The following is a 57465-nucleotide window of genomic DNA, read 5'->3' on the forward strand; positions in this document are numbered from 1 at the left end:
TAACACGGAACCTTCCCTCCTACTGGCACGGCTGGTCTCCGGACGGACAGCGCTTCGCCTATTGCGGCATCCGCGACGACGTTTTCGATATCTATACGATTGCGGTCGAAGGCGGCGAGGAGATGCGGCTCACCCATGGCGAAGGCCGCAACGACGGGCCTGACTACTCCCCGGACGGGAACTGGATCTATTTCAATTCGAGCCGCACGGGCACCATGCAGATCTGGCGCGTGCCGGCTTTGGGCGGCTCGGCGGAGCGCATCACCGACAGCCCCTATGGCGACTGGTTTCCGCATCCGTCACCGAAGGGAGACAAGATCGTTTTCGTATCCTATGACGGCGACGTGTTCGATCATCCGCGCGATCTCGATGTCCGGGTTCGGCTGATGGATATGGATGGCAGCAATGTCGAAACGCTGTTCGAACTGTTCGGCGGGCAGGGCACGATGAATTCGCCAAACTGGTCACCGGACGGTGACGAATTCGCCTATGTCAGGTATTTTCCTGTTTCGTGATGGGCTTGCGATAACTGGTATGGTCGGGCATAGCCTCGGCAGTTTTGCTTCAGCCGTCGCAAGCATTGTTGGGGATAGACGATGCCGCCAATTCCAGACCCGTCCGACGATACGCAAGCGGGCCTTGCTCCGGCAGGCGCCTTTTCCGCGGCGGAGCGGGCAGCGATCTACCGGGTGATCGAAACGCGACGCGACGTTCGCGACCAGTTTCTTGGCGATCCCTTGAGCGACGAGCTTGTATCCCGTCTTCTGGCGGCCGCGCATGCCGCACCGTCAGTCGGTTTCATGCAGCCGTGGAATTTCATCCTCGTCCGTGACCAGGCGATGCGGCAGGCGGCCTGGGAGGCCTTTTCCAAGGCCAATGACGAGGCGGCGGAGATGTTTTCCGGCGGCGAGCGCGATCTTTATCGCAGCCTCAAGCTTGAAGGCATTCGCAAGGCGCCGCTATCGATCTGCGTTACCTGTGATCCGGACAGGGCGGGCCCGGTCGTCCTCGGTCGCACCCACAATCCGCGCATGGATGTCTACTCCACCGTCTGCGCCGTGCAGAACCTGTGGCTTGCCGCGCGCGCCGAAGGCGTCGGTGTCGGCTGGGTCAGCATTTTCCGCGATGAGGACGTGCGCAGGCTGCTGGGTATCCCAGAGCGCGTGGCGATCGTCGCCTGGCTCTGTCTCGGCCATGTGGACCAGCTCTACAGCGAGCCGGAACTGGCCGTGCGCGGCTGGCGCCAGCGCCTTGCACTGGATGATCTGGTGTTTTCCGAGTGCTGGCAGGGTGACTGACTACTGCTGTTGCTGCGGTCCATTTTCGCGGGGGTGGCGCAGATCAATACTGGCTTCAGGGAGAAAAATCGGACCCACCGTGCGGACCTTTGCGGAGGTTTCGTAATTCCGCTCCGGTACCGGCGGCGTGGGATCGATCGCAACCTTCTGGACGGTGGCAGGCTTGCGGGTCCGCAGGTCGGTGATGCTGCCGGAATAGGCCTCCTCATCCTTCGGTAGCGCGATCCCCTTTACCCGGATCCGTTCCTTTTCCTCCTCCTTCGCGACATCCTGGAAATCGGACGGAATGCAGGCATTCTGGCGGATGGCAACGATGGTTGCGCCGCGCTCTTCCCCGGTGACGGACAGGTTGCGGGCTTTGTTGCGCTCGTCAACAAGCACTTCGCGGTTTTCCTCCAGGGCTTGCAGCTGCTCGAGGAGAGGTTCGCACTGGTCGGCCTTGGCCGCGCCAAAGGAAACAATGCTGCCGCCACCGCATCCGGCGCGCCGCATGTCGACGCGAAGTTTGCGGATGTCGGAGTTTGCCTGGCTGAGGTCCTGCGCATATCGGCGCATCTCAGCGGTATTGCCGATCACAACCGGTGTGCTGTGAAGCTTGCGGTACAGATCCGCACAAAGCTGCGCATCCCGCGCCAGGACGGAGGCGGGGACGAAGACGAGCGGAATGAAGATCAGGCCGCGAAATCGCATCGCTTTTCCGGCAATTCGTTAAAACCCATCAAACATAGGCCGGGGCGGATGAAGATATCCTAAACCGCCCCGGCTTCTGTGAGACCTAGCCGAACAGCGACTCTGGCTGCGAGGCTTCGACGACGGCCAGAGCCGCCATATTGACGACGCCGCGGGATGTGACGGACTGGCCGAGAACATGGGCGGGTTTTGCCGTGCCAAGCAGGATCGGGCCGACATGCAGCGCGTCCATCATGGTGCGCACCAGGCCAAGCGAGATGCTGGCCGCATCGAGGTTCGGGAAGACCAGCAGATTGGCTTCACCGGACAATGTGGTGCTCGGCATGGCGCGCTTGCGCAGTTCCTCGGAAAGCGCCGAGCCACCCTGCATTTCACCGTCGACTTCCAGATCCGGCGCCCGTTCGCGAATGATGGCGAGTGCGTCGCGCATCTTCGCGGCGCTTTCGGAATTGCGCGAGCCGAAATTGGAGTGGCAGATGAGGGCCGCCTTCGGTTTGATGCCGAAGCGGCGCACTTCCTGGGCCGAGAGAATGGTGATCTCGGCAATCTCTTCGGCGGTCGGATTGTAGTTGACGAACGTGTCGGTGAAGAAGATCGCACCACGCTGCGAAATCAAGAGGCTGAGGCCGGCGAGCGTCTTCGTGCCTTCACGTTTGCCGATGATCTGGTTGACGTCGCGCAGATGCCGGTCGTAGCGGCCTTCGATGCCGCAAATCAGTGCATCGGCCTCGCCGCGCTGGACCGACAGCGCGCCGATGACCGTGTTGCTGGTGCGCACGATGGTTCGTGCCGCTTCCGGGTTGACGCCCTGGCGACCGACAAGCGCGAAATAGTCGTCGACATAGCCGCGGTAACGCGGATCGTCTTCCGGATTGACGACGGCGAAATCGACATTCGGGCGGATGCGGATGCCGAAACGCTGGAGACGCGCTTCGATGACCGAGGGACGGCCGATCAGGATGGGCCTTGCAATCTGCTCTTCGAGCAGGATCTGTGCGGCTCTCAGAACGCGTTCGTCCTCGCCTTCTGCGAAGATGACGCGGTTTCTTTCGGCAGTCTTGGCCGCCGTGAAGATCGGCTTCATCACGAAGCCGGAGCGCCAGACGAATCGGCTAAGCTGGTCGAGATAGGCTTCGAAATCCTGGATCGGACGAGCGGCGACGCCGCTTTCGGCCGCAGCGCGTGCGACGGCCGGCGCGATGCGCAGGATCAGCCGCGGATCAAATGGCGACGGGATCAGGTAGTCGGGGCCGAAGATCGGCGTTTCGCCGGAATAGGCTTTCGCGGCGACGTCAGAGACTTCCTCGCGGGCAAGTGCTGCGATCGCCTTGACCGCCGCCATCTTCATTTCTTCGTTGATCGTGCGCGCGCCGCAATCGAGCGCACCACGGAAAATGTAGGGGAAGCAGAGGACGTTGTTGACCTGGTTGGCGAAGTCCGAGCGGCCGGTGCAGATCATCGCGTCGGGACGTTCGGCTCGGGCCAGTTCCGGCATGATTTCCGGCGTCGGGTTGGCGAGCGCCATGATCAGCGGCTTTTCGGCCATCTGCACCAGAAGTTCGGGCTTCAACACGCCTGCGGCCGACAGGCCGAGGAAGACGTCTGCGCCGGCGATATTGTCGGCCAGAACGCGGTTGTCGCTTTTCTGGGCGTAGATCGCCTTCCACTCGTCCATCAGCTCGACGCGGCCCTCATAGACCAGCCCTTCGATATCGTGGACCCAGATGTTTTCCTTCTTCGCGCCAAGCGACACGAGAAGATGCAGGCAGGCAAGCGCCGCTGCACCGGCGCCCGACGTGACGATCTTGACGTTATCGATCGTCTTGCCGGCAAGCTCCAGGCCGTTGAGGATCGCGGCGGCGACAATGATCGCCGTTCCGTGCTGATCGTCGTGGAAGACCGGGATATTCATCTTTTCGCGAAGACGACGCTCGACTTCGAAACATTCCGGGGACTTGATGTCTTCGAGGTTGATGCCGCCGAAGGTCGGCTCGAGTGCCGAGATCGTCGAGACCATGGCTTCGATGCCGGGCGCGTCGATTTCGATGTCGAACACATCGATTCCGGCGAATTTCTTGAAGAGGACGGCCTTTCCTTCCATTACCGGCTTGGAGGCAAGCGGGCCGATATTGCCGAGGCCGAGCACGGCAGTGCCATTGGAGACCACGGCGACCAGATTGGCACGCGCGGTAAATTCCGCGGCCATTTCCGGATTGTCGCGGATCGCAAGGCAAGGGGCGGCCACACCCGGCGAATAGGCAAGTGCCAGGTCGCGCTGGTTGCCGAGCGGCTTGGTGGCCTGGATTTCCAGTTTGCCGGGGCGGGGATAGCGGTGGAAGAAGAGAGCCTGTTCGTCGAGATCTCCGGTTACCGGCGATGGTTTCGGATTGTCGTGCCCATCCATGCTCTTATGGCTCCTCGTATCGATTTCCGTCCTGACATGCGAGTCCCCTCCTTACATCAATCGATCCATCGAGAAACTACAATATTTGCGATGCTGTCGGATTTCGCCGCCGGTTTCGGGTGGTCGCCGACTGCGGCGATCGCGCCCCTGTCATCATCCTGAAACACGAGTCTGATTTTCGAAGGGTAGGACAAGGTAGGTAACGAAGGGACGTTTCCGTGGCCGATGCAATCGAGACAAGGCATTTCAGAACCCTGTTCATTTCGGACGTGCATCTCGGCTCCAAAGCCGCCCGCACGGACTTTCTCCTCGATTTCCTGCGCTACCACGAGGCGGAAACGATCGTGCTGGTCGGCGATATCGTCGACGGCTGGCGGTTGAAGCGCAGCTGGAACTGGCCGCAGGGCTGTAACGACGTGGTTCAGAAGCTTTTGCGCAAGGCGCGCAAGGGCACGCGGATCGTCTACATTCCGGGAAACCACGACGAATTCCTGCGCGATTTCCCCGGCATGCATTTCGGCGGTATCGAGGTCGCAGACCGGATGATCTACGAGATGGCAGACGGGCGGAAATACCTGGTGCTGCACGGTGACGAGTTCGACGTCGTGGTGCGCAATGCGCGTCTGCTCGCCTATCTCGGTGACTGGGCCTATGATGCGGCAATCGCCATCAATGTCGGTCTTGCAGCGGTGCGCCGCCGCATCGGCCTGCCATACTGGTCATTCTCCGCCTGGGCGAAGCTGCAGGTGAAGCACGCCGTGAATTTCATCGGCGAGTTCCAGAAGGTTGTCGTCGACGAGGCTCGTCGCAACAATGTCGATGGCATCATCTGCGGCCATATCCATCATGCGGTGATGGAAGACATCGACGGGATCCACTACGTCAACACGGGCGACTGGGTCGAAAGCTGCACGGCGATTGCCGAGCATCGCGACGGGACGCTGGAACTGATCTCCTGGCAGAAGATCGCGAAGACTGCGGAAATCACGACGCTGCCTTCACCGGAGACCATTAGGGGCATGCAGGCTGCGTAACGGCCTGTCGGTGCAAGGGACTCATTATCCCCAGAGATTCGTCCGGGGCGGATAGACCAGCGATCCGTCGTATCGCAGCCCGTCCGGGCGGTCTTGCGCCAAGAGTAGCGGACCGTCGAGATCGGCGTAGTCGGCATCCTGCGCCAGAAGAACTGCGGGGGCCATGGCAAGCGAGGTTCCGACCATGCAGCCGATCATGACGGCAAAGCCCAGTCGCTGCGCTTCCTCCTTCATGATCAGCGCCTCGGTCAGCCCGCCGGTCTTGTCGAGCTTGATGTTGACGGCGTCGTAGCGGTTTCTCAAACTTGCAAGATCGCCGGTTGCGTGCACGCTTTCGTCAGCGCAGATCATCACCTTGCGGCGAATGGTGGCAAGGATTGCATCCTTGCCGGCTGGCAGCGGTTGCTCGATCAACGAGATACCGAGGGCGTCGGCCACATCCAGATGTCGGGCCAGACTGTCCTCTGTCCAACCCTCGTTGGCATCGACGATCAGACGCGAATCGGGCGCTGCCTGCCTGACCGCCCGCATTCGGCTTTCGTCATCGTCTGTGCCGAGCTTGACCTTGAGGAGAGGGCGCGCCGCATTCCTGCGCGCATCCTCTGCCATTGCCTCCGGCTCGCCAAGCGACAGCGTGAAGGCGGTGATGAGCGGCTTTTCGGCAGCTTCAATCATCGATGCGACCGATCGGCCAAGGCTTTTGGCTTCCAGATCCCACAAGGCGCAGTCCACCGCGTTGCGGGCGGCTCCCGGTCGCAGGCGCGTCTGCAGTGTGTGTCGATCCATGCCATCGTGCATCATCGAAGCGAGGGAGTTGATCTCGTCGAGGACGCCTTCGGTTGTTTCACCGTAGCGTTTGTAGGGAACGCATTCGCCCCGGCCGGTCAGGCCGTCGCGGGTGATCGCACAGGTCACCACCTCGGCTTCTGTCTTGGAACCGCGGGAAATCGTAAACACCCCCGCGATCGGGAATTTCTCGATTGTTGCTTCGAAGTGACGCGTCATGGTTTTCCACCTGGGCGTTGTGGCAAATCCGTTCAGGGTCGCTATATTGCCGCTCTCAGTGCTGCGATCAACAGCAGATCGCAGCCGCGTGCTGCTTAACCTAAGCCGAAAGAAACCTGTGCCGTCACAACCTGCCGAAATCAAAGCCGAAGACCTGCCCGGCGGCGATGGCGAGCGCTACATTCTGGCCGGAGAATGGCGCAATCATTCGATTTCGCCGGTCCTCAAGGCGTTTGGCGATCTTGAAAAGAGCAGCGGGTCTGGATCCCTCGAGATCGACGTCTCGGGGATCGACGGAATCGATACATCCGGCGCCTGGCTGATTCGCCGTCTTATGTCGGCAAAAGCCGAGCAGGGTCGCGACGCGAAACTGGTCGGGGCGGAAGGGACGATCGAGGAACTGGTTGGCGCCCTGCCGGAAAAGACCCCGGCACCGCCGCCCAACGATCAGGACAAGCGGTCGCTGTTTGATCGCGTGTTCAGCCCGATCGGCAAGACGATGACGGAATTTGCCGGTGACTTCGTCGCCGCCATGCACATTCTCGGTTCGGCGGTCCGTGGCGCACAGCTGAAATTCGGCCGCGGATCCGGCGTCTCTCCTGCATCCGTCGTGACGCATATCGACCGGATGGGCGTTCGGGCGGTTCCGATCATCCTGCTGATGTCGTTTCTGATCGGCGCGATCATTGCCCAGCAGGGCGCTTTCCAGCTCCGGTATTTCGGGGCAGAAATCTTCGTCGTCGACTTGGTCGGCATTCTGCAGCTTCGCGAAATCGGCGTTCTGATCACTGCGATCATGATCGCCGGCCGTTCGGGCAGCGCGATCACCGCCGAAATCGGCTCCATGAAGATGCGCGAGGAGATCGACGCGCTGACCGTCATCGGCCTTAATCCCGTCGGTGTGCTCGTGTTCCCGCGCCTTGTCGCTCTGACGATCGCACTGCCGCTCCTGACCATCGTCGCGAACCTGTCGGCCCTCTACGGCGCTGCGGTGATCACGCTGGTCTATTCCGGCATCACATTCGATACGTTCCTGTCGCGCCTCAAGGAGGCGGTCGACTTCTCGTCGGTGGCCTCAGGCATGATCAAGGCGCCGTTCATGGCGCTGGCAATCGGCATCGTGGCGGCTGTCGAGGGAATGAAAGTTGGCGGCAGCGCAGAATCGCTCGGCCAGCACGTCACCTCGTCGGTGGTGAAATCGATCTTCGCGGTGATCCTGATCGACGCGATGTTTGCGATTTTCTATTCCGCGATCGATTTTTGATGGGGACCGGCGTGGAAGACGTTCAAACCTTTGACAATACCAAGCCCGCGGAGACGAAGAGCGACGAGCGCAAGGTCGTGCTGTCGGTCAAGGATCTGACGGTCGGCTTCGGCTCGAAGCTCGTGCTGGACAATCTGAACCTCGATATTTACCGGGGCGAGATCCTCGGCTTCGTCGGAGCGTCGGGCACCGGTAAGTCGGTGCTGATGCGCACGGTTCTCAGATTGCTGCCGCAGCGCTCAGGTACGATCGAGATCCTCGGAGTTGATTATGCCACCGCCGACGAACAGCAGCGCGTGGCGCTCGATACGCGGCTCGGCGTGCTGTTCCAGCACGGTGCGCTGTTTTCGGCGCTGACGGTGAAAGAAAACATCCAGCTGCCAATGCGCGAGTATCTCGATCTGCCGCAGTCGCTGATGGACGAACTCGCCTATGTGAAGCTTGAGATGGTGGGCCTGCCGCCCGATGCGGCCGACAAGTATCCGTCGGAACTCTCTGGCGGCATGATCAAGCGCGCAGCCCTTGCGCGCGCTCTGGCGCTCGACCCCGATCTGGTTTTCCTCGACGAGCCCACATCGGGCCTCGATCCCATCGGCGCTGCCGATTTCGATGCCTTGATTGCAAGGCTGCGCGATACGCTTGGCCTCACCGTCTACATGGTGACCCACGACCTCGACAGCCTGTTTTCCGTTTGTGATCGCATTGCCGTGCTTGGGCAGAAACGGGTCTTGGTGGAAGGCACGCTTGAGGATATGTTCGCCTTCGACGATCCGTGGGTTCAGTCCTATTTCAAGGGCAAGCGCGCGCGTTCCGTCGTGACCGATGAGACCAGGCCCGACGGCGAATCTGAGAAGTGATGTAACCTATGGAAACTAAAGCAAATTACGCCCTCGTTGGCTTTTTTACCTTGCTGGTAATGGCTGCCGCTTTCGGGTTCGTCTACTGGATGGCTTCGTCCGGCCGGGGAGGCCCCACGGCTGAGCTGGCGATTCGCATTCCAGGCTCCGCAAACGGTCTTTCCGTTGGTTCGGCGGTGCGCTTCAACGGCATCCCAGTCGGCTCCGTGCGCAGCCTCAGCATCGACCCGGATGATCCGCGCTACTCGATCGCGTTCACCGAAGTGCGCGCCGACGCACCTGTCTACCAGTCGACCAAGGCCGTTCTGGAAGTTCAGGGCCTGACGGGCGCTGCCTATGTGGAAATGTCGGGTGGTGCCAAGGGTGAAGAAAACATCCTGCAGAAGGCGATCGAGAGTGGCCGTCCTGCGGTGCTGATCGCCGACCAGTCGAGCGTGACCAACCTTCTTGCGACGGCCGACAAGATCCTCGACCGGGCCGACCAGGCAATTGGCGACATCCAGGGATTTGTCGGAGACGCACGCGGTCCGCTGACGCAGACTATCCGCAACGTCGAGACGTTTACGGCTGCGCTCAGCAACAATTCGGACAGCATCGACAAATTCCTGAACAGCCTCTCGACGCTGTCGGCGACGGTCGATCGCGTCTCCGGCACTTTGAACTCGACGCTCGAAGCAGCTGACCAGCTGGTACGGGCAATCGATGCGGAGCGCGTCAATCAGGTTGTCACGAACGCCGAACGGGTGACTCGCAACATTGCCAATGCCTCGGACAACTTCGGCCCTCTGGTGCAGAACGTGACCCAGGCGGCTGCGAGCTTCCAGCAGGCAGGCGTCGATGCGCAGAGCGCCCTGAAACGCGCCGATACGCTCATGGCGGCCGTCGACGTCAATCAGGTCGGCGCTACGATCCGCAACATCTCGTCGGCATCCGAAGACGCACGCCAGACGCTCAGCTCGGCGCGCGACGTGATCGACGACGTGTCGCGCCGCCGCGACGACATCAACGGTGCGATCTCCAACTTCACGGACATGTCGACCAAGCTGAACAACGCTTCGAACCGCGTCGACGGAATTCTGGCGAAGGTGGACGGGCTGGTCTCCAGCGACGACTCGCAGGGTCTGTTTGCCGAGGCGCGCAAGACGCTCGAATCCTTCCGCACCGTCGCCGACAATATCAATTCGCGCGTTGGACCGATTGCCGACAACCTGTCGCGCTTTTCGTCCGGTGGCTTGAGAGACATCCAAACGCTGATCAACGACACGCGCGGAACCGTGCAGTCGCTCAATCAGGCAATCAGCAATTTTGACCAGAACCCCCAGCGCCTGATCTTCGGCGGCGAAACGGTGAAAGAGTACGATGGCAGGACACGGCGCTAACATGCGGGGAGTTCAGGGTTTCATGCAAGGATCTGCGATGCTTCGCGTCATGCGCCATCCGATCATCATCGCAGCCCCTTTGATGGCAGCACTTCTGGCCGGTTGTGGCAGCAAGGCGAACAACGACACGTTCGACCTGTCGATCACGCCAATGGCGAGCGGAGCAACCGCGAAGAGCCGGCAGATCCTGGTGCCTGAACCGACTGCGGTCAAGATGCTCAACAGCGACCAGGTCGTTGTGCGTATTTCGCCCTCCGAGGTTCAGTATCTGGCCAATTCCCGTTGGGGCGACAGGCTTCCGGCACTGGTCCAGTCGAAGCTGGTCGAAGCGTTCGAAAACTCAGGACGGGTTGGCGGCGTCGGCAAGCCGGGGCAGGGTCTGGCGATCGACTATCAGGTCGTAACCGATATCCGCAGCTTCGAGGTGGTGACCGAGGGCAACAGGCTTGCCACGGTGGAGATCTCGGCAAAGCTCTTGAACGACCGCAACGGCAGCGTTCGTGCCCAGACCGTCTTCAAGGCAACGGTGCCGGTCGCCGGAACCGAGAACCGCCGCTTCATCGAAGCGCTGGACAAGGCATTTGCACAGGTCGGCGCGAATATTGTCGACTGGGCTCTCAAGGCCATGTGATCCTTTTCGCGCGGGGACGACCCGCGCGATATCGGCCTGGCGGAGACTTCTCTGCCGAACAATTCGCGGCAGAGAAGCACTTTCCTGCAGTACGTAATCTTACCCGAGCGAACGCTACCCAAGGGCGCTGGCGGTGAAGCTTGGCGATGGTCCCAAGCATCGCGTTAGGATGCCCACCCGGCTCCCGGACCCGCTCTGCCAGCTGAGCGATACGATACTGGTTCCAGCACTGCGATCCTCACGAGATCTGACATGCGTCTGTGACAGCTGGCTTTGCAATCCGAACTAATAGCCTGGCCGTTATGGAGTTGACTTGCGCTATAAACAGCGCTCCGATCTCGGTTGCCTCTCATGAGAGCCAAGCGAATGGCCGAACTTCCAATTCCCGTCTATCTTTTCACGCAATCCGGTTTTGCTCGCTCCGGTGACACCGTGGTCAGCGTTGCACCGTTGCAAAGTGTCGTGGCGGTTTATGGCGCAGGCGGCGTGGTGGGCGAAGGTGGTCTGGCTTTTGCCATTGGCGGCGCCGTGGTGTTTCGCAACGATGTCTCCGGCGCGTGCTATATCGGCGTCTGGGGCGCCCGGAACGCGTCACGCTTTCGCAGCGACCTTCGTGCACGGATGGAGATCATTCTCCTCAGGCACGCGCCCGATGCGCGGCTCAGTTTCTGGGGCGCGGCAAAAGAGCGGCCGTTGAGGAACTGAGTAGAAAGAGGGCCAGACTCAGGTTCGCTCCGATGTAGTGCAGCCCATCGAAAGCCGGCTTGATGGGTGGCTGAGCGTTCTGTGAAGAGTACTGGCGAAAAACTCCGCAGGTCGGTTTGGAAACTGAGCCTGTCACCAAACTCCTCTCATCCTCGCCCTTGTGGCGGGGATCCAGTCAGCTCGTGTCCTTGAGCTGAAGGAGTCTGTGACCCCAACAGCCCTCGTGCCGCTGGGATTTCGGCACAAGCGCTGGGATGAGGGAGGTCGGGGTAACCCTCTCGCCAACAGCTTCTTCAGGGTTCATCCGCCAACGAAAAAGCCGCCCCGAAAGGCGGCTTTTCTTGTTTTTGGCATTCCCTGCGGAATGGATCGATCAGCTGAAACGTCCGGCCGCGTGGGCGAGCATGGTGTAGACCTTGCCCGTATCCGAGGTCAGGTAGCTCTGGGTGACCGTCTTGTCGCGATCTGTGCGGGCGACATCGGCGAGCAGCTTTTCGAAATCGGCGATGTAGCGATCGACGGCGGTGCGGAATTCCGGCTCGCGTTCGTATTTCCGCTTGATGTCGTCGAACGTCTGCTGGCCCTTGAGCGTGTAGAGGCGGCGTGTAAACACGTCGCGCTCGCCGCGCTGGTAACGGCGCCAGAGGTCGACCGAGGCGTCGTGATCGATCGCGCGGGCGATGTCGACCGACAGAGAGTTGAGCGATTCCACCATGTGACGCGGGTTGCGGTTGTCGCCGTTGGTGCGAACCGGCTGGGCCGGTTCGGCTGCTGCCGGGCGTGCAGGCTGCTGCGGCTGGCGGGCAACTGTGCCGGCTGTATCGTCACGCGAGGCACCGCGAAGGAGATCGCTGATCCAGCCGCCTTCACCTGGACGCTGCGTTGCGTCAGGCGCGCGGGAGACCGGGGCCTGAGGCTGTGCGAGAACCTGCGTTACCGGTGGCGTCTGTGAAGGCGCCTGGGCAACCGGCTTGCTGACGCCCTGTGCGATGCTCGGCGTCGGACGATCGAGTGGCAGACTGTCACGAAGGACAGACGAGCCAAACGGTGCGCTCGTCGCGGCGGCTGGTGCCGTCGGGGCTGCAGGGCGCGGGGCCGCCGGCTGCGGAGCCGCTTGGGCGACCGGAGCAGGGCGCGACACTGCAACCGGCTCGGACACGTCGAGGCTCTGGGCGGACCGGCCGACTAGCTGCGAGATGTCCTGCAGGGCCTTGATCTGTTCAGCCACGGCACGGCGCATGGCGGCTGCGCTTTCCTTGGCTTCTTCGGGCAGATCGAACGCGCCGCGCTTCAGTTCGGTGCGAGTCGCATCGAGTTCCTGGCGAATGTCCTGGGCCGAGCGGCGGATCTCGTCGGTTGCGCCGGTAAAGCGGCCGATCGCCTCTTCAACCGAAACCCGCAGCGTATCGCGCAACTGCTGGGCTGCGCCATCGGTGCGGTTTGCGGCGTCGGCCAGCAGGCGCTCGATGTCGCCCATCGAACCGGTGATGCTGCCGCGCAGGCGTTCGGAGAGATCGCGGGCGCGTGTCTCTGCATCCGACAGTGTCGTCTCGATGGCGCGGCTTGCCTCGTTGCCAGCCTCGCTCAGCGTCTCGCGCATAGCCTGGGCCGTGAGGTTGGCACGCTGCTGGGTTTCGCCCAGGCCGCGGCCGATATCGGCGAAGGAAGCATGCAGGCTTTCGCGCAGCGATGCGCCGATCTGCGAGGTGCGATCTTCGGCGCGGGTAAAGGCGCCATCGACGAGCGAGGTCAGACCATTGAGCGTGCCTTCGATTTCCTCCGAACGCTTGACGAGACCGGCAGAGAGCGTCCGAAGCGCGGTCTGGCGTTCGTCGAGCGTGCTGGCAAGGTTCGACTGGGCAGCGCCGAGCAGCTCGGATGCCTGAGCGAGAACCTTGGAGTGATCGTCGAAGCGACCGACGATGCCGCCGACCTGGCTGAGCGTCTGGCCGGAAATGCTGACCAGGCGATCGATGTTGTTTTCGAGCAGGCGGCTCGAACCGTGCACGAGGTCGGCCGCGCTGTTGGCCGATTCGGCAAAGCGGTTGGCGGTCGCATCGAGCTTCTGATCGGCGTCGGACAGCTGTTCGCTGACGCGGTCCGCTGCCTGGCCGAGATTGCGGGCGGCCTGTTCGACCAGCGATGCGATGCCGGAATTGCTTTCGGCAAGACGCTCGATCAGGCTGTTGACGTTTGCCGACAGGCTCTGCTCGACGGCGCGCATGGCACCGGTGGCATTCTCTGTCCGCTGGCTGATGGCAGCGAGCGTCTCGTTGGTACGGGCGGAAATCGCCTCCACCAGTGCGTCGTTCTCGTTGCGGATGCGGTCGGTCGTATCGCGGGCGGCCGTGGAAAGGCGCTCGGCGCTTTCCTGTGCGGCCTGGCTGATGCGCTCGGCGGCGGACCGGCCGGTCTCGGCATATTCCTCGACGAGAGGGCGTGCCTTTTCGTCGATCAGCTTGGAGAGTTCGGCCGAACGGCTTGAGAGCATCGAGTTCAGGTCGCGGGTGCGGCTGTCGAGTGACGAGCGGATCGATTCGCCACGGGCAGCGAGTGCCTTGTCGACGGCCGAAAGAGCGCTGTCGAGTTCGCCTGCGGTTTCGGCAAGGGTGTCGCGCAGAGACGTGCCGCGGGCATCGAGCGCCTTTTCGGCATCGCCAAGCGCTTCCGAAATCGCGTTGACCTGCTTCTTCACCAGGCTGTCTGCTTCGGCGACCTTGTGGACGATCGCGTTGCCGGCTTCCGAGAAGGCCTGCGCCACGGTTGCCGCCTGACCGGCAAGCCGGTTCTGGGTTTCCGAAATGCGGTCGACGATATCGTTGGAGCGCTGTTCGATGGAGCGGGCAAACTCATCGTTGCGGGTACTGAGTTCTTCCGTGAAGTCTGCGCCGGCGCGGGCAAGAAGCTCTGCCGAACGGCTGGCTTCGCTATCCATGCCCTGCGCTGCGGCGCTGACGGCGTCGCGGAGGCTGGAGGCGAGGCCGACAGCCTTGCCTTCGATGGTGCGCGACACGGCGTCTAGGCCGACGGTGAGCGCCCGGTCCATGGTGCCGAGGCGTTCTTCGATGCGGGCGGTGCGTGTATCCAGCGTTTCGGCGATCCGATCCGACGTTTCGGATCCGATGCGCTCAAATTCCTGCGTGCGGGATGCGAGCGCCTGATTGATGCGGTCTGCAGTTTCTCCCGACAAGCGCTCCAGTTCGGCCGTGCGATCACTCATCACGGTAGAAACGCGATCGGTCGCAAGGCTGGTAACGCGCTCCAGTTCCGCGGTGCGGGCGCCGAGTGCATCGGCGATACTGTTGCCGGCCGTGTCGACCAGGCTGGTAGCATTGCCCAGTTCCGAGCGGATGCGTTCTTCCAGACCACCGAAAGTCGTCTCGATCCGGGTGCCGGCGCCATCGAGGGCGGTAGAAACGCCGCCGACAGTTTCTTCGACGCGGCTCGAGAATCCCTCTGCGGAGGCTGTGATTTCGCGGGCGGCTTCGTTGAGCTGGCCTGCAATCGCGCCGACGTTTTCGCGCAGACGCGTTTCCAGGTTTTCACCGGCGCCGTCGATCGTGGCGCGCAGCGATTCCTGCTGGGCTTCGAGGGACATTTCCAGCATGCCGGCGCTGGTTGCGATGGTGGCGCCGATCGATGTTGCCTGATCCAGCATCAGGTCGGCCAGATGGTTTTGCGCATTGGTGAGCGTGCTGGCAATCAGGCCGCCGCGATCGTCGAGTGTCGAGCGAATGCGCTCGTAGCCGCCATCGAGCGTAGACGAGAGCTGGCGGTTTGCGGTGTCGAGCGTCTCGGCCATCTGACCGTGTGCCGTCGTGACCTTTTCGGATATGTCGCGGCTTGCGGTATCGACGACGCCTGAGATCTGTACGGCAGCGGTGCCGACCGTGTCGCTGATGGTGCGGGTTGCTCCATCCAAGGTCGAAGCGATGTTGCGCGTTGCGTCGCCGACGGACTGGGAAATGTTCTGGGCGCCCGAACCGACCGTCGAGGAAATCTCGTAGTTCGCGGCGCCGAGCGTCTGCGCGATGTCCTGTCCGGCTGTGGCAAGCGTATCGGCGAGCTGCTGGTGACCGAGGCCGATCGTTGCAGCAATCCGCTGCTGGGTGGCGTCGAAGGTTTCGTCCATCCGCTGCAGGCCATCGGCCATGCCGGTTTCGAAGCGGCTGGTGCCATCGGTGAGGGCGGATTCAATACGTGTGGCTGCGCCACCGACCGAGTTTTCGAGACGAGCGCTGCCACCGTCGAGGATGCGGGACAGTTCCGCAGCCTGGGTTTCGAGCGTGATGTCGAGGCCGAGCTGGCCGTCCTGGTAGGCACTGCGGATTGCATCCGTGCGATCTGCAAACGCGCTTTCGATGCGTTCCGCTGCACCGCCGACGGATGTCTCAAGCTGCGCGCTGCCGGACTGGATGATGCGCGACAGTTCCGAGGCGTGGGTCTCGAGCGTGATGTCGAGGCCGAGCTGGCCTTCCTGATAGGCGCTGCGGATGGCATCGGTACGATCGGCAAAGGCGCTTTCGATGCGCTGGGCTGCACCGCCGACGGACGTCTCAAGCTTCTCGCTACCGCCCTGGATGATGCGGGTGAGTTCCGAAGCGTGCGTTTCGAGTGTGATGTCGAGGCCGAGCTGACCTTCCTGATAGGCGGTGCGGATCGCATCGGTGCGATCGGCAAAGGCGCTTTCGATCCGCTGGGCTGCGCCGCCGACGGATGTCTCAAGCTTCTCGCTGCCGCCTTCGATGATGCGGGTAAGTTCCGAAGCGTGCGTTTCGAGTGTGATGTCGAGGCCGAGCTGACCTTCCTGATAGGCAGTGCGGATTGCGTCGGTACGATCTGCGAACGCCGTTTCGATACGCTGGGCTGCGCCGCCGACGGATGTCTCAAGCTTCTCGCTGCCGCCTTCGATGATGCGGGTGAGTTCCGAGGCATGCGTTTCGAGCGAGATGTCGAGACCGAGCTGACCTTCCTGATAGGCGTTGCGGATCGCTTCGGTACGATCGGCGAAGGCGCTCTCGATGCGCTGGGCTGCGCCGCCGACGGATGTCTCAAGCTTCTCGCTGCCACCTTCGATGATGCGGGTGAGTTCCGAGGCATGCGTTTCGAGCGTAATGTCGAGACCGAGCTGACCTTCCTGATAGGCGTTGCGGATCGCGTCGGTGCGATCGGCAAAGGCAGCTTCAATGCGGCCGGCAACCCCTTCTACGGAATTCTCGAGGCGTTCGCTGCCGCCGTCGAGAATGCGCGCCAGTTCCGAGGTCTGGGTCGCAAGCGTGATGTCGAGACCGATCTGGCCGTCCTGATAGACGCTGCGGATCGCTTCGGTGCGTTCGGCCAACGTGGCTTCGATCCGTTCGGCTGCACCGCCAACAGACTTATCGAGCCGTTCGCTGCCGCTGTCGATGATGCGGGAGAGCTCGGAGACGTGGCTTTCGAGCGAGAGATCGAGACCGAGCTGGCCGTCCGTATAGGCCGTGCGGATTGCTTCGGCGCGAGCGGCGAACGTGTGTTCGATACGGCTGTCTGCATCCGATACGGCGCCGATCAGAGCTGCCGTCTTTTCTTCGAGTGCGCCTGTGAGGCGATCTTCGTGCAGGGCAAGCGAAGTCGCGATGTCCATCGACCGGTCATCGAAGATCTCAGCGAGGCGGTCGCGGTTGGCGGCAAGCGTCGTGTCGAGGCTCGTCACCTTGCGCTCCAGTTCGCTGCCGAGCCGGATCTCGCTGTCGGACAGCGCCTTCGACAGGACTTCAGTCTTGTCGTCGAACATCGAGGACAGGCGCTCGGGTGTTCCCGACATCAGCTCGCTGATTGCCGAGGTGCGGCTGTCGAGGACTTCTGCAAGACGATCGTGGCTGCCGGTGACCGCATCGATGAGGGCGTCCGCGCGCGAACCGACGGCGTCCTCGAAACGGGCCTGGCTATCGGAGAGTGCGGCGGCGAGTGCCGTGCCGCGTTCGACCATGACGGCGTCGACCTTGTTGTGGGCGTCGCCGAAGCTGTGGCTGATTTCGTTGCTGCGGGCAGCAAGCGCATCGGAAAATTCGCGGGCGCGGTTTTCGAGCATGGAGTCCAGCACTTCCTGGCCGGTTCCAAGCGTGGTGGCGAGCGCAAGGGACTGGTCGGTCAGTGCATTGCCGATCCGGTCGATGCTGGACGACAGGATGCCTTCGATCGCATCCGAACCGCCGGCGACGGTTTCGTTGATGCGGGCAAGGCTGTCCATCAGTTTGCTGTCGAGCGTGCCGGCGCGCTGGTCGAATGCCGTGGTAAACTGCGACAGGCCGTCGTCGAAGGTTGCCGAAAGCTGGCCAACGGTTGCCTGGAGACGGTCTTCGAACAGGCCGGAGCGGAGGTCGAGATCCATGATCGCGTCGTCGGAAGCGGTCTGCAGGCTCTGACGGAAGGTGGCGCTCTTCTGGTCGAGCGAGCGGTTGAGCGCGGCGATTGCCGTGTCCAGCGTGCCGCCGAGCGTCTTCTCGCTGTCATTCAGACCCTCGGTGATTTCGCGGGTGCGGGCAAGCAGCGTCTCGTTGAGCTGACGGGTGCGGTCGGCGAGGGCGGCGTTCAGCTTTTCGGTGTTGGCATCGATGGTCGACGCACGGGTTTCGAACTGGCCGAGCAATTCCTGACCGCGTTCGGACATGGTCGATGTGAGCGTGTCGAGGCGGATATCGAACTCGGTGGCCAGAGCGATACCGGACGATGCCAGGCTCGAGACGAGGTTTTCGGCACGGGCGGCCATCAGGGAGCTGAGCGCTTCACCGGCAGCGTCGGATTTTGCGATGAGAGACGCGGCGCGGGTGTCGATCATCGAGGCAAAGGCCTCGCCTGACGTGGCAAGGCGAACGGAGATCTCCTCTGTCGACAGCGACAGGTCTTCCTTCAGCTGCTCGTGCACGCCGACGATCGAGGAGCGGATACGTTCCGCATGGTTGACGATCGCGTCGCGCTCGGCACCGAGTTCATGCACCAGGCCGCGGACGCGCAGCTCGTTGTCTGTATAGCTGCGTTCCAGCGCGTTGACTTCGGAATGAACCAGCGTTTCCAGCTCGGAAGCACGCGCAATGGTGCGCTCGATGCCTTCGTTCATCGCAGACACTTCGCGACGGACAGCCTGGCCGACCGACATGATGCGCTCGGAGGCAATGGTTTCCGGTTCGGAGAGACGCAGGGCCACTTCCGCCATCGAGCGGGCCGCATTGCGCAGATCGGCAGCTCTCGCCATCATGATCGCGAAGGCGAAGAACAGCATGATCGGCAGCAGGATGCCGACGACGAGGGCGACGATTCCCGGTGCAGCGAGGACGCCGGCGACCGAGGTGAATTCCCACAGCTGGCTGCCGTAGATCAGCTGGCCGAGACCGATACCCGCAACAACCCAGAAGAACGAGATAATGGCGGCATTGCGGACGGCGCTCTTGATCGAGCCGCCTTCGAGCGAACGAAGAATCGCATTCGGGGTGCGGCGACCGGCATCATTGGCCGGCTCGAAAGCGGGCTGTCGGGCTGTCGTTTCGGGACCGGCCTGACGAGGCGGAGCGGATTGCGGATTTTGTGAGGACGATGGGGAGCGCTGCCTTGGCGTATCCGACACTCTGGTCTCCGAAGCGGTCTGAGTTGGTCGGGCGCGAGGCTGCTCGCCGTTGAAGTCGATCTTCAGCGCTTCTTCCAGTGCCTGGAAAGCCGTCTCATCGACCGACTCGCTGCTCGTTTTCTTCGCCATGCGGTTACGCCTCGTTACACTCACCCGGCGCTTTCGTTCCAGCTCTGCCGCCTGCAGGCTGGAAGTCGGGTCGCCGACCGGAACCCGGCCCGTGCGTCATGCTGGCCGCAATTCCACTTTACTCACAATTCGAACGGCCGTTGTTGCAAACGGATGATAATGAAAGCTTACCACCGTTCCGCCGTCAGACGCAGGATGGTTTACACACCCATCTCAACCGTCCTGTAGTGACACATTCGTGTCTTTCACACAATTGCTCGGCCGGGATCGGCCCGGAAAGCAGATTTGTTGTTAACAGAATTTAAACCACGAAAAATGTCGAAACCCCTGACATTCCGTGAGGTTGATGGAAATTAACCATGTCCCGAAATTTGCGCCGTGATTGTGCCGGAATTTAACGGGATAGGCAGCCGCTGTCCCGCATCACTGGGACGCATGATTGAGCCCCAAAGAGGAACAGAGTTTCATGTCAGCGGCGAATACTGCTTTTTCAACGCCCACTAGCCCGCGCGGGGCATGTCCTTCGCAGTCGCGCCCGATCGATCTCGTGCATCTTGCCCGCCAGACGATGGGCGACAAGACACTGGAAAACGAAGTGCTGATGATGTTTGCCCGCAACGCCCGCCGGGCGCTGCAGGACATGACGGGCGCAGACGCTGCCGGGGTTGCGATGACGGCGCATCGCCTGAGGGGGGCTGCATCTGCGGTCGGCGCGTTCGGCGTTTCCAAGGCGGCGGAGAGACTGGAAGCAGACGGTGCCGACGCCGCGCATTTGGCCGCGCTTGCCGCGTGTGTCTTGGAAGCGGAGAACTTCATCCTGAAACTCTGCCGCTGATCCGTGACAGTTGGAGGGCGCCGCAAGACAACGGCGCGTCGTCCGTTCGTGTTGACTGGACCGGTGATTTATCGGAAGACAACCGGCCAAGACTGCCACTCAATGCGGATTTCCTGATTATGACGAAACTGACCCTCGTTGCCTTCGACGGTACGCGCTTCGATATCGAAGCTGACAACGGCTCCACAGTGATGGAGAACGCCGTGCGCAATTCCGTGCCAGGCATAGAGGCCGAATGCGGCGGCGCCTGTGCCTGTGCCACCTGTCATGTCTATGTCGACGATGGCTGGACCGAAAAGGTCGGTCCTCCGGCAGCGATGGAAGAAGACATGCTCGACTTCGCCTTTGAGGTGAAGCCGACCTCGCGGCTGTCCTGTCAGATCAAGATCAAGGCCGATCTCGACGGTCTGATCGTGCACGTTCCAGAACGTCAGGCCTGAACCAAACCAGACGACCCTCTTCCAAAAAAATGCCTCGCTGCGCAGTTAGCGCAAGCGAGGCAAGGCAGGCGCATAGCCGCAAGGCGAGGGAGGAAAACGCCTGCGGCCGCAATTGCGCCGGGGAGACCTGTGAAGCTTGTACAAGGCAACAACGCGGGACCTCTCTCGGTCCAAGTGCCTGATCGCGGCCGCGAACATCTGCGGCGCCTGAACGGGTGGATCCTGGCACCGTGGCCGGGATCGCGGGCGGCTGGATAACCCTTGATATGGGTCGTTCACAGCGCCGTTCTGTTGCTACGGTTTTAGCCCAGACACACACATTAGTATATTGTTATAAGTCACCGATGAATGACAGGGTGGTGCGAAAGCTCTGCGCAAGTCTCGGGAAAGGTCGGGCTACGGGTCGGTTGATTGGCTGTGCCGATCGATGTCGTCTTTCGCTGCCCGATCAGTCGCGCTTCATCCGGTAATTCAGGAGACGGGTCATCCGCTCGTCGAAGTTCTTCGACTCGACCTGGTCGAACCGCATCTGTTCCCGGTCGTGTGCTTCCAGAAGATCGCGAGTCGCATCGGCGACCTTCTTTTCGAGGCTATCGCAACTGCTGGGCGTCGAGAGGTCCAGAAGCTGTCTCTCGAGAATGCGGGCATGGGTGCGGGCAATTTCGGCATGGCGTTCTTCGTGGCGCTTGATGTCTGCCGAAAGCGTGTCCCATATCATGCCAAGATCCGCGTCTGCACGACGTCGATTGATCCAGCGTGGCAGAACGATATGGGTACGCAGTGTGACCCTTGCGGCGCCGACCGTGCATCGATTGGCGCGCTCGACATAGGTCACTTCCCCGCCGAATTTGATTTCGGTTGCACCGGGATGACGGTGGCCGGTCGTGCGGGTCAGCGGACCGCGTTTTTCCAGCTCCTTGTCGAGGTCTTCGGCAGTTTTGCCGCCGATCTGAAAATACGAGTAAGTCTTGGTGATGATCGGTGCGGCCGATGCGGGAGAGGCGAAGACGCCTGCAAGAAGTACGGTACCGATGAGACGGCGAACCGCGCGCATTGAAAACATTCTGTGGCCTGCAACGTTGAACTTTAAAAGAGCTTGGGGCATAGCGAGACCAAGCGCAACACGAGGTCCCTGAATTTTGCGTCAACTCTCCAAAGATGATTGGCCGGTGATATCGCGGCGCAACACGCACTGGCGATTGGCGCGCGGACGCGTGCTGGAACTCGGCGCGCAAGGCCATATCATGGCGATCGTCAACGTGACGCCGGACTCGTTTTCCGACGGCGGTCGGCATGTGCAAACGGATGGCGCCGTGCGGCATGCGCTGAGCTGCGTCGCCGAAGGTGCTGCCATCCTCGATATCGGTGGCGAATCGACACGGCCCGGCGCGGCGGCGGTGACGCCTGCCGAAGAACAGGATCGCATCCTGCCGGTGATCGAGAAGCTTGTCGGCGAAACCGACGCTATCATCTCGGTCGATACCTATCGTGCGGTAACGGCGCGGCTGGCGATGGCTGCCGGCGCCCACGTCATCAATGACGTACATGGACTGCAGCGCGAACCCGATATGGCTGATGTCGCGGCCGAGACAGGTGCTGGTATTTGCATCATGCACACGGGACGCGACCGGATGGATCGACGAGCGGACATGATCGAAGACCAGCAGTATTTCCTCACGCGGTCTCTGAAGATCGCGCATGCTGCCGGGATCAAGGATGCGGCGATCGTGCTCGATCCCGGGTTCGGATTTGCCAAGAACCGGGACGACGACATGGAACTGATCGCCCGCTTTCGCGAGTTGCAGTCACTCGGATTTCCCTTGCTCGCCGGGACGTCGCGGAAGCGGTTTGTCGGTTCAGTCACGATGCGGGATCCGGCCGATCAGCGGGATATCGGCACGGCTGCAACGACTGCGATCCTCCGACTCGCCGGTGCGGCGATTTTCCGGGTTCATAATGTCGCGGCCAACCGCGACGCCCTGCTGATGGCAGATGCGGTTCTGGCGTCCCGTGCGGCGCAACGGGAGGAGAGCTGATGGGGACCTACAGCATTGCCTTGAAAAACTGCGCCTTCTTCGCTCGTCATGGAGCCTTTCCGGAAGAAGAGAGGCTCGGTCAGCGATTCTATGTCGATCTCGTCATGCATGTGGATGCCGAAGAAGCGCTCGAAGACGACAACGTCGAGAGCACCGTGCACTATGGCAAAGCCTATGAAATCGTCGAGAGGATCGTGACCGGCACGCGCCGCAACCTGATCGAGACGCTGGCCAAGGACATTGCTAAGGCGCTTTGCGCCTGGTCGTCGCAGATCCGAAGGGTCGAGGTGACGGTGCGCAAGCCGAGCGTGCCGATCCCGGGAATTCTTGATCATGCCGAAGTGAGGATCGAGCATGTCGCGTGACGGCTCGATGAAATTGGTAGCCCTTGGGCTCGGCGGTAACGTCGGTGATCCGCGGGCTGCGATGGCAGATGCGTTGAGGGAACTCGATGCCCGATCGGACTGTCGGGTGCTCGCCGTATCCCGGCTTTATGCCACGCCGCCATGGGGAAAGACGGATCAGGCCGAGTTCCTGAACTGCTGCGCCCTGATCGAGACCTCGCTTCATCCCGAGTCGCTTCTCGATGTCTGTCTTGATATGGAAAGGCGGCGCAAGCGTGAGCGCGTCGAGCGCTGGGGCCCGAGAACCATCGATATCGACATCCTGACCTACGGCGACAGCGCGTATCACTCCGAGACGCTGGAGCTTCCCCATCCGCGCATGACGGCGAGGGGCTTTGTGATGATGCCGCTTGCCGATGTCGCGCCCGAAATGGTCCTCGGACAGAAAAATGTCCGCGACTGGCTGGCAGAGGCGGACATCGAAGGCATCAGGATCGCTGACGCAGACAGGGACTGGTGGATTAGGGCTTGATCGAACCGACGGCGATCGAATCCAGATCGCGATCCAGCGACAGGCCGATCACGGGCACCATCTGGTCTTCGACCTTCACCGAAATGGTGATGTTCATCTTGTTCTCGCCGCGCAGGCTGGCGACCATGGCGCCGTTCAGCTGGGCACGGTTGATGCCCATCACGACCTTGTCGCCATTGACGGAGCCGGAGACGATGTCGAGGCCCTTGCCCTGGGCGCCGTCCAGGAACTTGCCGGAATAGCCGGTGCTGCTCTGGCTGATGACCGCGGACATCGGCTGCTGGAAAACGCCGACGCGGCAGGTGCCATCGAGCTTGATGCCGACAGTGCCATCCGGCTGTGCAGCGCCAATCAGGTTGCAGCTGAACTTCGTACCCTTGTACTTGCCCGCGACGATTTCGCCCGGACCCTTCCAGACGCCACCGACCTGCTGGAAAAAGGATTTGTCACGCGAAGCCGCGGAGGCCTCCGGTGCCAGGGCGGGAGCAGTTGCGATGGTCAGTGCAACGATGCCACCGAAAAGCGAAAAGAAGCGCGAATACATGTGCTTTCCCTTGGAAACCAGAAACTTCAAGTGCCTCGCAAATTAGCTTGGAATGGTTAATGACTGGTATCTTTTCGGGTCATTAAGGGTCACAGAGGCGCGATCAATCGGTCTTGCGCGGGCCGACGGGAGAGATGTCGGACATGAAATCGCCGATCCCCGGGCGCTTCACAGCGCGGAAGGGAAGTGGGCGGCAAAGATCCATCGCGGCAATGCCGATACGCGCCGTCAGCAGGCCGTTGATGACACCTTCGCCGAGTTTGCTTGAAAGCCTCGATGCCAAACCATGGCCCAGAACCTGCTGCGCGATTCCGTCTCCAACCGCGATCGAACCTGTCACCGCCAGATGCGCCATCACGTCCCGCATGAGCTTCAACAGTCCGAGCGTGCCTGGGCGCCCGCCGTAGAGGTCCGCCATCGCGCGGATCAGTCGTGTCACCTCGAACAGGACATAGACGAGATCAACGACCGCGCGGGGGCTGACAGCGGTGACGACCGAGACCCGTTTCGAGGCGCCAAGAATGAGGACGCGTGCCTGCCGGTCGAGCGGCGACAGGAGTTCTCGCTCGGCGAGATCGATGAGTTGTGGCCCGTCGATGATGTCGTCTTTCGTCGCATCGAGCGCGGCACGTCCGCGGGCGGTCTCCGCCCGGTGACCTGTCAGTTTCGTGAGCGCGGCGACGACGGTTCTGGCTGCCGTCGGCCTTGGCGATTTCAGGGCGTCTTCCGCTTGCGTCTTCAGCGTCTGGACCGCAGCAAGCCGCATCATCCCGATGATTTCGCGACCGACCATGACCAGAAGCGCGACGATGCCGACGCCCAACGCTGCCGCTGCGGCGTAACCGAGCCAGTCGGACCGTGCAAAGAGATCCCGGATGATCCGATCCGCCCAGAGGCCGAACGCAAGCGACAGGAACGTGCCGAAGGCCGCGGCCGCGAGGTTGGCGAAGGAGAAACGCTTCCGCTTCACCGGCACGGCGACGGCCAGCGCGTCTGGTGAAAGTTCCTGCGGGCTGATGAACGGATCGAGCTCGTCCGGCGTGATGGCGATGCCATCGTCAAACCGGCGGGGTGCGCGGTTCGGGTGGGTCTGCGGCTCTTCTTTAGTCGGAATGTCGTCGTCTACGACGAAGGAAGTTGGGCGGCGGCGGTCATCGGTGATCTTGCGGTCGGTCATGCGAGGCGATCTCCCAGCAGAAACTGCATGGCGCGGTCGAGCCTGATATGCGGGACCGATAGGGTAATGCCGCCCTTTTCGTCGAGAGCCGGGGGACGGAAGCGCACCACGTTGACATCCGGAAGCTCGGAGCCCGGCTGACCGAGCTGCCGAAACAAGGCTTCCGGGTCGGCCGGAAGGTCGCCAGGGAAGATCGCCGTCTGCCGCGTGCCGTCGAAGACTTCGCCATTGATGGTTTCGCCTGCCATCGGTGTGCCGACGATGACCGGCAGTTGGTGACTGCCGTCCTTCACGGAAGCTTCACGCGTGGCGCGCACGGAGGCGATTGCCATCACGTCGATGCCGGCGCCGGCCATGCCGATCCGCTCGATGGCGCGGTCGACGAGGCGGCCGGTCAGGCGTTCCAGCCGGTCGTGGCTTTCGTGATGCAGATGGTCGGCCTTGGTGGCTGCGACCAGCACCTTGTCGATGCGCCGGCCGACCAGCGACGAGAAGAAGCTGTTGTGGCCGGGACGGAAGCAGGCGAGTACGTCGGTCAGTGCGCGTTCCAGATCCTGCACGGCCTCAGGGCCACGGTTGATCGCCTGGAGCGCGTCGATCAGCACGATCTGCCGGTCGAGACGCGCGAAATGCTCGCGGAAGAAGGGTTTGACGACAATTGTCTTGTAGGCGTCGTAGCGGCGCTCCATCATTGCCCGGAACGACCCCTTCGGGGCCGGCGTATCCGGAAGATCGGCGAGGGGCGCAAAGGTGAGGGCGGGCGAACCTTCCAGGTCGCCGGGCATCAGAAATCGCCCGGGCGGCAGGGTGGAGAGCGAGCGCTCATCAGATTTGCAGGCTTTCAGGTAGGCCGCAAAACTCTCGGCCAGCCGACGCGCTGTTCCTTCGTCCGCCGGTGCGTCCATGTCTATGCCGGAGGCGAACGAAAGCCAGTCCTTCGACAACTCGGCGCGAATGCCGGTACGGGCAAGGTCTACCGTGTTGCGGCTGAAGGTCTCGTAATCCTGTGCCAGCAGCGGCAAATCGAGCAGCCATTCGCCGGGATAGTCAACGATATCGATCGACAGCCGGCCGCGGGAAAACATCCGGTTCCAGCCGCTGGCGCTTTGATATTCCAGCGTGACGCGGAGTTCCGAGATCGCGCGCGTCGAATCCGGCCAGATCCGTTCGCGCACCAGTGCGTCGATGTGATCCTCATACTGGAAGCGCGGTATCGCGTCGTCCGGCTGCTGCTCGAGCCGAGCCTGCGAGACCCGGCCGGAGCGCATTGCCTCGAACAGCGGCAGTCGGCCGCCGTTCAGGAGATTGTGGACAAGCGACGAGATGAACACCGTCTTGCCGGCACGCGACAAGCCGGTAACGCCAAGCCGCATCGACGGGTTGACCAAGTTCGAGGCGCGATCGGCGAGATTATCGAGAGCAATCTTCGCGTCGTCGGTGATACTGGTGAGCGCTGGCGGCAAGGTTTCGTCCCAAAACTGTTTGTCGCTATATAGGGACCGTCAGGCAATGCGCAAAGGGATGGGATGCCTTGGAATCTGTGGTCACGGCGTGATGAAATCCGTCAGGTTCCATGCGGGTCGCGAGCCGTCGCTTCGGCCTGCGTGATCGATGACAGCAAGGCCTGCCGTCGGATACCCTGAGGGCAGGGCGCGGGCTGCATGCTCTTTTCCGATCAGTTCCCCGAACACGTCCTCGATCGTCGGGTTATGCCCGACGAGCATCACCGATCCGCTGCGGTCGCTGGTGAAAATCAGCGCAAGATAGGTGCCGACCGATCCGTTGTAGACCTCGTCGATGAATTCGGGCTCGATGGTTTCGCTGATTGCGCGGCGCACCGCCTCCGCAGTCTGGCGGCAACGCATAGCCGTCGAACTGATGACAGCGTCGGGGCGGTAGCGACGGTCCGCCGCCTTGTCGGCAACGATTTCCGCTTCGGCGAAACCATCCGTCGTCAGTGTTCGATCGAAATCTCTCTGACCCTGTTCCGGGTTGGCCGCCCGGCCGTGCCGGAGGAGGTAGATGCGTGACGGCGGCGGCGCGAGTGTCGGCATATCGGTGAAAGACGCCATTTCATTCTCCTTTGACCGCCTGGACGGTAATTCCGTGACTTCGGAACTTCAACCACGCCTGCGCCATGATTGCCAGTTGCGCTGCCCAGGATCCGGTTTCAACCGAAGTCGATTAAAGCATAGAAAATAGTCATTTAGCTGATTTTTGTGACAATTTTAAAATTGCCTCAATAACGAGCGGAAGGCTTGAACCGGAACAACCAAAGCGATATAGAGCGGCCACGAGATGTTCTTCAGGAGAATCGCGTTGAGTGAGAAGATCGATCTTAGCAATTATGTACTCTCGGAAACCGACGAGTTCATGAATGCAAACCAGAAGGCGTATTTCCGGGCAAAACTGACGGCCTGGAGAAACGATATCCTGCGGGAGGCGCGGGAGACTCTGGATCATCTGGCAGAGGAAAGTGCCAACCATCCCGATCTGGCCGATCGCGCATCTTCGGAAACCGATAGAGCCATCGAGCTTCGTGCCCGTGACCGGCAGCGCAAGTTGATCTCCAAGATCGACGCGGCGATGCAGCGCATCGACGACGGGACCTATGGCTATTGCGAAGAAACCGGCGAGCCAATCGGACTGAAGCGTCTTGACGCCCGGCCGATCGCAACCCTGTCGATCGAGGCCCAGGAGCGGCACGAGCGTCGCGAAAAGGTCTATCGCGACGAATGATTTCTGCTTGACGCATGGTCTACGGCAGAAACGACAAAAGGCACGGGAAACCGTGCCTTTTGTCGTTTGATGTCATGGATACGTGCAAAGCCCGCGGCCCTGCATGTCATTTATCGCGCGTGGCGGACATTTCCCCAAATATACGGGCGACTTCGTCCTGAAGTGATGGCTCGGCAGTCGCGCCGGTAATCGGTGCGACAGCAGGATCGCGCTGCGGCAACTGGCGGTTTGGTGCTGGCACCGCGATCGTCTCGCGGCCGGCGTTTTCCCGCGCCGCAAGGTTTTGTGCCATTTCCTCTTCCAGAATTTTCTCGAAATCACTCCCGAGCATCTTCGGCTTTTCGAGAGCCGACTGTACGCCGGTCGAGAGGTCCTCAGGATTGATCGGAACAACGCGCGACGGTTCGGCCGGCTGGTCGGGCTCGGCGTGAGCAAGAACCCGACTGCGCGCGGCTTCAAGCGCGTTTGCCGCATCGTCGACTCTGGATGGTGCAGGCTGCGGGATCGCCGTGATCGCTGCCGCGGCGATCGGCGCTGCGGCAACGCCAGCGGCTGTCGAAACCGTTGCCGGGATGACGACGGTCGGTGCCGGACGCTGTGGCTCGGGGGCGGACTGTCTTGCTGGCGGATCCAGTCGCTGCGGGGCGGGTGGTGATACGGACGCAGTCGGCGTCGGCTCCGACCGGGATACCGGGCTCACAGGGCGAGCGGGAATGGGAGACGGCTGGGTCGCGAGTGGTGGCTTCGCACGCGGGGTGTCATCGCGCACTGAAATCTCCCGCATGGGCTCAGGCCGTTCGGCCTCCGGCAGAGCTGCCGGGCGAGGGTCCGGACGCTGCCTCTGGGCAAGTGCGGGGCGCGGTTCAGAAGGCGCGCTTTCAATGGCGGAGGGCTGTGAGGGCGAGTTCGTCGCGATGCCGGTTTCGATCACGATATCGGTCGGCCCGCCGATCATGACGAGGTGCTCCACGCCGTCGCGGCGGATCAGCACGAGGCGGCGACGTGCATCGACGGCTGCCGCATCCAGCACCTGCAGCCGCGGATTGCGGTTGCGTCCCCCGCGGACGAACGGCGACGGTCCATTGCGACCGCGCAGCATCCACAGGATGCCGAACAGGAAGAGAAGCCCGATGCCGACACCGAGGACCGCGATTACCATCCGGCTGCCATAGGCGCCCATCAGTTCTTCGGCCATGTGCTGATACTCCTCATGCCAATCGTCACATTTGAAAAGACGACAATTTTCGCTTCGATCAAGGGGTGCTGCGATGCTGTCTTGATGGAAAACATCACTTCGGAGAGGAAAGATAGGGCACAAGTCTTCACTGTCCCGGGTTTTCTGGCACAACGGAGCTTTTTGCGTCGCCGACAACTTGCTAAGAAGGAATCATAGGGTTTTCGGCTCCGTGGAGCATGACGGCCGCAGTAGGATGGCTTCGGCAGTCGGCCGTTGCGAAATGCGAGGGATTGATGACGAAGTTGCAGCAGGGCGGCAACTACGAGACCCCACTGGTCGAGCGTAAGACGCGGGGTGGAACCATTCTTCGGATCGTGCTTCTAGCGCTGGTGCTGCTGGGCGTTGCAGTCGCTTTTGTGGTTTTTCAGCAGGCACTCGACAATGAGATTGTGCTCGGCCTGCTGGGCATCCTTGCCATGGTCGGCATATTTTTCCTCGTCTCTTCGATGATTGGCCTCGTGGAAGTCATGCCGCAATCGCGGTCCGACGATCTCGCCCGCGCTTTCCTGGCCGGCCATCCGGACGGTATCCTGATCACGGACATCAAGGGTCGCATCGTCTACGCGAACGCTGCCTATGGTCGGATGACCGGTGCGACGAAAAAGAGCGATATCCAGTCCCTTGAAACGCTTCTGTCCAAGTCGCGCGAATCCAACGAGGCGCTTTACAGGCTGACATCCGCGCTGCGGGAAGGCCGCGAGGGTCATGAAGAATTCCGCCTGCTGCAGCCGCTTGGCCGCAGCACGGGCACTGCCGTCGTTGGAGAGAATGGTGCGGGCGCCTTCTGGTACAGGCTGAAGGCCGGCCTTCTGGCGGGTTCGGGAAACAACAAGGCGCAGCTCGACATCTGGCAGATTACCGACACGACCTCGGAACGGTCGGACCAGGAGCGCTTCTTTCGCGAACTGCAAAACGCCATCGACTACCTCGACCATGCGCCGGTCGGGTTCTTTTCCGCGGGCAAGAAGGGCGAGATCTTCTATCTCAACGCCACGCTGGCTGAATGGCTGGGTCTCGATCTGACCAAGTTTTCTCCTGGATCGATGACGATCGACGATCTCGTGGCGGGCGAGGGCATGGCGCTGATCCAATCGGTTCAGCCGGCGCCAGGTCTGAAGCGTACGGAAACGCTCGATCTCGACCTGCGCCGTGCCAACGGCCAGAGCCTGCCGGTGCGACTTGTTCACAGCGTCAGCTCCATGCGCGACGGTGCGCCCGGCGAAAGCCGCAGTGTCGTGATCAACCGGCCGCATGGTGAGGACACCGATCAATCCGCGTCTGCGATGCGTTTCACGCGCTTTTTCAACAACACGCCGATGGCCATTGCGTCCGTGGATGGCGAAGGCCGGATCCTGCGCATCAATGCGCCGTTCCTGCGACTGTTCGCCGGGGTTCTGACCCGCGACGACGTGGAAAGTGGTGCGTCGCTGGAGCGTATCGCGCACGAGACGACCCGCGATCAGCTGATGGCGGCGCTTGCTGCCGCACGCGACCGGCAGGGCGACATTACTCCGATCGATTCGCGGCATCCGGGTGACGAGACCCGGTATCTGCGTTTCTACGTCAATGCCGTGATCGACGAGAGCGACGAGGCACCCGAAGAGGCGGCCATCATCTATTCCGTCGAGACGACCGAGCAAAAGGCGCTCGAGACGCAGATGGCGCAGACCCAGAAGCTGAATGCGGTCGGCACTCTTGCCGGCGGTATCGCGCACGATTTCAACAATGTGCTGACGGCTATCCTTCTGTCGTCCGATCACCTGCTTTTGCAGGCGCGTCCGTCCGACGCGAGCTTCGCCGATCTGATGGAAATCAAGCGCAATGCCAACCGGGCCGCCGTTCTGGTGCGCCAGCTTCTGGCCTTCTCGCGCAAGCAGACGATGCGTCCGGCGGTGCTGAACCTCACCGATGTGGTGGGCGACTTGCGGATGCTGGTCGACCGGCTGATTTCCGGCACCAATGTCAAGCTCGATGTCGACTACGGGCGCGACTTGTGGCCGGTGCGCACCGACCTGTCGCAGTTCGAGCAGGTTCTCATCAACCTCTGCGTCAACGCGCGCGATGCGATGCCGCAGGGCGGCACGATCCTGATCAAGACCCGCAATGTGACGGCCGAGGAAACCGCCGCCTTCCATCAGGCCGATCTGCCGGCGGAAGATCTCGTGATGGTCGAGGTCGCCGACAGCGGCACGGGCATTCCGCCCGAGATCATGGACAAGATCTTCGAGCCGTTCTTCACCACCAAGGAAGTGGGCAAAGGGACAGGTCTCGGCCTTTCGATGGTCTATGGCATCATCAAACAGTCCGGCGGCTATATCTATCCGGAATCCGAAGTCGGTCGCGGAACGAGTTTCCGGCTGTTCCTGCCGCGTCACATTCCCGAAATACCGGTCATCACGCCAGAGGCCGCAGAGGCTGCAGCTCTGGCAGCCGCACAGCCCGTGGCTTTGAAAGCGCCGGCAGAGGATATGGATCTCACGGGCAAGTCTGCGGTCGTGCTGCTTGTGGAAGATGAAGAAGCGGTTCGCCGGGGTGGCAAGCGCATGCTGGAAACGCGCGGTTATACCGTGCACGAAGCCGGATCCGGCGTCGAAGCACTCGACATCATGGACGAGCTCGAAGGCAAGGTTGATATCGTCGTTTCCGACGTTGTAATGCCTGAGATGGACGGGCCGACGCTTCTGACGGAACTGCGGAAATCCTATCCGGATCTGAAGTTCATCTTCGTCTCCGGATACGCGGAGGACGCGTTTGCGCGCAACCTGCCGGCCGATGCGAAGTTCGGTTTTCTGCCCAAGCCGTTTTCGCTGAAGCAGCTTGCCGTTGCGGTTCGCGAGATGCTCGACTCGGACTGATTTTCTGATCCGCCTGCCAACCTTTATGGAGCCTCGCGATTCGTCCGTCGAACCGCGAGGCTTCTTGCTTTAACGCCTGATTTTCCACAGGTTATATGCGCGAGAACGTTCCGGGAACGAAATCGCGATAACGCAGTTCAATCAAGCTGATAAAAGCCTCTTGATTGATGAGAACAAAAAGAGTACACGATGTCCATCGGCTGCTTCATTGCTTGCGTGGCGGCAATAACCTAAAGGTGGGACCTCATGGCACAGAATTCATTGCGGCTCGTAGAGGATAAAGGCGTGGACAAGAGCAAGGCGCTCGAAGCAGCACTCTCACAGATCGAACGATCCTTCGGTAAGGGATCGATCATGAAGCTTGGCTCGAACGATAGCATCGTCGAGATCGAGACAGTTTCCACCGGTTCCCTGAGCCTCGATATTGCGCTCGGCATCGGCGGCCTGCCGAAGGGCCGTATCGTCGAAATCTATGGTCCGGAAAGCTCGGGCAAGACAACGCTTGCCCTGCAGACCATTGCCGAGGCTCAGAAGGGTGGCGGTGTTTGCGCCTTCGTCGACGCGGAACACGCGCTCGATCCGGTCTATGCCCGCAAGCTCGGCGTCGATCTGCATAACCTCCTGATCTCGCAGCCTGACACCGGTGAGCAGGCGCTTGAGATCACCGACACGCTGGTGCGTTCCGGTGCTGTCGACGTTCTCGTCATCGACTCGGTTGCGGCATTGACCCCACGCGCCGAAATCGAAGGCGAAATGGGCGACAGCCTGCCGGGTCTTCAGGCCCGTCTGATGAGCCAGGCACTGCGCAAGCTGACGGCGTCGATCTCCAAGTCGAAGACGATGGTGATCTTCATCAACCAGATCCGCATGAAGATCGGCGTGATGTTCGGTTCGCCGGAAACGACGACAGGCGGTAACGCGCTGAAATTCTACGCGTCCGTCCGTCTCGACATTCGCCGCATCGGCCAGGTCAAGGAACGCGAAGAAGTCGTCGGCAACCAGACACGCGTCAAGGTCGTCAAGAACAAGATGGCGCCTCCCTTCAAGCAGGTCGAATTCGACATCATGTATGGCGAAGGCGTGTCAAAGACCGGCGAGCTCGTCGATCTCGGCGTCAAGGCTGGGATCGTCGAGAAGTCGGGCGCATGGTTCTCCTACAACAGCCAGCGCCTTGGTCAGGGCCGCGAGAACGCGAAGTCGTTCCTGCGAGACAATCCGGAAGTGGCGCGTGAAATCGAGACGTCGCTGCGCCAGAACGCCGGTCTGATCGCGGACAAGTTCCTGCAGAATGGCGGTCCTGATGCCAATGACGGCGACCAGGCCCCGGACCCTTGATCGGACCTGGGTTGGGATGTCGATCTAGGGCATCCTGACGCTGATATTCACCGGTGTTTTCCGGTTTTCAAATCTTGCCGGCCGCCATCTACGAGATGCGCGGCCGGTCTGCGTTCCGGGCGGGTTTGGGATGATTAGGGGTGCTGTGGCTGGACAGTCGGGAACGCGGACGATACAAGCCTTTCGTCTTCGAATAACAGCATCGCACCCGGCGATAAAAAGGGCTTAGCATGAGCGGCGTGAATGAAATCCGGTCGACGTTTCTCGACTATTTCCAAATGAACGGCCACGAGGTTGTGTCCTCGTCCCCGCTTGTGCCGCGCAATGACCCGACGCTGATGTTTACCAATGCCGGTATGGTGCAGTTCAAGAACGTCTTTACCGGTCTTGAGAAGCGCCCCTACACCACGGCCACCACCTCGCAGAAATGCGTGCGCGCCGGCGGCAAGCACAACGACCTCGACAATGTCGGTTACACCGCCCGCCATCTCACCTTCTTCGAGATGCTCGGCAACTTCTCGTTCGGTGACTACTTCAAGGAAAACGCGATCGAGCTTGCCTGGAAGCTGGTCACAGAAGGGTTCGATCTGCCCAAGCACCGGCTGCTGGTCACCGTCTATTCGGAAGACGAGGAAGCTGCGACGCTGTGGAAGAAGATCGCCGGCATTTCCGACGACAAGATCATCCGCATTCCCACTTCCGACAATTTCTGGCAGATGGGCGATACCGGCCCCTGCGGTCCGTGCTCGGAAATCTTTATCGACCAGGGCGAAAATGTCTGGGGTGGACCTCCGGGCTCGCCTGAAGAAGACGGCGACCGCTTTCTCGAATTCTGGAACCTCGTCTTTATGCAGTACGAGCAGACCGCTCCTGGCGAGCGTACGCTGCTGCCGCGCCCGTCGATCGATACCGGCATGGGTCTCGAGCGCATGGCCTGTGTCCTGCAGGGCAAGCAGAGTGTGTTCGACACCGACCTGTTCCAGACGCTGATCGGAACGATCGAGGATGTCCTGAGCGTGAAGGCCCAGGGCAGTGCCAGCCACCGCGTCATCGCCGACCATCTGCGTTCGTCCGCGTTCCTGATTGCCGACGGCGTGCTGCCATCCAACGAAGGCCGTGGTTACGTGCTTCGCCGCATCATGCGCCGCGCCATGCGCCATGCGCAGCTGCTCGGTGCCAAAGAACCTGTGATGTACAAGCTGCTGCCGACGCTGGTGCAGGAAATGGGCCGCGCCTATCCGGAACTGGTGCGCGCCGAGGCGCTGACCGCGGAAACGCTGAAGCTCGAGGAAACCCGCTTCCTCAAGACGCTCGAACGTGGTTTGTCGCTGCTTTCGGACGCGACCAGCACGCTCGACAAGGGCGACATGCTCGACGGCGAGACGGCGTTCAAGCTTTACGACACCTACGGTTTCCCGCTCGACCTGACGCAGGACGCGCTCCGCGCCCGCGAAATCGGCGTCGATCTCTCCGGCTTTACCGATGCGATGGAACGCCAGAAGGCGGAAGCCCGCTCGCATTGGGCAGGCTCCGGCGACAAGGCGACCGAAACCGTCTGGTTCGAAATCAAGGAAAAGTTCGGCGCCACCGAATTCCTCGGCTATGACACCGAGACTGCCGAAGGCGTCGTCCAGGCGATCGTCAAGGATGGCAAGGCCATCGACAGTGCCTCGAGCGGCGATGCCGTCCAAATCGTCGTGAGCCAGACGCCGTTCTACGGTGAATCCGGCGGCCAGATGGGCGATGCCGGTTTGATCTCGACCGACCACGCCAAGCTTGAAGTGACCGACGTCCAGAAGCGGGGCGAGGGGCTGTTTGTCCATATCGCAACCGTGACCGAGGGCACGTTGAAGGCTGGCGACGCGGTCATCCTCGCCGTCGATCACGCTCGCCGTTCGCGCTTGCGCTCGAACCATTCCGCGACGCATCTGCTGCATGAAGCCCTGCGGGAAGTGCTCGGCACACACGTGGCGCAGAAGGGCTCGCTGGTCGCTCCTGAGCGTCTGCGGTTCGACGTGTCGCATCCGAAGCCGATGTCGTCAGAGGAATTGCAGGTCGTCGAGGATATGGCCAACGCCATCATCCTGCAGAACGCGCAGGTCACGACGCGCCTGATGAGCGTCGACGATGCGATTGCCGAGGGTGCAATGGCATTGTTCGGCGAGAAATACGGCGATGAAGTTCGTGTCGTCTCGATGGGCAAGGCTGTCGATGGGCCGAAGGCCGGCAAGCCTTATTCGATCGAACTCTGCGGCGGGACGCATGTCAACGCGACGGGCGATATCGGCCTCGTGCGCATTCTCTCCGAAAGCGCGGTCGGCGCCGGTGTTCGCCGCGTCGAAGCGGTGACGGGGGATGCAGCGCGTGTCTATCTCGCTGAGCAGGATGAGCGCGTGAAGACGTTGTCGGGTGCGCTAAAGGTTCAGCCCGGTGAGCTTGTCTCCCGCGTCGAGGCGCTGATCGACGAGCGTCGCAAGCTTGAGAAGGAACTGGCGGATGCCAAGCGCCGGCTCGCCATGGGTGGCGGTCAGCAGGGTGGCTCTGCCGACGACATCCGCGAGATCGCTGGCATCAAGTTCATGGGCAAGGCGCTGGCCGGCATCGATGCGAAGGACCTGAAGGGTCTCGCGGACGAAGGCAAGGCTACCCTCGGTTCGGGTGTCGTGACGCTGGTTGGCGTGTCGGAAGACGGCAAGGCGAGTGCGGTCGTGGCGGTGACGCCTGATCTTATCGGCCGCTTCAGCGCTGTCGATCTGGTGCGGATCGCCTCTGCGGCACTTGGCGGCAAGGGCGGCGGCGGACGGCCGGATATGGCGCAGGCCGGTGGCCCTGACGGTGCCAAGGCCAATGATGCGCTGGAAGCCGTGGCCGCAGCGCTCGGCGCCTGAGGTTGGAATGATCGGGCGGCCACTGGCCGCCCGTTTCACATGAGGTTTGGACATGGGATTGAACGCAACAATACCGGATGAGATCGACGAGGTCGTGGATGGCCTCGTGCCGTCCCTATTCAGGGATGCACCGAGTTCGGTCTCGTTCAACAAGTTGCGCAAGCGCCTGCTGCGGCAGGTTCGTCAGGCGTTCGACGATTTCGGCATGCTGAAAGATCAGAAACGCTGGCTGGTCGGCCTGTCGGGCGGCAAGGACAGCTATTCGCTGCTCGCCATTCTGCTCGATCTGCAATGGCGTGGCCTGCTTCCGGTCGAGCTGCTTGCCTGCAATCTCGATCAGGGACAGCCGAACTTTCCCAAACACATCCTGCCGGATTATCTCACCTCCATCGGCGTCAAGCACCGGATCGAGTATCGCGATACCTATTCGATCGTGAAGGAAAAGGTGCCGGCGGGCGGAACCTACTGCGCGCTCTGTTCGCGGCTTCGGCGCGGCAATCTCTACCGGGTTGCCCGCGAAGAGGGGTGTGATGCACTGGTTCTCGGGCACCACCGGGAGGATATTCTCGAAACCTTCTTCATGAACTTCTTTCACGGCGGACGGCTTGCCGGCATGCCGGCGAAGCTTCTGAACGACGAAGGCGACGTGATGGTGCTGCGGCCGCTTGCCTATTGCGCCGAGGACGATCTGGCGAAATTCTCTGCCGCCATGGAATTCCCGATCATCCCCTGCGACCTCTGTGGCTCGCAGGACGGGCTGCAGCGCAACGCGATGAAGGCCATGCTTGCCGATATCGAGACGCGCATGCCGGGCCGCAAGGACACGATGCTGCGGGCGCTGGCGCATGTGAACCCGTCGCATCTGCTTGACCCGAAACTGTTCGACTTCTCCGGCCTCAGCGCCAACCCCGCCGCCTGATCCCCAACAAGCGGCTCCCACCACTGCAGGATCTCACACCATGACCATGCCGCTCGATATAGCCAAGCTTGCCGACATCCTGCGCCTTGCGGCGAAGGAAGAGATCCTGCCGCGGTTCCGGCGGCTTGGAAGCGGCGACGTGCGTTCCAAAAGCGAGCCGTCGGATCTTGTGACCGAAGCGGACGAGGCAGCCGAGCGTCTGATCCGCCGCGAGCTTGAAGCGCTGGCGCCTGATGCTCTGTTTGTCGGCGAAGAATCGGTGGCCGCCGATCCGTCGCTTCTCGCCAAGCTAGGAGGTTCGGATTTCGCGATCGTCGTCGATCCTGTCGATGGCACGTTCAATTTCGCCTCCGGCATTCCTGCCTTCGGTGTCATGGCCTCTGTCGTCTGGAAAGGCGAAACGGTGGCCGGCATCATCTACGATCCGATGGGTGACGATTGGGTGATGGCGGAAAAGGGCGCAGGCGCCTTCCTGCGCCGTCCTGACGGCGACGCGGTGCGCCTTGCAGTGGCAGAGCCAAGACCGATCGGCGACATGGTCGGAATGGCGTCACCCGGGTATTTCTTCGGCGAGGAGAGAGAGCGGCTGCTGGCCAACCTGGCGAAGGTGCGTTTCTTTGCCAACTATCGATGTGCCGCGCACGAGTATCGCACCTTTGCCGGCGGGCACGTGCAATACCTTCTCTACAACAAGCTCATGCCTTGGGATCATCTGGCGGGCACCCTGATTGCCACGGAGGCCGGCGGTTATGCGGCGCGCTTCGACGGATCCGAGTACCTGCCGGACCACGTGGATGGCGGGCTGCTGGTCGCGACCTGCAAGGACAGCTGGCAGATGCTGCGCCGGGAACTCATCGGCGACTGAGCCTTCAAGGGGTCGGTCCCAGTAGAGGGCGAAACGACACCGTAAGCCAACTCCGTTGTCCTCGTTGAACCCTCGTGTATTTTGGTGCCGGAAGGCGGCATGCGGAAGCATATCCAGGTTCTCGAACGAGCGGGGCTCGTTGTCACCGAGTAGATCGGACGGGTGAGAACCTGCAGGCTTGCGAGACACGGACTTGAGGCGGAGGCCGAGTGCGTAGAGGCGCATCGAAAGCTTCTCGAGGCCCGCTTCGAAGCATTGAATGAACTCATCAGTACCATGCAACGGGAGGTAACCGATGAATCAGCAAGTTGACGTGACATCATTGGAGCGTAGGGGCGATCGCGAATTGGCCGTCACGCGGACATTCAATGCGCCGGCGAGCGCCGTTTTCAGGGCGTGGAGTGAGCCCGAGATGTTCCAGGCTTGGTGGGTGCCAAAATCGGTCCCCGGCCTATCGCTTGTATCGTGCGACATGGACGTGCGTACCGGCGGCAAGTATCGGCTGGAATTCGGTGCTGGCGGCGATTCCGATACCATGGCCTTTCATGGCAAGTATCTCGAGGTCGTACCGAACGAGCGCATTGTCTGGACCAACGACGAGGGCGAAGAGGGCGCGGTCACGACCGTGAGCCTCAAGGACCAGGGCAGCACGACGCTGTTGCGTTTCCACGAGGTCTATCCGTCCAAGGAGGTGCTTGAGGAGGCCCTGCAGGGCTCGGCGGTCGCATTGCCCGAGCAGTTGGACCAGCTCGACGAATTGCTGACCAGCAAAGCTGAGTAGCGCTGTTGCGGAAACGCATCGGGGCACCGTATGCCTTAAGCGCGCTACACCCCCGAGCTTTTTCGCGGGTGGTGAAGGCAAAGCAGACCATTCCCGCGGCGCCGTTCTATGTCCGCAACGGACCGAAAGGCGTCTTCGACAGCTTTGCGCCAACAGCTGATGTCCTCGGCCATCGGTGACACCAACGACGCGGATCTCCCTGCCGACTTTTATGAACGTTCCTACACGTCGGGGAGACAGGTGAAATGCCCTTGGAAGGCTGGTAATACGACAGGCAGCAATACCGGAGGCAAGAGCAATGACCAGAGAAGAAATTCTTAGCTATTCCCAAGCGGTTTGCGACGGTCTTCGCGAGGACGACGATGGGGTGAGACGCGAGGTTCTCACCCATGCGGGAAGCCGGTGGTCGCTCGGCGTCATACACACGCTCGGCGTCTATGGCAGGCTTCGCCACGCAGACATCGGAAAACGAATGCACGGCGTAACGCAACGGATGCTCACGCGCACGCTACGCCAACTCGAAAGAGATGGTCTCGTCACGCGTCACGATCTCGTTGAGGTGCCGCCTCGGGTGGAATACGAACTGACCGAACTGGGAATGGGTCTTCTCATTCGCATGATCCCGTTGTGGACGTGGGTCGTGGAGAATTCCGAGCAGTTTCGAACGTCACGCGAGGATTTTGATGCCCGTCCGCCAGAAAAGCCCTCCTGGCAGACGTTTTAGCAATCGAGACATGCGCCCGCTCCGCTGGTGTCGGCGGCACGGTGTTCGACCTCGTAATGATATTGTTTCGGATCAACTCTCATTGGGAGCGCGGCTATACCGCGCTCCCGGTCTGTTATCTTCCATTGATCTGCATCTCAGAGGCCATGTCACTTGCCGCTCAGGTTCGCGTTGATCCAATCGGACACATCCGTCACCTTGATGCCTTCGCGCGCGTTGAATGTGCCTGCCTTGTCCCATGCCATTCCTCGCCCAATACCAAAGGCTGCCCGGTACTTGCGCATCATGTTTTGGGGGTCATTTGCCAGTTCTTCCATAAGGACGGGCACAGTCCATACGGACCGGCTGAAGGGCCGGTTCAAACCCGCCTCCAGCTTGTCGGCAAGCTCGCCATAGGTGGCGGTGTCGCCCGCCAGGAAGACGATCTCGTTGCTGATGGTCGGCTCGTAGAAGACGATTTCAGCGGTGAGCACGCCGATGTCGTCGGGCGTCGTCAGCGTGACAGCGGTATCGGAGCTGCCAAGAGCGTTGACTGCGTTCTTTTCCAGATCAACGACGCCGAATTCCGGTTCGAAAAGATAACTCATGAACATGCCGGTGGAGATGATGACCCAGTCCATCTTGCTCTGGGAGCGAAGGAGTTCGCGCACATCGAGTTGAGCGTCGAAGATGTCCTGCGGACCGCCTCGACCAATTGCCTCGAAATCGACACCAAACTGCCAGGGGAAGTAGCGCGGAATACCGGACTGTAACGCCGCCTTGGCCAACTTCATCGGTGTATCAATACCAGCCGCGTAGCCAGCGCAGCCAATCACGGTGTCGTACTGTGCAAACAGAGATGCGAGTTCATCGATTGAGCTATTGACCAGATCACCTGTGACGATCTCGATATCCAAGTCGCGGATTTCGGTGACGTCGCGCTGTTTGGCCAGTGGGTCTGATTTAACGGCACTGGCGCGAAGCAGAACGCTTATCTTTGCGTCTTCAATGCCCTTGGCGCGACGGGCCAGATTGCGAAGGACGGGCATGCCGAGTTCCCCGGCCCCGAGCACGAGAATGTTTCGTGACTTCACATTGGAAACTGTCTGGTTCATCGATTTCAATCCTTCAAAACGCTACGTCACCGCTACTTGGCAAGGCGGAACGACGAAGGAAAGAAGGTACACGGATGATACTGCAGCAAAAAATAGAAGGACGATAATCCCGTTGTATTACCCTTCCGCACATACCGTCTGTCCGCTTCGGGCCGAAAGCTGACTCTCTCCGTTAGAGTGTCATTTCGCTCTCTACCGGAACCGACCCCTTCGAGACAAAGCGGATACGAAAAAGGCCGGATCGCTCCGGCCTTTTTTCGCGCTGACGTGATGGACCGTCAGGCCTTGTGGTTATGGGGCCGGAAGAGCTTTCCCTTTTCGCCGATCAGCACGAAGATCAGGCCGATGACCGAGACGGTAAAGAAGCCCGCCACCATCGGGGTTGCCGTGCCGTCGAAGGCCTGGCCGATGGATGCGCCGATGATTGCGCCGCCGACCGTGCCCATGAAGCCGAGAACCGACGAAGCGGTGCCCGCCACGTGGCCGAGAGGCTCCATTGCCAGCGAATTGAAGTTCGAGGCGATCAGGCCGAAGAGGAACATAGCCATGGCGAAGAAGGCCAGGAACAGCAGGAAGGGCATCGGTTCGGATGACAGCAGCTGTACCATCAGCCATAGGAACGTGACGACGACGAAACCGATGATGGCGGCATGCGACAGCTTGCGCATGCCAAGCCTGCCGACCCAACGGGAGTTGAGGAAGGCCGAGATCGACATGAACAGAGCGACCGCAGCAAACGCCACCGGGAACCAGACGCCGAGCTGGTAGATGCCGACATAGACCTGCTGGGCCGAGTTGATGAAGCCGAACAGCGCACCGAAGATGAAGGTGCTCGCAAGCGTGTAGCAGAGCGCCATGCGGTTGGTGAGCACGATCAGGAAGCCGGCAACGATGGACTTTACCGTGAACGGGCGGACATCGGCCTGATCCAGCGTTTCGGGCAGCTTGCGGGCAACCCAGATCGTGACAATGATTGCGACGACGGCGATGAAGACGAAGATCAGGTGCCAGTCACCAAACAGCAGCACGAGCTGTCCCGTTCCGGGCGCGATGATCGGAACGATCATGAATACCATCATAATGAGAGACATGACTTCCGCCATCGCGCGACCGCCGAACACGTCGCGGACGATCGAGACCGAGATGACGCGGGTCGCAGCCGAGCCGATGCCCTGGATGAAGCGCAGGATGAGCAGGCCGGCAAACGAGGGTACGAACACGACGGCGATCGCGGAGACGATGTAGATACCGAGACCGATCAGCAGCGGCGTGCGGCGACCGAAACGGTCAGAGATCGGGCCATAGAAGAGCTGGGCGATGCCGAAGCCGAACAGATAGGCCGAGACGACATACTGCCGATGGTTCTCGTTCTCGACGCCGAGTGCCGCGCCGATCTGCTGTAGTCCGGGAAGCATGATATCGATGGCGAGGGCGTTGAGTGCCATCAGGGCGGCCATCATGGCAATGAATTGTGCCCTTCCCATGCCTTGCAGCTTTGGGACAACGGGATGTGAAGGATTTGTCACAGTGATTTCCTAAAGAATGGGAAAGGCGCCGTGGGAGCGGCGCCTTCAAAATTTTGGAGAGTATATCAAGCCGGATCAGGCTGCGCGGACGGTAATGCCCTGTTCCTCGATATGGGTTTTGAGCTCGCCGGACTGGAACATTTCGCGGACGATATCGCATCCGCCAACGAATTCGCCCTTGATGTAGAGCTGCGGGATCGTCGGCCAGTTGGAGTAGTCCTTGATGCCCTGGCGGATTTCCGCGTCGGCAAGAACATTCACGCCCTTATAGTCGAGCCCGAGGTAATCGAGGATCTGGACCACTTGGCCCGAGAAGCCGCACTGCGGGAACTGGGGCGTGCCCTTGAGGAAGAGAACGACATCGTTCGTCTTGATTTCGTTTGCGATGAAGTCGTGAATGCCGCTCATGATCTTTCCTTTCACATGCGGTTTCAAGGACCGCTGCGGTGTCTTGCCCCTTAAATAGCAAGGTGACCTTACTAATTCCAGCGCAATTCCGCTTGAAGTGTCAAACTGTTTTTGCCCTGGGGCAAGGGACCCGATGTCCTTGCACAGAGGGTTATCGGCTGCGTTGCTTGCTGCGGCTGGTGGCGGTGCGCCGGCGGCTCGTCTGCTTTTTAGCGGGCTTTACGACTTTCGATCGTGCGCCGGGCTTCTTTGCGGTGAACCTGCCGGTGGTCGCGGATCTAGTGGCTGCGGGCGCGGCAGCACGTGCCTGCCGCTTTTTGCGCTTGGAAGGCGTGCGGCCGTGCGACTTGCCCAGAAGCTGCTTGACGACATCGTCGACAACGCTGGTAACGATCTGCTTGATCAGGTCGGACATCGCACCCGAAGCTCCGTTACTCTGATGGAGCGGAGGTCTGAAGCGCCAGGGCGTGCAGAACGCCGCCCATATTGCCCTTCAGCGCTTCGTAGACCATCTGATGCTGCTGGACGCGGCTCTTGCCGCGGAACGCGTCTGCCACGACCTCTGCGGCATAGTGATCCCCGTCGCCCGCCAGATCGCGGATCGTGACCTTGGCGCCGGGAATTCCGGCTTTGATCATGTCTTCGATATCGCCGGGACGCATGGGCATGGTGTCTTCCTCTTCTTCGGCCGCAGACTCATATCGCGGCATGCTTTGACCGAAAGACTGCCTGAAAGCCGTCCTCCGGTCAAAGAGGTAACAACCTCAAATCCAGATTGCTAGAGGATTTGGATCGATCCAAGCTGCCCTAACCGTGACTCACGCCATGAAGGAGGGGAACCAGCTTTCGTGCGCGATGGTCAGATCCTGAACGGTGATGTCGACGATATCGTCGATGACGACGCGATCGCCGGTTACCTTGCCAAGCTGACGGAAGGGCACGGCTGAACCTTCGGCATTGGCCTGCAGGAAATTGGCGATGTCAGCGGGAACGGCGATCACGTAACGCGCCTGGTCTTCCCCGAACAGGAGAGCATGCGCTGGTCCGCGCTGTTCCGACAGGCTGACCGTCATACCCTTTTCGGACGCCATCGCCATTTCGACGAGGGCGAGACCCAGGCCACCGGAGGAGATGTCGTGGCAGGCGCTGACATGGCCGTTACGAATCGCCGAGCGGACGAAGTCGCCGTTGCGGCGTTCCGCGGACAGATCGACGGTCGGCGCCGGGCCTTCAGTCGAGCCGAGGATGTCGCGCAGGTAGATCGAAGAGCCGAGATGGCTGCCATCGGTACCGATCATGATCAGCACGTCGCCGTCGCCAGCCGAGCCGATCCTTGCCATCTTCTGCCAGTCGGGGAGAAGGCCGACGCCTGCGATCGTCGGGGTCGGCAGAATGGCGACGCCGTTGGTCTCGTTGTAGAGCGACACGTTGCCGGAGACGATCGGGAAATCGAGTGCCAGGCACGCTTCGCCGATGCCCTTGATGGCGCCGACGAGCTGGCCCATGATTTCAGGCTTTTCCGGGTTGCCGAAATTGAGGTTGTCAGTGGCCGCGAGCGGCTCGGCGCCGGTTGCGACAATGTTGCGCCAGCATTCGGCAACCGCCTGCTTACCGCCTTCATACGGGTCTGCCTCGACATAGCGCGGCGTGACATCAGACGAGAAGACGAGCGCCTTGGTGGGATGGGTCTCGATGCGCACGACGCCGGCATCGCCGCCGGGGCGCTGCAGCGAATTACCCTGGATCAGCGTGTCATACTGTTCCCAGACCCAGCGGCGGCTGGACTGGTTGGCAGAGCCGACCAGCTTCAGAATGGCATCGTTGTAATCCGTCGGGGCTGCAACGTCTGCCGCCGGCAGATCAGGGCGCGGGTTGTGCTGGATCCAGGGACGGTCGTATTCCGGTGCTTCGTCGCCCAGTTCCTTGATCGGCAGGTTGGCGACTTCCTCGCCCTGATGGATGACGCGGAAACGCAGGTCGTCGGTGGTCTTTCCGACGATTGCGAAATCGAGGCCCCATTTGACGAAGATCGCCTTGGCGACTTCTTCCTTCGAAGGCTCCAGCACCATGAGCATCCGCTCCTGGCTTTCCGAGAGCATCATTTCATAAGCCGTCATGCGCTCTTCGCGCACCGGGACCTGGTCGAGCTGCAACTCGATGCCGAGGCCGCCCTTGGCACCCATCTCGACGGCCGAGCAGGTGAGACCGGCGGCACCCATATCCTGGATGGCGATGACGGCTCCGGTCTTCATCAGCTCGAGGCAGGCTTCCAGCAGGCACTTTTCGGTAAAGGGGTCGCCGACCTGAACGGTTGGGCGCTTCTCCTCGATATCGGCGTCGAATTCGGCCGATGCCATCGTGGCGCCGCCGACACCGTCGCGGCCTGTCTTCGCGCCGAGATAGACGACGGGCAAGCCAACGCCCTTGGCTTCCGACAGGAAGATGCCGTCGGATTTTGCAAGTCCGGCTGCGAAGGCGTTGACGAGGATGTTGCCATTGTAGCGTTCGTCAAACTCGACTTCGCCGCCGACCGTCGGCACGCCAAAGGAGTTGCCGTAACCACCGACGCCGGCAACGACGCCGGAGACGAGGTGTTTTGTCTTTGCGTGGTCAGGGGCACCGAAACGCAGGGCGTTCATGGCCGCAATCGGCCGTGCACCCATGGTGAAGACGTCGCGCAGGATGCCGCCGACGCCCGTCGCCGCACCCTGGTAGGGCTCGATATAGGACGGGTGGTTGTGGCTCTCCATCTTGAAGACGACGACATCGCCGTCATCGATATCGACCACGCCGGCGTTCTCGCCAGGGCCCTGGATGACGCGCGGGCCCTTTGTGGGCAGCGTGCGCAGCCAGCGCTTGGATGACTTGTAGGAGCAGTGCTCGTTCCACATAGCCGAGAAGATACCGAGTTCGGTATAGGTCGGCTCGCGGCCGATCAGATCCAGGATCCGCTGATATTCGTCGGGCTTGAGGCCGTGGGATGCGACGAGTTCTGGCGTGATCGGGAAGCTGTTCGGAATGGTCATGATCTTCTCTATGTTGCGGAGCGAGATATGCGCCGCTCTTTAGCCTATGTCTTGACGAGGCGCGACAAGAAAATGCCGGCGCGCCACAGGCAAAAGCCGAGATCAGAACCGGTAACCTACCGTCAGACCCGCGCGGGTCAGACCATCGTTTGGTCCGTCGCAGAGATTGGCGTGAGACGAATGGCCCGCCTGCGCCAGGAGCTGCCAGTTTCCGAGAAGTTTGACGCCTGCGGCCACATATTCGTGGAAGAGTGCGCGGCAGCCAAGCTGAGGGTCGTCGCCGCTGTCCAGGTTGCCGTCATGCAGCGCGCCGCCGAAGCCTGCTTCCACGAAGACATTGCGCGTGACCGGCACTGTCCACGAGAAGCCTGCATAGACCTGGCTCGTTTCGCCCGTGGTGCTGAGTTCGCCGCCGACGTGAAGGCGTGGCCGCAGGGCCTTCTCAACGCCCTTCGCCTGTTCACGACCGAACGGATCGGTGAGGAGCATTCCCGTCAGGAAGACGCCGTTTTCCTTGCGACCGCTGTCCAGGGAGGTGAGGACTCCAAAACGCGCGTCGTCGAACAGCTGTTCGGCAGCAACGATCGGTGTCGCGACCATGGACAGGAATGCCAAGGGTGCAGCGAGGGCGATCCGCGCCGGCAGTGTCAGGGAAATCGGCGGCAAACTACTCTCCTCGAATCGGCATTATGTTGCCGTTTGAGGAGAGAGTGGTCTGCGAAACTCGTACGGAGCTTACGCTATCGACAGAAGGCTTCTGACGGTCGAGATCAGCAGTTGGTGTTGCCAGCGGCCCAGCGTTGCACATCGGCGTTGACGCGGCCCGACACAGGCTCGCTCATCAGCGGGCCGAAGGTGGAAAGCTTGGCAGGTCTGCCCTCCGCCTGCACCACGAGAAGCGGACGGATATCGGACGAGCCCTTGCGTGTCAGAAGAAAGCGTGGACGACCGGAGAAGGACGTCAGTTCCGGCGCGAACGCGTAGGACTTGAAGGCCGGGTCGCCCGACCGGAACCAGCAGCGATTGGCGCCAACGGCAACCTTTTCCATCACGTCGAGCGCCGATGCGTTGCTGACCGCTTTGACGGGTGGTTTCGACTGGCAGGACGCGAGCGCGGTCCCGAGAGCGACAAGAGAAATGGCAGTCATAGTACGGTAAGAGATCTGCATGTCGTTCCCGGAGGGTTATGGTATTGTCTGCTACGGAGACCTGAGACAGGTCAGGCAGCGATCACGTCGAGCGCCGAGGCAAAAAGGCCGCGACCGTCACTGCCGCCATGCGCGGCTTCGATCAGGTTTTCCGGGTGCGGCATCATGCCGAGAACGTTGCCGCGCGCGTTGATGACGCCAGCGATATCGCTCAACGAACCGTTGGGGTTGGTGCCTTCCGCATAGCGGAACACGACCTGGCCCTTGTCTTCCATGGAAGCGAGCGTGTCTGCGTCGACAAAGTAGTTGCCGTCATGGTGGGCGACCGGGCAGCGGATGATCTGGCCCTTGCCATAGGCGCGGGTAAAGTCCGTTTCGGCATTCACCACTTCGAGCTTCACGTCCTTGCACACGAACTTCAGCGACGTATTGCGCATCAGTGCACCCGGCAGCATGCCCGCTTCGACCAGGATCTGGAAGCCATTGCAGACGCCCATGACCTTCACGCCCTGTTCGGCCTTCTGCTTGATGGCCTGCATGACCGGCATGCGGGCAGCAATTGCGCCACAGCGCAGATAGTCGCCGTAGGAGAACCCGCCCGGAATGACGATCAGGTCGATATCATCAGGGATCTCGGTTTCCGTCTGCCAGATGGTGACGGGCGCCTGGCCGGAGATCTTGGTGAGGGCGGCGATCATGTCGCGGTCGCGATTGAGGCCGGGAAGCTGGACGACGGCGGACTTCATGGGTGCGGTTCAAACCTTGCCTGTGCCTCAGACAGCTCGCGCAGCTCGAGGCGGGTTTCGATACGGTCGAGACGCAGGTCGTGGCGCGCCAGTGCCGTGTGGATATTATGCATGTCCTGATGGAGCGATATCATCGCACCACGCATGGCATTCACTTCTGCCTTCAGATCCCGTTGGCCGATTTTGATGTCAGATATGTCTGCTTGCACGCGCTTCATCAGTTCGTACATGAGTTCATTCGTGACGTCGGCCATGACACACTCCGCAACCGTTAGTCGATTGCGATAGTATAGTTCTCGATTACCGTGTTAGCCAGAAGCTTTTCGCACATCGACTTCAAGTCTGCTTCGGCCTTTACCTTGTCGGTGCCCTCAAGGGAAAGGTCGAACACCTTGCCCTGACGAACATGGCCGACGCCTTCAAAGCCGAGGCTTCCGAGCGCGCCTTCGATGGCCTTACCCTGCGGGTCTAGAACGCCGTTCTTGAGCGTAACGGTCACGCGTGCCTTGATCACTGAATATCCCCCGAATTACTTGACAAGAACCGGGCCGGTCCCGCGGAGCGGCTCGTTTTCATTGATGATGCCGAGACGGCGGGCCACCTCGGAATAGGCTTCGACCAGACCGCCGAGATCGCGGCGGAACCGATCCTTGTCCATCTTTTCCTTCGTCTCAATATCCCAGAGACGGCAGCTGTCGGGCGAGATCTCGTCAGCCAGGATGATGCGCATCATGTCGCCTTCGAAAAGGCGGCCGCATTCGATCTTGAAATCGACGAGCTGGATGCCGACACCGAGGAAAAGGCCGGACAGGAAGTCGTTGACGCGGATGGCGAGCGCCATGACATCATCGAGCTCGGCCGGGTTTGCCCAACCGAAGGCGGTGATGTGCTCTTCGGACACCATCGGATCGGCAAGCTGATCGGACTTGTAGTAGAATTCGATGATCGAGCGGGGAAGAACGGTGCCTTCCTCGATGCCCAGACGTTCCGAAAGCGAGCCGGCGGCGACGTTGCGCACGACGATCTCGAGCGGGATCATCTCCACTTCCTTGATCAGCTGCTCGCGCATGTTCAGCCGGCGGATGAAGTGCGTGGGAATGCCGATCTTGTTCAGGTGTGTGAAGAGATATTCGGAAATGCGGTTGTTCAAAACGCCCTTGCCGTCGATCACACCGTGCTTCTTCTTGTTGAAAGCGGTGGCATCATCCTTGAAGAACTGGATCAGCGTGCCTGGCTCCGGGCCTTCGTAAAGGATCTTTGCCTTGCCTTCGTAAATACGGCGGCGACGGTTCATGATTGTTTTCTCGTTGTTGGCACCCGGGGCAGGCGCAATGGATCGTGTTTGAGGGGTCCATATCGGAAAAGATCGCATTTCACAATGCGGGGGCCATCCGTCCGGTTTTCATCCCGATGAAAAAAGCTATGCCGGCTCCCTCTACCGGATAGGCCGCAGGCGACTCAGTCGCGCTATGCGGCAGAGCTCCAGCCTAGCAGGAAAAATGCGTCATGATTCCGGCGTGACCGCAGAGTTCAGGGCTTCAGTTTGCCGAGGAACTGGGCAAACACCATCGTACCCTCCGGCCAGGGACCATGCCCCGATTCCGCGTTGATATGCCCGGATTCCCCTGCATCGACCAAGACCGATCCCCAGGACGCGGCGATATCGTCGGCGTGCTCGTAGGATCCGAACGGATCGTTTCGGCTGGCCACGGTAAGCGTCGGGAACGGTAGCGGATCGCGCGGGTAGGGGCCGAAGGTCATCAGGTGTTTTGGCCTGATCTTCGGGTTCTCGACCTCGGGCGGCGCAACGAGAAACGCACCGGCGATCTTCTTCTTGAAAAGAGGGATCGCATGGATGGCGGTTGCCACGCCCAGCGAGTGGGCGACGAGCACCACCGGTCGCGTCGAGGCGTTCACCTCTTCCACGAGCCTTTGGACCCAGTCGTCCTTGACCGGTTTTGCCCATTCCGCTTGCTCGACCCGGCGCGCGGTGGCGAGTTTATTCTCCCACCGCGTCTGCCAGTGTGTAGGGCCGGAATTGGTGTAACCCGGAATGATCAGGATATCGGCTTCGGATGCTTTCATGCCGCTAATCTGTGTTTGCGTGATTTCAATATCAAGCTGCCTGTATCACGCTTCGCCAAAGACGCGGGTGAAGATCGTGTCGACATGCTTGGTGTGGTAGCCGAGGTCGAACTTCTCGCGGATCTCTTCCTCGGAAAGGGCGGCCCGGACTTCCTGATCGGCCAGCAGCTCTTCGAGGAAGTCCTTGCCTTCTTCCCAGACCTTCATGGCATTGCGCTGCACCAGACGGTAGGCATCCTCGCGCGAGGTGCCAGCCTGCGTGAGCGCCAGAAGAACGCGCTGGCTCATGACCAGACCCTTGAACTTGTTCATGTTCCTCAACATGTTCTCTGGGTAGATCACCAGCTTCTCGATGACGCCGGCGAGACGGTTGAGAGCGAAGTCGAGGGTGACGGTCGTATCCGGGCCGATGGCGCGTTCAACGCTCGAGTGGCTGATGTCACGCTCGTGCCAGAGAGCAACGTTTTCCATCGCCGGAACCACCGACATGCGCACGAGACGGGCAAGGCCGGTCAGGTTTTCGGTGAGAACCGGATTGCGCTTGTGCGGCATGGCCGACGAGCCCTTCTGGCCGGGCGAGAAGAATTCTTCCGCTTCCAGAACTTCCGTGCGCTGCATGTGGCGAATTTCGATCGCGACGTTTTCGATCGACGAGGCGATGACGCCGAGGACCGCGAAATACATCGCATGACGGTCGCGCGGGATGACCTGCGTGGAAACCGGTTCTGCCTTCAGGCCGAGCGCTGCTGCGACATGCTCCTCGACGCGGGGATCGATGTTGGCAAACGTGCCGACGGCGCCAGAGATTGCGCAGGTGGCAACTTCTTCGCGGGCTTCGAGCAGACGGGTCTTGTTGCGGTACATTTCCGCATAAAAGCGCGCAAAGGTGAGGCCCATCGTGGTCGGCTCGGCATGGATGCCGTGGCTGCGGCCGATACGGACCGTATCCTTGTGCTCGAAGGCACGGGTCTTGAGGGCTTCAAGAACACGATCAATGCCGGCGATCAGGATGTCGGTCGCCCGCACGAGCTGGATGTTGAAGCAGGTGTCGAGGACGTCCGAGGATGTCATGCCCTGGTGGATGAACCGGCTGTCGGGGCCGACGAATTCCGCGAGGTGGGTGAGGAAGGCGATGACGTCATGCTTGGTGACGGCTTCGATCTCGTCGATGCGCGCGACATCGAACGTTGCGCTGCCGCCCTTTTCCCAGATTGTCTCAGCCGCCGACTTCGGGATCACGCCGATCGCGGCAAGCGCGTCGCAGGCATGCGCCTCGATTTCGAACCAGATGCGGAACTTCGTCTCTGGCGACCAGATGGCGACCATCTCGGGCCGGGAATAGCGAGGGATCATGAGCGTGCGGCTTTCCTGTCAAGTGTTGCCCAGCCTGTAGCAACAAGCGGGCCAAAGCTCAATAACTTCGGGTTTGTTTGCAGGAAAGAGGGCGCCGGATGGTTAGCGCGCGCCGCTTGCCGCTGTTCTCAGTGCTTCGATATTGGTGCGATAGGCGTCGATGCCGTCACCCTTGTAGATGGCGGAGCCAGCAACGAAGACGTTGGCGCCGGCAGCGCTCGCAGCGCCGATCGTGTCTGCGGTGATGCCGCCGTCGACTTCGATCTCGATCGGGCGGTCACCGATCAGGGACTTCGTCGCGCGAATCTTGTCGAGCATGGCGGGGATGAATTTCTGGCCGCCGAAGCCGGGATTGACGCTCATGATCAGGATCAGATCGACGTCATCGAGCACGTTTTCGAGCGACGACAGCGACGTGGCCGGATTAAGCGTCACGCCGACCTTCTTGCCGAGGCTGCGGATCGTCTGCAGGGAACGATGCAGATGAGGACCCGATTCGGCATGGACGGTAATACTGTCGCAGCCGGCCTTGGCGAAGGCTTCGAGAAAGGGATCCGCCGGCGCGATCATCAGATGGCAGTCGAAGAACGCGTCGGTATGCGGTCGCAGCGACTTGATGACGTCAGGTCCGAATGAGATGTTGGGTACGAAATGCCCGTCCATGACGTCGAGATGCACCCAGTCAGCGCCCGCCTGCACGACGTCGATGACTTCCTGGCCAAGCTTGGCAAAATCGGCGGCAAGAATGGACGGGGCGATGCGGATCGGCAGGGTCATGGGATGGGTCTCCGGTTTGAGGGAGGCTTTATCATCCCGTGGCGACAGGAACAATCGCCTGGCCAGACCATCAGTCGGTGGCGGGCCCGATCTCCACAAAGTCCGTACCTTGCCACTCCACCAGACGGAACGGGTTCTGCTTCAATTCGTGGTCCGGGCCGAAGGCGACAGGACCGATCGCGGTCGTGAAGGAGCCTGCCGCAAGAGTGTCGGTCAGGGAACGACCATTGGACGTCTCGGTCACCGCCCGGTGAACAAGTTCCGTTGCCGCATAAGCGGGCAGAACGTAGCCTTCCGGCTCGACATTGCCTGCGCGTAGTTGCGTGACGGCGGTGGAAGCTTCAGGCGCAACTGCGTAATCCGGAAGGGCTGCCGCGAGCACGCCGTTGGCAAGGCCAACAGGACGGTTTGCGGCACGCAGCGCATCTCCGCCCATGACTGTCAGGGAAACGCGTTCTGCCGCAGCATCACGAACGATGATGGCGGTATCGTTTCGGTCGCCACCGATAAAGACATGGGTCGCGCCGGCCTTTGCCAGGCGGCGGACGAGAGCGATCTGTTGCTCCTGGCCTGGCCTGAACACGTCGGTGAACGCGGGGCGGATGCCTGACGGTTCCAGCTTCTGGCGCACGGCGCTTGAGAGCTCGCGGCCATAGATCGTGCCGTCGTCGATGAATGCGATCGGCTCGGCTTTCCAGCGGGATAGGATGGCAGCTGCAACAGCATCCGCTTCGGCGGTTTCGGTCGGTGCCAGACGGAAAAACGGCCAGTCGTTGCGAAGTGCATCCTCCATCAGGATCTTCGACCGCACCGAGACCGAAACGGCTGGAATAGCGGCGGCCTTCAGAGCGGGCATCGCCGTCGTCAGCGTTTCCACGCAGAGGAAGCCGATGGCCGCGCTGGCCTTTGCATCCGTCAGAGACTTCGATACCGCGAGCCCGCCATTCTCGTCACAGCTCTCGTCCAGCTCCACCAGCGTATCGCCATTGGCCTCGGCGGCCGCACGGGCGCCTTGGTAGATCTGGGCTCCGAGGAGGGCGTATGGACCCGATTTCGGTGCGACCACGCCGATGATCGCGGCCGATGCAGACGGAGCAGCGAGGAATGAGGCAAACAGGCCGGCTGATATCAAAGTGCGAATGTCCATGCCTTCCCTTAACTCATTGCGGCTTGCGTTCCAGCACATTTAGCTTTCCCATCCGACCGGTCAAAGAGAATCGCGTCACGACGATAAAAACTGCGCGCAGACGTGGAAAAGCGCGGGTGAGGCTTCCATATCGTCACAACGCGCCGATGCGTGTTTCGAAAATTGCCGTCTGAAAGGCACCGATGACCGTCACATCCAGTCTTGATCCACTCGTCACCGCCCAGAATTGGGCCGAAAGCGGCCGCGACGTGGCGATCGCAACCGTCGTCGAGACCTGGGGATCTGCACCACGTCCGATAGGAAGCCATCTCGCGATCGATGGCGAGGGGAATTTCGTCGGCTCCGTTTCGGGCGGCTGCGTCGAGGGTGCGGTGATTACGGAGGCGATCGAGGTGATTTCGTCAGGCACGCCGAAGATGCTGGAATTCGGCGTTGCCGATGAGACGGCATGGCAAGTCGGGCTCTCCTGCGGCGGCAAGATCCGCGTCTATGTGGAAAGGCTCGGCCGATGAAGTTCGATGATCTGGCGCGTCTCAACGGCGCCCGGCAGGAAAGACGGGCCTCGGCGACAATAACCGACCTTGCGTCGGGCGAAATTTCTCTTGTTTCCGAGGAAACGGTTCCGGAGGGTCCGCTTGGTGCCGCCATCGCGGACGCGATGCGCAGCGGCAAGGCCACGAGCGTCGAAATCGACAACCGCATTCTGTTCATCAATGTCTATCTGCCGCCGCCAAGGATCGTCGTGATTGGTGCGGTTCATATCAGCCAGGCGCTCGCCCGTCTGGCGCCGGTGGCGGGCTACGACCTCACGATCATCGATCCGCGGACAGCCTTTGCCACCAAAGAACGGTTTGGTGATGTCGATGTCATCGCGGAGTGGCCCGAAGACGCGCTGAGAGAGCGACCGTTCGATAGCTATACGGCTGTCGCGGCCCTGACGCATGATCCGAAGATCGATGATTTTCCCTTGTCACAGGCGCTGAAGGCGGGCTGTTTTTATGTCGGCGCGCTCGGTAGCCGCAAGACTCATGCGAAGCGCGCTGATCGACTGAAGGATATGGGACATTCCGTGGAAGAGATTGCCAGGATTTCAGCGCCGATCGGTCTCGACATTGGTGCTGCGAACCCGGCCGAGATTGCGCTTGCCACACTTGCCGACATCGTCAGGTCGTTGCGCCGGCGCGACCTCCTTACGCAGGGTTAGGGAATGAAATACGCCAGCTTCCCGTTGCGTGATGCTAAAAACATCGTGCTTGCCCATTCAATCCGGTTTGAAGGTCAGCAAGGACGACTGCACAAGGGTCACCGGCTGGCGCCTGATGACATCGAGCGTCTGCGCAAAGAGGGAATCGCTTCCGTCATAGGCGTGCGGCTCGATGCAGGAGACGTTCTTGAAGACAAAGCGGCGGGAATGCTGGCCGCCGCAATCGCACCCGATCACCTCACGTTTTCGGAGCCAGCAACGGGACGTGTCAACGTTTATGCGGCAACGGCCGGTCTGTTCGCCGCCAACACGCACGTCGTCAACGCGCTCAACGGCGTGGACCCGTCGATCACGCTTGCCTGTCTCAAGGATCGCGTATCGGTCAAGGCAGGCGACATGGTCGCAACGTTCAAGATCATTCCGCTCGCTGTCGATGGCGATTGTCTCGGGAAGGCTGTGGCGCTGCTTGGGGCTTCTACACCGTTTGAGGTCAAACCGTTCGAGGCTCATGCTGTCACGTTGATTGCAACGGAGCTTGCGACGCTGAAGACGTCGGTGATGGACCGAACGGCGAAGCTCATCGAGCAGCGACTTGCACTTTCGGGCAGCACACTGGTGCGCGAAATCCGTATTCCGCATACGCATGACGCCCTGACCGCCGCCCTGCAGGCGCTTGATCTCGGGAACTGTCGCGAGCCTTCGCTGGTGATCGTGTTTGGTGCGTCCGCCGTTGCCGATGAAGAGGACGTCATTCCGGCTGCGATCCGAGCCGCTGGCGGTGAGGTGATCCGCGTCGGCATGCCGGTCGATCCCGGCAATCTTCTTGTTTACGGCCATATTGGTGGTGTCACGGTACTGGGAGCCCCCGGTTGTGCACGGTCTCCGAAGGAAAACGGTTTTGACTGGATGCTCCACCGGCTGCTTGCCGGTGAAAGACCGACATCGGACGATATTGCCGCACTGGGTGTGGGAGGACTTTTGATGGAGATCCCGACAAGGCCTGCGCCGCGGGACCGCAGCGAGAGCAAGGACGATGTCTCGCTTTCGGTTGCGGCTGTCCTGTTGGCCGCCGGTCAGGCCAGGCGCATGGGCGAAAGTGGCCTTCACAAGCTGCTTGCTGAGTTTGACGGTGTGCCGCTCGTGCGCCGCTCCGCCGAGATGCTGTTGGCCTCGAAGGCCACACCCGTGGTCGTTGTCACCGGTCACCGGCAGCAGGATATTGCGGCCGAGCTTTCATCGCTCGACGTCCGTCTCCAAGACAACCCCTCCCATGAAGCGGGGATGGCGAGCTCTCTGATTGCCGGATTCACTCGGCCGGATGTAACGGCAGCAGATGGCGTCCTCGTCATGCTGGCAGATATGCCGGGCGTGACGTCAGGGCATATCGATGCGTTGCTCGGTGCCTTTGGTGACGCCGGTGGCGAGGCGATCGTGCGCGCAGTCTCCAACGGCAAGCGCGGCAATCCGGTTATTCTGCCGCGCGCCACCTATGATGCTGTACGGAACCTGCAGGGCGATGTCGGCGCAAGGGCGATTATCGAAACCTCCGGTCTTCCGGTGATCGATGTCGATATCGGTCCGGCAGCCCATCTTGATGTGGATACGCCCGAAGCCGTCATTGCTGCAGGTGGCGTTCTGAGGACGTAACGATGGATACTATCGCGATCGAAGAGATGTTCGAAGGTCTCGGGCCCGTCAGCATCCGTCGGATGTTCGGCGGCAAGGGCATCTACCATCAGGGCCTCATCGTCGCGATCGAGCTGCGCGACGAACTGATGCTGAAAGCCGATGCCGTGAGCGCGCCTGAGTTCGCTTCTGCAGGCGCGCGGCAGTGGAGCTACGAAGGCAAGAAGGGCAAGTCCGTGATGATGCCTTACTGGACGGTACCGGAAGATGCGTTTGAGGACCCCGACCTCATGTCAAATTGGACAAGACTGGCCTACGAGGCCGCAATCCGGAGTGAAATCGACAAGTAACCTATATTTTTGGCACTGCGAGATTTCGCGTATTGAATAGGCAATAGGTTTCGCGCTAAAATAGGCATCGTAATGGGGGATGCAGGCTTACCGAGCAGTCGGTGCGTTTCCATCTGACGTAAAATACAACGCTGTTTCATCACGGGCAGCCGTTCCGGGAAACCGGGACGGCTTTTTGCGTTGCTGTTTTATCAACGTCCGCCGCGGGCTGGAAGTTGTGTGTTCAGATTTTGGAAAGATGTTCAAATGCGCGGATCGAGAAGACCGAGAGTGGCATTGGCGGATCGGTAGGGTCAAACCATCCCAGATCCGAAAGCTTGTCCGGTTCGGTCAAGCGTGGCTCGCCGGAGAAATCGCGTGTGACGTAGATCATGGAGATCCAGTGTTGTGCGTCTTCCGGGAGGATCTGTTCAGTCGTGCAGAGAAACTCAACTTTGCCGATCGACAGGCCGGTTTCTTCCTCGGCCTCACGACGTGCCGCATCCGCGGACGGCTCCATCTTATCGACCTTGCCGCCGACGATGTTCCAGTAACCGGCTTCCGGCGCCTTCAGGCGACGGCAGAGGAGAACCCTCCCATCATCCCGCAGAATGACCAACCCGGCGCCGACGCCGGGAAAGTCTATGCCGGGTCTCAGGGACAAATTCAAACCTTGGCGTTGGCGACGATCAGCATGAATGCCGGAATGTCGTCGCCGAAACCGACTGGTGTCGGGCCGTCATCGTGGTCGCGGTAGTGACGGCGACGCTCGCGGTTGTCGTCATTGGCAGGATTCGGAGCAGGGGCCGGGCGAGGAGCGCGTTGCGCGCCATTGTTCTGCGGCTTCCTGTCGGCGCTACGTTCGCGCTTTACGTCTTCTACCCTGGCTTCAATCATATTTTCCGTCTGGCTCCGATCATCCTGGCTCGTCGGTTCTGCAATCTTGACCGGAGCTTCTACGCTCCTGGTCTGCTCGGCGCGCTTGCCGCGACCGCGATCCTTGTCGCGCTCGCCACGCTTGCCGCCACGATCGCGACCCTGGCCGCGTTCCTGACCCTTGTCGCTGCTTTCCATCGGTGCCGGCAGGGCAGCGATGTCACCGTTCAGCCATTCGATCTTTTGAGTGATCAGCTTTTCGATGGCATCGAGATACTTAGCATCGGATTTTGTCACGAGCGTGAATGCACGACCGGACCGTCCTGCACGGCCGGTACGGCCGATGCGGTGGACATAGTCTTCCGCATGGATTGGAACGTCGAAGTTGAAGACGTGGCTGACGTCCGGAATATCGAGACCGCGCGCTGCGACGTCGGAGGCGACCAGTAGCGTGATCTGGTTGTCCTTGAAGCCTGCCAGCATGTTGGTACGCGAGCGCTGATCCATGTCGCCATGGAGCGCGCCGACCGAGAAGCCGTGGCGCTCGAGCGAGCGGAACAGGTCGGCGACATCCTTCTTGCGGTTGCAGAAGATGATCGCGTTTTTCAGGTCGTCCTGCGCGCGGATCAGGTCGCGAAGGGTTGCCCGCTTCTCGTAATCCTTGTTGTGAGCGGCGACCAGGCGCTGCGTCACCGTCGTTGCTGTCGAAGAAGGCTTTGCCACCTCGATGCGTTCCGGGTTCTGCAGGAAGCGGTCGGCCAGCTTCTGGATTTCCGGCGGCATGGTGGCCGAGAAAAACAGCGTCTGACGCGTGAACGGGATCATCTTGGCGATCTTTTCGATATCCGGGATGAAGCCCATGTCCAGCATGCG

The 57465-nt window shown here is 61.1% G+C and carries 53 protein-coding genes and 1 pseudogene (2 of these 54 only partly in view); 26 read left to right on the top strand and 28 right to left on the bottom strand.

Features of this window, described 5'->3' with window-relative positions; all coding sequences use genetic code 11:
• Positions 1 to 515, top strand: partial view of a TolB family protein gene (locus IFT59_RS06710; protein WP_113110583.1) — the 3' portion only. The gene continues 316 nt to the left of window position 1, outside the view; 515 of the gene's 831 nt are visible here — the last part of the coding sequence; its start codon lies beyond the left edge, outside the window; the stop codon is at positions 513 to 515.
• Positions 516 to 596: 81 nt separating this feature from the next.
• Complete coding sequence (bluB, locus tag IFT59_RS06715; RefSeq protein ID WP_192086416.1) at positions 597 to 1298, top strand: 5,6-dimethylbenzimidazole synthase; 702 nt, start codon at positions 597 to 599, stop codon at positions 1296 to 1298.
• Here bluB and IFT59_RS06720 read toward each other — a convergent pair whose 3' ends face one another.
• On the bottom strand, positions 1299 to 1988 hold the full coding sequence (locus IFT59_RS06720; protein ID WP_092660813.1) for a hypothetical protein: 690 nt from the start codon (positions 1986 to 1988) through the stop codon (positions 1299 to 1301).
• 85 nt (positions 1989 to 2073) lie between these two features.
• Positions 2074 to 4392 carry an NADP-dependent malic enzyme gene (locus tag IFT59_RS06725; RefSeq protein WP_062456577.1) on the bottom strand — a complete coding sequence of 773 codons (2319 nt, stop codon included), beginning with the start codon at positions 4390 to 4392 and terminating at the stop codon, positions 2074 to 2076.
• Between the two features lie 218 nt (positions 4393 to 4610).
• Here IFT59_RS06725 and IFT59_RS06730 point away from each other — a divergent pair, with 218 nt between their 5' ends.
• Entirely contained in the window at positions 4611 to 5426 is an 816-nt protein-coding gene (locus tag IFT59_RS06730) for a UDP-2,3-diacylglucosamine diphosphatase (RefSeq protein WP_062456580.1), read from the top strand.
• A 24-nt stretch (positions 5427 to 5450) separates the two neighbouring features.
• On the opposite strand, the gene dgcA is transcribed toward IFT59_RS06730, so the two are convergent.
• On the bottom strand, positions 5451 to 6431 hold the full coding sequence (gene dgcA, locus IFT59_RS06735; RefSeq protein WP_192086417.1) for an N-acetyl-D-Glu racemase DgcA: 981 nt from the start codon (positions 6429 to 6431) through the stop codon (positions 5451 to 5453).
• A 58-nt stretch (positions 6432 to 6489) separates the two neighbouring features.
• Between dgcA and IFT59_RS06740 the strand changes: the two genes are divergently transcribed.
• The 5 genes from IFT59_RS06740 (at position 6490) to IFT59_RS06760 (ending at position 11267) form a co-directional block, all read left to right on the top strand.
• A complete protein-coding gene (locus IFT59_RS06740) occupies positions 6490 to 7695 on the top strand; it encodes an MlaE family lipid ABC transporter permease subunit (RefSeq protein WP_446737829.1) in 1206 nt (401 codons plus the stop codon).
• Entirely contained in the window at positions 7695 to 8552 is an 858-nt protein-coding gene (locus IFT59_RS06745; RefSeq protein ID WP_062456591.1) for an ABC transporter ATP-binding protein, read from the top strand. The genes IFT59_RS06740 and IFT59_RS06745 overlap by 1 nt, the downstream gene beginning before the upstream one ends.
• 8 nt (positions 8553 to 8560) lie before the next feature.
• On the top strand, positions 8561 to 9931 hold the full coding sequence (locus IFT59_RS06750; RefSeq protein ID WP_062456594.1) for an MlaD family protein: 1371 nt from the start codon (positions 8561 to 8563) through the stop codon (positions 9929 to 9931).
• Between the two features lie 22 nt (positions 9932 to 9953).
• A complete protein-coding gene (locus IFT59_RS06755) occupies positions 9954 to 10562 on the top strand; it encodes an ABC-type transport auxiliary lipoprotein family protein (protein WP_062458021.1) in 609 nt (202 codons plus the stop codon).
• Positions 10563 to 10928: 366 nt separating this feature from the next.
• The gene (locus IFT59_RS06760; protein ID WP_192086419.1) at positions 10929 to 11267 is read left to right on the top strand and encodes a hypothetical protein; all 339 of its coding nucleotides are present in this window, start codon (positions 10929 to 10931) and stop codon (positions 11265 to 11267) included.
• Positions 11268 to 11640: 373 nt separating this feature from the next.
• Here IFT59_RS06760 and IFT59_RS06765 read toward each other — a convergent pair whose 3' ends face one another.
• Positions 11641 to 18996 carry an apolipoprotein A-IV repeat region-like domain-containing protein gene (locus IFT59_RS06765; protein ID WP_192086420.1) on the bottom strand — a complete coding sequence of 2452 codons (7356 nt, stop codon included), beginning with the start codon at positions 18994 to 18996 and terminating at the stop codon, positions 11641 to 11643.
• Positions 18997 to 19462: 466 nt separating this feature from the next.
• Here IFT59_RS06765 and IFT59_RS06770 point away from each other — a divergent pair, with 466 nt between their 5' ends.
• Positions 19463 to 19831, top strand: a complete 369-nt coding sequence (locus tag IFT59_RS06770) for an Hpt domain-containing protein (RefSeq protein WP_192086421.1) — start codon at positions 19463 to 19465, stop codon at positions 19829 to 19831.
• Between the two features lie 119 nt (positions 19832 to 19950).
• Positions 19951 to 20271: a 2Fe-2S iron-sulfur cluster-binding protein gene (locus IFT59_RS06775; RefSeq protein ID WP_062456606.1), complete on the top strand. Its 321-nt coding sequence runs from the start codon at positions 19951 to 19953 to the stop codon at positions 20269 to 20271.
• Between the two features lie 448 nt (positions 20272 to 20719).
• Here the strand turns inward: IFT59_RS06775 and IFT59_RS06780 are convergent, their stop codons facing one another.
• Positions 20720 to 21334 carry a DUF922 domain-containing Zn-dependent protease gene (locus tag IFT59_RS06780; RefSeq protein ID WP_192086422.1) on the bottom strand — a complete coding sequence of 205 codons (615 nt, stop codon included), beginning with the start codon at positions 21332 to 21334 and terminating at the stop codon, positions 20720 to 20722.
• A 106-nt stretch (positions 21335 to 21440) separates the two neighbouring features.
• Here IFT59_RS06780 and folP point away from each other — a divergent pair, with 106 nt between their 5' ends.
• Genes folP through folK form a run of 3 tightly spaced genes read left to right on the top strand, consistent with a single transcriptional unit; the run spans position 21441 to position 23183 of the window.
• Positions 21441 to 22307 (top strand): dihydropteroate synthase, encoded by an 867-nt coding sequence (gene folP / locus IFT59_RS06785; RefSeq protein ID WP_446737813.1) that lies wholly within the window; start codon positions 21441 to 21443, stop codon positions 22305 to 22307.
• Positions 22307 to 22672 carry a dihydroneopterin aldolase gene (gene folB / locus IFT59_RS06790; RefSeq protein ID WP_184653263.1) on the top strand — a complete coding sequence of 122 codons (366 nt, stop codon included), beginning with the start codon at positions 22307 to 22309 and terminating at the stop codon, positions 22670 to 22672. The genes folP and folB overlap by 1 nt, the downstream gene beginning before the upstream one ends.
• A 7-nt stretch (positions 22673 to 22679) precedes the next feature.
• Positions 22680 to 23183, top strand: a complete 504-nt coding sequence (folK, locus tag IFT59_RS06795) for a 2-amino-4-hydroxy-6-hydroxymethyldihydropteridine diphosphokinase (RefSeq protein ID WP_082476318.1) — start codon at positions 22680 to 22682, stop codon at positions 23181 to 23183.
• On the opposite strand, the gene IFT59_RS06800 is transcribed toward folK, so the two are convergent.
• The 4 genes from IFT59_RS06800 to IFT59_RS06815 all read right to left on the bottom strand — a co-directional run bounded on the left by IFT59_RS06800 (position 23173) and on the right by IFT59_RS06815 (position 26958).
• Positions 23173 to 23727, bottom strand: a complete 555-nt coding sequence (locus IFT59_RS06800) for a hypothetical protein (RefSeq protein WP_062456618.1) — start codon at positions 23725 to 23727, stop codon at positions 23173 to 23175. The two genes, folK and IFT59_RS06800, sit on opposite strands and share 11 nt — an antisense overlap.
• 103 nt (positions 23728 to 23830) lie before the next feature.
• Entirely contained in the window at positions 23831 to 24904 is a 1074-nt protein-coding gene (locus tag IFT59_RS06805; protein ID WP_192086423.1) for a YcjF family protein, read from the bottom strand.
• Entirely contained in the window at positions 24901 to 26367 is a 1467-nt protein-coding gene (locus IFT59_RS06810) for a YcjX family protein (protein WP_062456623.1), read from the bottom strand. Before IFT59_RS06810 ends, IFT59_RS06805 begins: the two co-directional genes overlap by 4 nt.
• Before the next feature lie 81 nt (positions 26368 to 26448).
• Positions 26449 to 26958 carry a SixA phosphatase family protein gene (locus tag IFT59_RS06815; protein WP_062458026.1) on the bottom strand — a complete coding sequence of 170 codons (510 nt, stop codon included), beginning with the start codon at positions 26956 to 26958 and terminating at the stop codon, positions 26449 to 26451.
• A gap of 265 nt (positions 26959 to 27223) precedes the next feature.
• On the opposite strand from IFT59_RS06815, the gene dksA reads away from it, so the two are divergent.
• A complete protein-coding gene (gene dksA / locus IFT59_RS06820; RefSeq protein ID WP_062456626.1) occupies positions 27224 to 27643 on the top strand; it encodes an RNA polymerase-binding protein DksA in 420 nt (139 codons plus the stop codon).
• A 106-nt stretch (positions 27644 to 27749) separates the two neighbouring features.
• Here dksA and IFT59_RS06825 read toward each other — a convergent pair whose 3' ends face one another.
• The gene (locus IFT59_RS06825; protein ID WP_192086424.1) at positions 27750 to 28838 is read right to left on the bottom strand and encodes a flagellar biosynthetic protein FliO; all 1089 of its coding nucleotides are present in this window, start codon (positions 28836 to 28838) and stop codon (positions 27750 to 27752) included.
• A gap of 275 nt (positions 28839 to 29113) precedes the next feature.
• Here IFT59_RS06825 and cckA point away from each other — a divergent pair, with 275 nt between their 5' ends.
• The 8 genes and pseudogenes from cckA (at position 29114) to IFT59_RS06860 (ending at position 39247) form a co-directional block, all read left to right on the top strand.
• A complete protein-coding gene (gene cckA / locus IFT59_RS06830) occupies positions 29114 to 31735 on the top strand; it encodes a cell cycle histidine kinase CckA (protein WP_062456632.1) in 2622 nt (873 codons plus the stop codon).
• 246 nt (positions 31736 to 31981) lie between these two features.
• A complete protein-coding gene (gene recA, locus IFT59_RS06835) occupies positions 31982 to 33070 on the top strand; it encodes a recombinase RecA (protein ID WP_062456635.1) in 1089 nt (362 codons plus the stop codon).
• A 230-nt stretch (positions 33071 to 33300) separates the two neighbouring features.
• A complete protein-coding gene (gene alaS / locus IFT59_RS06840) occupies positions 33301 to 35958 on the top strand; it encodes an alanine--tRNA ligase (protein ID WP_192086425.1) in 2658 nt (885 codons plus the stop codon).
• A 52-nt stretch (positions 35959 to 36010) separates the two neighbouring features.
• The gene (ttcA, locus tag IFT59_RS06845) at positions 36011 to 36877 is read left to right on the top strand and encodes a tRNA 2-thiocytidine(32) synthetase TtcA (RefSeq protein WP_062580842.1); all 867 of its coding nucleotides are present in this window, start codon (positions 36011 to 36013) and stop codon (positions 36875 to 36877) included.
• A 40-nt stretch (positions 36878 to 36917) separates the two neighbouring features.
• Positions 36918 to 37742 carry an inositol monophosphatase family protein gene (locus IFT59_RS06850; RefSeq protein WP_192086426.1) on the top strand — a complete coding sequence of 275 codons (825 nt, stop codon included), beginning with the start codon at positions 36918 to 36920 and terminating at the stop codon, positions 37740 to 37742.
• 96 nt (positions 37743 to 37838) lie between these two features.
• Positions 37839 to 38054, top strand: a pseudogene (locus IFT59_RS23355) (ArsR family transcriptional regulator); the annotation flags it as partial.
• Positions 38038 to 38523, top strand: coding sequence for an SRPBCC domain-containing protein (locus tag IFT59_RS06855; protein ID WP_192086427.1), 486 nt, complete (start codon positions 38038 to 38040; stop codon positions 38521 to 38523). The pseudogene IFT59_RS23355 and the gene IFT59_RS06855, both read left to right, overlap by 17 nt.
• A gap of 298 nt (positions 38524 to 38821) precedes the next feature.
• Positions 38822 to 39247 carry a winged helix-turn-helix transcriptional regulator gene (locus IFT59_RS06860; protein ID WP_062456648.1) on the top strand — a complete coding sequence of 142 codons (426 nt, stop codon included), beginning with the start codon at positions 38822 to 38824 and terminating at the stop codon, positions 39245 to 39247.
• A 149-nt stretch (positions 39248 to 39396) separates the two neighbouring features.
• On the opposite strand, the gene IFT59_RS06865 is transcribed toward IFT59_RS06860, so the two are convergent.
• The 16 genes from IFT59_RS06865 to IFT59_RS06940 all read right to left on the bottom strand — a co-directional run bounded on the left by IFT59_RS06865 (position 39397) and on the right by IFT59_RS06940 (position 52542).
• Positions 39397 to 40341: an aromatic alcohol reductase gene (locus tag IFT59_RS06865; protein WP_192086428.1), complete on the bottom strand. Its 945-nt coding sequence runs from the start codon at positions 40339 to 40341 to the stop codon at positions 39397 to 39399.
• Positions 40342 to 40619: 278 nt separating this feature from the next.
• Positions 40620 to 41825 (bottom strand): multidrug effflux MFS transporter, encoded by a 1206-nt coding sequence (locus IFT59_RS06870; protein WP_192087128.1) that lies wholly within the window; start codon positions 41823 to 41825, stop codon positions 40620 to 40622.
• Between the two features lie 117 nt (positions 41826 to 41942).
• Positions 41943 to 42275, bottom strand: coding sequence for a Grx4 family monothiol glutaredoxin (gene grxD / locus IFT59_RS06875; protein WP_062456655.1), 333 nt, complete (start codon positions 42273 to 42275; stop codon positions 41943 to 41945).
• A gap of 151 nt (positions 42276 to 42426) precedes the next feature.
• Complete coding sequence (locus tag IFT59_RS06880) at positions 42427 to 42690, bottom strand: hypothetical protein (RefSeq protein ID WP_192086429.1); 264 nt, start codon at positions 42688 to 42690, stop codon at positions 42427 to 42429.
• Between the two features lie 16 nt (positions 42691 to 42706).
• A complete protein-coding gene (locus tag IFT59_RS06885) occupies positions 42707 to 42943 on the bottom strand; it encodes a BolA family protein (RefSeq protein ID WP_062458029.1) in 237 nt (78 codons plus the stop codon).
• 150 nt (positions 42944 to 43093) lie between these two features.
• Positions 43094 to 45301, bottom strand: a complete 2208-nt coding sequence (gene purL, locus IFT59_RS06890; protein ID WP_192086430.1) for a phosphoribosylformylglycinamidine synthase subunit PurL — start codon at positions 45299 to 45301, stop codon at positions 43094 to 43096.
• A 102-nt stretch (positions 45302 to 45403) separates the two neighbouring features.
• Positions 45404 to 45967, bottom strand: coding sequence for an acyloxyacyl hydrolase (locus IFT59_RS06895; protein WP_249407509.1), 564 nt, complete (start codon positions 45965 to 45967; stop codon positions 45404 to 45406).
• A gap of 104 nt (positions 45968 to 46071) precedes the next feature.
• The gene (locus IFT59_RS06900) at positions 46072 to 46470 is read right to left on the bottom strand and encodes a hypothetical protein (RefSeq protein ID WP_174196610.1); all 399 of its coding nucleotides are present in this window, start codon (positions 46468 to 46470) and stop codon (positions 46072 to 46074) included.
• A 50-nt stretch (positions 46471 to 46520) separates the two neighbouring features.
• Positions 46521 to 47195, bottom strand: coding sequence for a phosphoribosylformylglycinamidine synthase subunit PurQ (gene purQ / locus IFT59_RS06905; protein ID WP_062456665.1), 675 nt, complete (start codon positions 47193 to 47195; stop codon positions 46521 to 46523).
• Positions 47192 to 47449, bottom strand: a complete 258-nt coding sequence (locus IFT59_RS06910; RefSeq protein ID WP_062456667.1) for a hypothetical protein — start codon at positions 47447 to 47449, stop codon at positions 47192 to 47194. Before IFT59_RS06910 ends, purQ begins: the two co-directional genes overlap by 4 nt.
• A gap of 17 nt (positions 47450 to 47466) precedes the next feature.
• The gene (gene purS, locus IFT59_RS06915; RefSeq protein WP_062456669.1) at positions 47467 to 47709 is read right to left on the bottom strand and encodes a phosphoribosylformylglycinamidine synthase subunit PurS; all 243 of its coding nucleotides are present in this window, start codon (positions 47707 to 47709) and stop codon (positions 47467 to 47469) included.
• A 15-nt stretch (positions 47710 to 47724) separates the two neighbouring features.
• On the bottom strand, positions 47725 to 48489 hold the full coding sequence (purC, locus tag IFT59_RS06920) for a phosphoribosylaminoimidazolesuccinocarboxamide synthase (protein WP_062456672.1): 765 nt from the start codon (positions 48487 to 48489) through the stop codon (positions 47725 to 47727).
• A 236-nt stretch (positions 48490 to 48725) separates the two neighbouring features.
• Positions 48726 to 49280 carry an RBBP9/YdeN family alpha/beta hydrolase gene (locus IFT59_RS06925; RefSeq protein WP_092660851.1) on the bottom strand — a complete coding sequence of 185 codons (555 nt, stop codon included), beginning with the start codon at positions 49278 to 49280 and terminating at the stop codon, positions 48726 to 48728.
• A gap of 45 nt (positions 49281 to 49325) precedes the next feature.
• Positions 49326 to 50633, bottom strand: a complete 1308-nt coding sequence (gene purB, locus IFT59_RS06930) for an adenylosuccinate lyase (RefSeq protein WP_192086431.1) — start codon at positions 50631 to 50633, stop codon at positions 49326 to 49328.
• 102 nt (positions 50634 to 50735) lie between these two features.
• Positions 50736 to 51410, bottom strand: coding sequence for a ribulose-phosphate 3-epimerase (rpe, locus tag IFT59_RS06935; protein WP_192086432.1), 675 nt, complete (start codon positions 51408 to 51410; stop codon positions 50736 to 50738).
• Between the two features lie 70 nt (positions 51411 to 51480).
• The gene (locus IFT59_RS06940; protein WP_446737830.1) at positions 51481 to 52542 is read right to left on the bottom strand and encodes a branched-chain amino acid ABC transporter substrate-binding protein; all 1062 of its coding nucleotides are present in this window, start codon (positions 52540 to 52542) and stop codon (positions 51481 to 51483) included.
• Between the two features lie 197 nt (positions 52543 to 52739).
• Here IFT59_RS06940 and IFT59_RS06945 point away from each other — a divergent pair, with 197 nt between their 5' ends.
• The 4 genes from IFT59_RS06945 to IFT59_RS06960 are packed head-to-tail and all read left to right on the top strand — an operon-like array spanning position 52740 to position 55737.
• Entirely contained in the window at positions 52740 to 53069 is a 330-nt protein-coding gene (locus tag IFT59_RS06945; protein ID WP_062456684.1) for an XdhC family protein, read from the top strand.
• Positions 53066 to 53761, top strand: coding sequence for an XdhC family protein (locus tag IFT59_RS06950; RefSeq protein WP_192086434.1), 696 nt, complete (start codon positions 53066 to 53068; stop codon positions 53759 to 53761). The genes IFT59_RS06945 and IFT59_RS06950 overlap by 4 nt, the downstream gene beginning before the upstream one ends.
• Positions 53762 to 53764: 3 nt before the next feature.
• Positions 53765 to 55408 (top strand): NTP transferase domain-containing protein, encoded by a 1644-nt coding sequence (locus IFT59_RS06955; RefSeq protein WP_192086435.1) that lies wholly within the window; start codon positions 53765 to 53767, stop codon positions 55406 to 55408.
• Positions 55409 to 55410: 2 nt separating this feature from the next.
• Positions 55411 to 55737 carry a TfoX/Sxy family protein gene (locus tag IFT59_RS06960; RefSeq protein WP_192086436.1) on the top strand — a complete coding sequence of 109 codons (327 nt, stop codon included), beginning with the start codon at positions 55411 to 55413 and terminating at the stop codon, positions 55735 to 55737.
• Between the two features lie 223 nt (positions 55738 to 55960).
• On the opposite strand, the gene IFT59_RS06965 is transcribed toward IFT59_RS06960, so the two are convergent.
• Both IFT59_RS06965 and IFT59_RS06970 read right to left on the bottom strand, forming a co-directional pair.
• A complete protein-coding gene (locus IFT59_RS06965; protein WP_192086437.1) occupies positions 55961 to 56386 on the bottom strand; it encodes an NUDIX domain-containing protein in 426 nt (141 codons plus the stop codon).
• Positions 56383 to 57465, bottom strand: the 3' portion of a protein-coding gene (locus IFT59_RS06970; protein ID WP_062456700.1) for a DEAD/DEAH box helicase. Its footprint extends 471 nt past the window's final position; the window shows 1083 of its 1554 coding nt (coding positions 472–1554); the start codon falls outside the window, past its right edge — the gene reads right to left on this strand; its stop codon occupies positions 56383 to 56385. Before IFT59_RS06970 ends, IFT59_RS06965 begins: the two co-directional genes overlap by 4 nt.

This window comes from Rhizobium sp. CFBP 8752 (genome assembly GCF_014842035.1).
In the GTDB taxonomy this organism is placed as follows: Bacteria; Pseudomonadota; Alphaproteobacteria; order Rhizobiales; family Rhizobiaceae; genus Neorhizobium; species Neorhizobium soli.

Bases quoted from the DNA above. Each gene is read 5' to 3' on its own strand.
- recA (WP_062456635.1), top strand. From the start codon at position 31,982: ATGGCACAGAATTCATTGCGGCTCGTAGAGGATAAAGGCGTGGACAAG.
- IFT59_RS06855 (WP_192086427.1), top strand. From the start codon at position 38,038: ATGAATCAGCAAGTTGACGTGACATCATTGGAGCGTAGGGGCGATCGC.
- IFT59_RS06775 (WP_062456606.1), top strand. From the start codon at position 19,951: ATGACGAAACTGACCCTCGTTGCCTTCGACGGTACGCGCTTCGATATC.
- alaS (WP_192086425.1), top strand. From the start codon at position 33,301: ATGAGCGGCGTGAATGAAATCCGGTCGACGTTTCTCGACTATTTCCAA.
- IFT59_RS06950 (WP_192086434.1), top strand. From the start codon at position 53,066: ATGAAGTTCGATGATCTGGCGCGTCTCAACGGCGCCCGGCAGGAAAGA.
- bluB (WP_192086416.1), top strand. From the start codon at position 597: ATGCCGCCAATTCCAGACCCGTCCGACGATACGCAAGCGGGCCTTGCT.
- IFT59_RS06765 (WP_192086420.1), bottom strand. From the start codon at position 18,996: ATGGCGAAGAAAACGAGCAGCGAGTCGGTCGATGAGACGGCTTTCCAG.
- dgcA (WP_192086417.1), bottom strand. From the start codon at position 6,431: ATGACGCGTCACTTCGAAGCAACAATCGAGAAATTCCCGATCGCGGGG.
- purL (WP_192086430.1), bottom strand. From the start codon at position 45,301: ATGACCATTCCGAACAGCTTCCCGATCACGCCAGAACTCGTCGCATCC.
- grxD (WP_062456655.1), bottom strand. From the start codon at position 42,275: ATGAGCGGCATTCACGACTTCATCGCAAACGAAATCAAGACGAACGAT.
- folK (WP_082476318.1), top strand. From the start codon at position 22,680: ATGAAATTGGTAGCCCTTGGGCTCGGCGGTAACGTCGGTGATCCGCGG.
- ttcA (WP_062580842.1), top strand. From the start codon at position 36,011: ATGGGATTGAACGCAACAATACCGGATGAGATCGACGAGGTCGTGGAT.
- IFT59_RS06885 (WP_062458029.1), bottom strand. From the start codon at position 42,943: ATGCCCATGCGTCCCGGCGATATCGAAGACATGATCAAAGCCGGAATT.
- IFT59_RS06805 (WP_192086423.1), bottom strand. From the start codon at position 24,904: ATGACCGACCGCAAGATCACCGATGACCGCCGCCGCCCAACTTCCTTC.
- IFT59_RS06865 (WP_192086428.1), bottom strand. From the start codon at position 40,341: ATGAACCAGACAGTTTCCAATGTGAAGTCACGAAACATTCTCGTGCTC.
- IFT59_RS06880 (WP_192086429.1), bottom strand. From the start codon at position 42,690: ATGTCCGACCTGATCAAGCAGATCGTTACCAGCGTTGTCGACGATGTC.
- IFT59_RS06925 (WP_092660851.1), bottom strand. From the start codon at position 49,280: ATGAAAGCATCCGAAGCCGATATCCTGATCATTCCGGGTTACACCAAT.
- IFT59_RS06900 (WP_174196610.1), bottom strand. From the start codon at position 46,470: ATGCAGATCTCTTACCGTACTATGACTGCCATTTCTCTTGTCGCTCTC.
- IFT59_RS06755 (WP_062458021.1), top strand. From the start codon at position 9,954: ATGCAAGGATCTGCGATGCTTCGCGTCATGCGCCATCCGATCATCATC.
- IFT59_RS06955 (WP_192086435.1), top strand. From the start codon at position 53,765: ATGAAATACGCCAGCTTCCCGTTGCGTGATGCTAAAAACATCGTGCTT.
- IFT59_RS06815 (WP_062458026.1), bottom strand. From the start codon at position 26,958: ATGCCGACACTCGCGCCGCCGCCGTCACGCATCTACCTCCTCCGGCAC.
- IFT59_RS06860 (WP_062456648.1), top strand. From the start codon at position 38,822: ATGACCAGAGAAGAAATTCTTAGCTATTCCCAAGCGGTTTGCGACGGT.
- IFT59_RS06960 (WP_192086436.1), top strand. From the start codon at position 55,411: ATGGATACTATCGCGATCGAAGAGATGTTCGAAGGTCTCGGGCCCGTC.
- IFT59_RS06910 (WP_062456667.1), bottom strand. From the start codon at position 47,449: ATGGCCGACGTCACGAATGAACTCATGTACGAACTGATGAAGCGCGTG.
- IFT59_RS06770 (WP_192086421.1), top strand. From the start codon at position 19,463: ATGTCAGCGGCGAATACTGCTTTTTCAACGCCCACTAGCCCGCGCGGG.
- purB (WP_192086431.1), bottom strand. From the start codon at position 50,633: ATGATCCCTCGCTATTCCCGGCCCGAGATGGTCGCCATCTGGTCGCCA.
- IFT59_RS06850 (WP_192086426.1), top strand. From the start codon at position 36,918: ATGACCATGCCGCTCGATATAGCCAAGCTTGCCGACATCCTGCGCCTT.
- rpe (WP_192086432.1), bottom strand. From the start codon at position 51,410: ATGACCCTGCCGATCCGCATCGCCCCGTCCATTCTTGCCGCCGATTTT.
- IFT59_RS06745 (WP_062456591.1), top strand. From the start codon at position 7,695: ATGGGGACCGGCGTGGAAGACGTTCAAACCTTTGACAATACCAAGCCC.
- IFT59_RS06825 (WP_192086424.1), bottom strand. From the start codon at position 28,838: ATGGCCGAAGAACTGATGGGCGCCTATGGCAGCCGGATGGTAATCGCG.
- IFT59_RS06720 (WP_092660813.1), bottom strand. From the start codon at position 1,988: ATGCGATTTCGCGGCCTGATCTTCATTCCGCTCGTCTTCGTCCCCGCC.
- IFT59_RS06870 (WP_192087128.1), bottom strand. From the start codon at position 41,825: ATGGGAAGGGCACAATTCATTGCCATGATGGCCGCCCTGATGGCACTC.
- IFT59_RS06945 (WP_062456684.1), top strand. From the start codon at position 52,740: ATGACCGTCACATCCAGTCTTGATCCACTCGTCACCGCCCAGAATTGG.
- IFT59_RS06780 (WP_192086422.1), bottom strand. From the start codon at position 21,334: ATGTTTTCAATGCGCGCGGTTCGCCGTCTCATCGGTACCGTACTTCTT.
- folB (WP_184653263.1), top strand. From the start codon at position 22,307: ATGGGGACCTACAGCATTGCCTTGAAAAACTGCGCCTTCTTCGCTCGT.
- IFT59_RS06750 (WP_062456594.1), top strand. From the start codon at position 8,561: ATGGAAACTAAAGCAAATTACGCCCTCGTTGGCTTTTTTACCTTGCTG.
- IFT59_RS06760 (WP_192086419.1), top strand. From the start codon at position 10,929: ATGGCCGAACTTCCAATTCCCGTCTATCTTTTCACGCAATCCGGTTTT.
- cckA (WP_062456632.1), top strand. From the start codon at position 29,114: ATGACGAAGTTGCAGCAGGGCGGCAACTACGAGACCCCACTGGTCGAG.
- purQ (WP_062456665.1), bottom strand. From the start codon at position 47,195: ATGAAGTCCGCCGTCGTCCAGCTTCCCGGCCTCAATCGCGACCGCGAC.
- purC (WP_062456672.1), bottom strand. From the start codon at position 48,489: ATGAACCGTCGCCGCCGTATTTACGAAGGCAAGGCAAAGATCCTTTAC.
- IFT59_RS06725 (WP_062456577.1), bottom strand. From the start codon at position 4,392: ATGGATGGGCACGACAATCCGAAACCATCGCCGGTAACCGGAGATCTC.
- IFT59_RS06800 (WP_062456618.1), bottom strand. From the start codon at position 23,727: ATGTATTCGCGCTTCTTTTCGCTTTTCGGTGGCATCGTTGCACTGACC.